The organism is Streptomyces sp. NPDC089919, assembly GCF_040684615.1.
Taxonomy (GTDB): Bacteria; Actinomycetota; Actinomycetes; order Streptomycetales; family Streptomycetaceae; genus Streptomyces.
The window spans coordinates 1-56,410 of the sequence record NZ_JBFBGK010000047.1 but is presented as its reverse complement, the minus strand read 5'-3'; the positions used below and the strand labels follow the sequence as shown (position 1 = coordinate 56,410).

The following is a 56,410-nucleotide window of genomic DNA, read 5'->3' as shown; positions in this document are numbered from 1 at the left end:
GTCGATGTCCTCGGCGGAGGCCACGCCCGACTCGTACAGCTTGGCGGCCTCGACGACCAGCGCGGAGATCAGACGGGTCGTCACGAAGCCGGCCACGTCGCGGTTGACGACGATGCAGGTCTTGCCGACGGACTCGGCGAAGGCGCGGGTGGTGGCCAGCGTCTCGTCGCTCGTCTTGTAGCCGCGGACCAGCTCGCAGAGCTGCATCATCGGGACCGGCGAGAAGAAGTGGGCGCCGACCACGCGCTCGGGGCGCTTGGTCGCCGCGGCGATCTTGGTGATCGGGATGGCCGAGGTGTTGGAGGCCAGGACGGTGTCCTCGCGGACGATGTCGTCCAGGCTCCGGAAGATCTCGTGCTTGACCTCGAGCTTCTCGAAGACGGCCTCGACGACGATGTCCACGTCGGCGACCGCGCCCAGGTCGGTGGTGGTGGTGATGCGGGCCAGGGCGGCCTCCGCGTCCTCCGCGGACAGCTTGCCCTTGGCGACGAACTTGTCGTACGACGCCTTGATCCCGTCGGTGCCGCGGGTCAGGGCCGCGTCGGTGACGTCGCGCAGGACGACGTCCCAGCCGGCCTGCGCGGACACCTGGGCGATGCCCGAACCCATGAGTCCGGCTCCGATGACGGCGAGCTTCCCAGCCACTGCACACCCCTTGTTCTCTTGATGCGGGCCCGTGTTGCACAACTGCTCTCGGCCGGAGATTAGCGTCCGTGAGGGGCCGTGTGACCCGGAAGTAATACGCGTCACGTCTCAAATGACGGACGTCACACCGGAACGCCTAACTAGGCTGGTTGCATGGTGAATCTGACGCGCATCTACACCCGCACCGGCGACAAGGGCACCACCGCCCTCGGCGACATGAGCCGTACCGCCAAGACCGACCTGCGGATCTCGGCCTACGCCGACACCAACGAGGCCAACGCGGTGATCGGCACGGCCCTCGCGCTCGGCTCGCTGTCCGAGGAGGTCGCCGCGGTCCTGGTCCGCGTGCAGAACGACCTCTTCGACGTGGGCGCCGACCTGGCCACCCCGGTCGTGCCGGACCCGGAGTACCCGCCGCTGCGGGTGGAGCAGTTCTACGTCGACAAGCTGGAGGCGGACTGCGACCTCTTCAACGAGCGGCTGGAGAAGCTGCGCAGCTTCATCCTGCCGGGCGGCACCGCGGGCGCGGCGCTGCTGCACCAGGCCTGCACGGTGGTCCGGCGGGCCGAGCGCTCGACGTGGGCGGCGCTGGAGGTGCACGGCGAGACGATGAACCCGCTGACCGCCACCTACCTCAACCGCCTCTCGGACCTCCTCTTCATCCTGGCCCGCACCGCCAACAAGGACCTCGGCGACGTCCTGTGGGTCCCGGGCGGCGACCGCTAGGCCGGAGGCGTGGTCGCCACGGCGGCCCCCCGGATGTCTGCCAGTACCTCGGCGAGCGTGGCGCGCGGCCCGTCCCCCTCATCGGCGAGCGTCCGCAGGGCCCGGCGCGCGAGGGCCGCGTCCGCAGCCTCCTCCAGGGCGTCGTACTCGGTGTCCATGACGCGAGGGTAAGGCTCCTCAGCGGCGGCTGCGGGCGGTTTCGGCGCGTTTGGGGAAGAGGGTGTACGAGAGGGCGATCACCAGGTTGATGCCGATCACCCAGAGCATCCGCAGCTGCCAGGCCCGCAGCGGGTCCCCGGCCGGGCCGGGGCCGACGTACCAGAGCGCGGCCTGGAGGAGGGCGATGGCGACGGCCGCGGACAGGGTCCAGCGGCCCGCGGTGCGCCACTCGTGGGCGGTGCGCGCCGAGCCGCCGGCCGGCGGCCGGGGCGGCTTGGGCCCGCCGGCGAAGCGGTGGGCGACGTGCGCGTCGGCCCAGCGGATCGTGTGCCGGCCCAGGCCCACCGAGAAGCCGATGTAGACGGCCGCCAGGCCGTGCTTCCAGTCGGGCTCGGCGCCGCCCCGCAGGTCGATGACGGTGGCCACCAGGAGGACCACCTCCAGCAGCGGTTCGCAGAGCAGCACGGCCGCCCCGGTGCGGGGCATCCGGGCGAGGTAGCGCAGGGCCAGCCCGCCGGCCAGCAGCAGCCAGAACGCCACCTCGCAGGCGACGATCAGCGTGACGATCATGAGGGCTCCTTCCGCGTTCCGGCCCCGTTCCCCCGGCTTCCTCCAATCTCGCAGCGCGCGGCGAGGGGTTCGTCGTCCGGCGGGGCGAAGCCGCACTGCACCTTTCGATGTAGTCGATCTCCGTCGGGGCAGCCCGGGTGGGGACGCCGACCGGGGGCGGGACCCTGTTGGATGGCGGGGTGAGACTCTCCCGCCCGCACCGGCACGACGTCCTGATCGCGGTGGTCAGCCTGGCGGCCGGGCTGCTGCTGTACGCCCTGGGCCTGCACGTCAACGCCGGCCGGCGGCTGCTGCCCGAGTGGCTGGTGCTGGTACCGCTGCTGGTCACGGCCGCCCTGGAGCTGCTGCGCCGCACCGCACCGCGGACCGCCCTGGTGGTCGGGACGCTGGCGATCGTCGGGGACCAGTTCACGGTCGGCAGCCTGGCCACCATCGTGATGTTCACGGACCTGATGTACGCGGCCGTGGTCTACGGCGGCGCGGGCACGGCCCGGCGGCTGCCGTTCACGACCGCGGCGATCACCCTCGCGGTGACGGTGACCGCGCTGGTCTGGTGGCGGGACGCCCAGGCGCTGATGGTGGGCGTGCTCACGGCCATCGTCTGCTTCCTCCCGGCGGTCACCGGAGCGGCCGTGCGCAACCACCGGGAAGCCGCCGGGGCGGCCCGGCTGCGGGCCGAGCAGACCGCGCTGCTGGCCGAGTACGACCGCACCCAGGCGGTCACCGCCGAGCGCGCCCGGATGGCCCGGGAACTGCACGACATGGTGGCCAACCACCTGTCCGCGATCGCCATCCACTCGACGGCGGCGCTCTCCATCGACTCCCCGGAGACCAGCCGCCAGGCGCTCGGGGTGATCCGGGAGAACAGCGTCCAGGGCCTGACGGAGATGCGGCGGCTGATCGGGCTGCTGCGGACCGCCGGCGGGGACGGCGAGCCGGTCGCGGCGCCGACCCTGGAGGGGCTGGCCACGCTGCTGGCGCAGGCCCGGGTGAACGGCGCGGCAGGCGGCCTGGAGTTCACCCTGGCGGACGGCAGGCCCGCCGGCGGGGCCCCGCTGCCGGCGCCGGTGGAGCTGGCCGCCTACCGGATCGTGCAGGAGTCGCTGACCAACGCGGTCAAGCACGCCTCCCCGGGCCGGGTGACGGTCCGGCTGGCGCTGGCGGCCGGCCGGCTCACCGTCGAGGTCGACAGTCCGTACGGTGGGCAGCGCTCCGCCCCGCGCGCCCCGGGCTCGGGCGCGGGCCTGGTCGGCATGCGCGAGCGGGTGGCGCTGCTGGCCGGGGAGTTCGAGGCGGGACCGGCGCCGGAGCCGGGACCGGCCGGGAGCGGGGCCCCGGCCGCGCGCTGGCGGGTACGGGCGGTGCTGCCCGCGGAGGAGAGGATGACGTCATGACGATCCGGGTCCTGGTGGCCGAGGACCAGTCCGCGGTGCGGTCCGGCCTGGTCCTGATCCTGCGCAGTGCGGGCGACATCGAGGTGGTCGGGGAGGCGGCCGACGGCGAGGAGGCCGTCCGGCTGGCCCGCGAGCTGCGCCCGGACCTGGTCCTGATGGACGTGCAGATGCCCCGGCTGGACGGGGTCTCGGCCACCCGGCAGGTGGTCTCCGAGGGGCTGGCCGACGTCCTGGTGCTGACCACCTTCGACCTGGACGCGTACGTCTTCGGGGCCCTGCGGGCCGGAGCGGCGGGCTTCCTGCTGAAGGACGCCGAGGCGGCCGAGCTGATCGCGGCGGTCCGCACGGTGGCCCGCGGGGAGGGCCTGATCTCCCCGGCCGTGACCCGCCGGCTGATCGCGGAGTTCGCTGCGGGCTCGACGGCACCCCGCCCCGCGGCCCCGGAGCCCGCCGGGCTGGCGGAGCTGACCCGGCGCGAGCGGGAGGTGCTGGGCTGCCTGGCCGAGGGCCTGTCGAACGCCGAGATCGCCGGCCGGCTGGACATGGCGGAGGCCACCGCGAAGACGCACGTCAGCCGGCTGCTGGCCAAGCTGGGGCTGCGCAGCCGGGTCCAAGCGGCCGTACTGGCACAGGAGTTGGGGATCTAGAGGGCTTCTGGAGACAAGGTCTGGACCTCTTGACGGTTGGTCCAGACCTTTCTACGCTCGCGGCACTGTGGTGAGCGTGCCATGACGAAGCGTGCTCACGGGCGGCGCAGGTCCCACCCCCAAGTCGATGCCGTACCCCGCGGCCCCGACGGACCTACGGAGGAGCACCCTTGAGCACAGCACCCCCCCGCACGCGCAGAAGGTTCAGCCTGAGGACCGCGGCGGCGGCCGTCGCCGCCCTGGCCCTCCCCCTCGCCGGGCTGGTCGGCCTGGCCGCCCCCGCGCAGGCCGCCACCTCGGCGACCGCCACCTACACCAAGGTCTCCGACTGGGGCAGCGGCTTCGAGGGCAAGTGGACGGTGAAGAACACCGGCACCACGTCCATCAGCTCCTGGACCGTCGAGTGGGACTACCCGGCCGGCACCCGCGTGACCTCCGCCTGGGACGCCACCGTCACCAGCTCCGGCAACCACTGGACCGGCAAGAACGTCGGCTGGAACGGCACCCTGGCCCCGGGCGCCAGCATCAGCTTCGGCTTCAACGGCGCCGGCCCCGGCGCCCCCAGCGGCTGTACGGTCAACGGCGGCTCCTGCGACGGCACCACCCAGCCGCCGGGCGACAACCCGCCCTCGGCCCCCGGCACCCCCACTGCCGCGAACGTCCAGGAGACCTCCCTCACCCTGAACTGGGCCGCCGCCACCGACGACAAGGGCGTCAAGAACTACGACGTCTACCGCAACGGCGCCAAGCTCGGCACGGTCACCGGCACCAGCTACCCGGACAGCGGCCTGACCAAGGGCACCACGTACACCTACAGCGTCACCGCCCGTGACACCGCCGACCAGACCGGCCCCTCCTCCGGCGAGCTGTCGGTCACCACGCCCGGCGGCGGCACCCAGCCCCCGGACCCGGGCGGCAAGATCCGCCTGGGGTACTTCACCGACTGGGGCATCTACCAGCGCAACTACCAGGTGAAGAACATCGTCACCTCCGGCTCCGCGGCCAAGCTGACCCACATCAACTACGCCTTCGGCAACGTCACCGGCGGCCGCTGCACGATCGGCGACTCGTACGCCGACTACGACAAGGCCTTCACCGCCGGTGAGAGCGTCGACGGCGTGGCCGACAACTGGGACCAGCCGCTGCGCGGCAACTTCAACCAGCTCCGCAAGCTGAAGAAGGCCTACCCGAACATCAAGATCCTGTGGTCCTTCGGCGGCTGGACCTGGTCCGGCGGCTTCGGTCAGGCCGCCGCCAACCCGGCCGCCTTCGCCGACTCCTGCTACGGCCTGGTCGAGGACCCGCGCTGGGCCGACGTCTTCGACGGCATCGACATCGACTGGGAGTACCCGAACGCCTGCGGCCTGTCCTGCGACACCAGCGGCCAGGCCTCGCTGAAGAACCTGCTCGCCGCGCTGCGCGCCAAGTTCGGCGCCAACAACCTGGTCACCGCGGCCGTCACGGCCGACGGCTCCAGCGGCGGCAAGATGGACGCCGCGGACTACGCCGGCGCCGCGCAGTACGTCGACTGGTACAACGTGATGACGTACGACTTCTTCGGCGCGTGGGACGCCAAGGGCCCGACCGCCCCGCACTCCCCGCTGTACTCCTACACCGGCATCCCGATCCAGGGCTTCAACACGGACGCCGCGATCCAGAAGTACAAGGGCAAGGGCATCCCCAACAGCAAGATCAACCTCGGCATCGGCTTCTACGGCCGCGGCTGGACCGGGGTCACCCAGGACGCCCCCGGCGGCACCGCCACCGGCCCCGCGGCCGGTGCGTACGAGCAGGGCATCGAGGACTACAAGGTCCTCAAGGGCAAGTGCCCGGCCACCGGCACGGTCGCCGGCACCGCCTACGCGAAGTGCGGCAGCGACTGGTGGAGCTACGACACCCCCGCCACCATCACCGGGAAGATGAGCTACGTGAAGAACCAGGGCCTGCGCGGCGCGTTCTTCTGGGAGTTCAGCGGTGACACCGCCAACGGCGAGCTGATCAGCGCGATCGACAGCGGCCTGAAGTAACCGGGGCGCACAGACGGAAGCCGGGAAGCGGGGTCCGCCCCCCTCTTCCCGGCTTCTCCATGTCAGGCCACTCCCCCGGACTCCGTCCGGGGGGACCCCCACTTCGCAGGTAAGGGGGTCAGGCCACGTTGACCCTCTGCCCCGGCGGCGCGGCTTCGAGCCAGGCGAGGAAGCCGGTGAGGGCGTCCTCGCTCATGGCGAGCTCCAGCCGGGTCCCGCGGTGCACGGCGCCCAGGACCACGGCGTCGGAGAGCAGGGCCAGCTCCTCCTCGCCCTCCGGGGCGCGGCGGGCCAGTACCTCGATGGCCCCGCGCTCCAGCATCCGGCGCGGCCGGGGCGAGTACGAGAACACCCGGAACCAGTCGACCTGGTCCCCGCTGTAGCGGGCCACCCCGTAGACCCAGCCCTTGCCGGAGGCGTCGCCCTGCTCGGGCACGTCCCAGCGCAGGCTGCAGTCGAAGGTGCCGCCGGACCGCTGGATCAGCCGCCGCCGGAGCCCGAAGACGAAGAGGCCGATCACCACCAGGGCGACGACCAGGCCGCTCACGAGCAGCGCGAGGAGCATCTTCACCGACCTCCTCGTATCCACGTGACGCTGTGAACGGACTGGGAAAAACTCAAACGCACCTGCATCGCCTCAGCCGCGACCCGTGCTGGAAAATTCCAGCTCGGCCCGCGGCTGAGGTTTCAAGCTATGTGGCGCCGGGACTTCAGTGTCCCGTGACCGCGCGCAGTCGGACGTCGGCGCGCCGCTCGGCGGCCGCGTCGGCCGCCGACTTGGCGCGCTCCAGCGCCCGCTCCGCCCGCTGGACATCGATCTCGTCCGCAAGCTCGGCGATCTCGGCGAGCAGGGAGAGCTTGTTGTCCGCGAAGGAGATGAATCCGCCGTGCACCGCGGCGACGACGGTTCCACCCTCGCTGGTACGGATGGTCACCGGGCCCGACTCCAGCACACCGAGCAGCGGCTGGTGACCGGGCATGACGCCGATGTCGCCGGACGTGGTGCGCGCGACAACGAGAGTGGCCTCGCCGGACCAGACACTGCGGTCCGCGGCGACCAGCTCGACGTGCAGCTCAGCAGCCAAGGTGGCTCCTCGGGTCTCCACCCGGCGGTTCGGCCGGGTGTTGGGTCAAATTCTAATGGGCGTACGGAGAGGGACGGGACGCACCCGCCCCTCTCCGCCGTTAAGCAGTGCTCAGAGAGCGCGGCTTCAGGAGACGCCCAGCTCCTTGGCGTTGGCCTTCAGGTCCTCGAGGCCACCGCACATGAAGAACGCCTGCTCGGGGAAGTGGTCGTACTCACCGTCGCAGATCTGGTTGAACGCGGTGATCGACTCGTCGAGCGGGACGTCCGAACCGTCGACGCCGGTGAACTGCTTGGCGACGTGCGTGTTCTGCGACAGGAAGCGCTCCACGCGACGGGCACGGTGGACGACGAGCTTGTCCTCCTCGCCGAGCTCGTCGATACCGAGGATCGCGATGATGTCCTGGAGGTCCTTGTACTTCTGCAGGATCCCCTTGACGCGCATGGCGGCGTCGTAGTGGTCCTTCGCGATGTACCGCGGGTCGAGGATGCGGGACGTCGAGTCCAGCGGGTCCACGGCCGGGTAGATGCCCTTCTCGGAGATCGGACGGGAGAGAACCGTCGTCGCGTCGAGGTGGGCGAAGGTGGTGGCCGGCGCCGGGTCGGTCAGGTCGTCCGCGGGGACGTAGATCGCCTGCATCGAGGTGATCGAGTGACCACGGGTCGAGGTGATGCGCTCCTGCAGCAGACCCATCTCGTCAGCCAGGTTCGGCTGGTAACCCACGGCGGACGGCATGCGGCCCAGCAGGGTCGACACCTCCGAACCGGCCTGGGTGTAACGGAAGATGTTGTCGATGAAGAAGAGCACGTCCTGCTTCTGCACATCGCGGAAGTACTCCGCCATGGTCAGACCGGCCAGGGCCACGCGCAGACGGGTGCCCGGGGGCTCGTCCATCTGACCGAAGACAAGGGCGGTCTTGTCGATGACGCCCGAGTCGGTCATCTCCTCGATGAGGTCGTTGCCCTCACGGGTACGCTCACCGACGCCCGCGAACACCGACACACCGTCGTGGTTGTTGGCGACGCGGTAGATCATCTCCTGGATCAGAACGGTCTTGCCGACACCGGCACCACCGAACAGACCGATCTTTCCACCCTTGACGTACGGGGTGAGGAGGTCGATGACCTTGACGCCCGTCTCGAACATCTCGGTCTTGGACTCGAGCTCGTCGAAGTTCGGGGCCTTGCGGTGGATCGCCCAGCGCTCGGTCACCTCGGAGTTGGCCTCCGGGTAGTTGAGCACCTCACCCAGGGTGTTGAAGACCTTGCCCTTGGTGAAGTCGCCGACCGGGACGGTGATGCCCGAGCCCGTGTCGGTCACCGCGGCCTGGCGGACCAGACCGTCGGTGGGCTGCATGGAGATGGTGCGGACCAGACCGTCACCCAGGTGCTGCGCGACCTCGAGGGTCAGCGTCTTGAGCGCGCCGTCCTCGGCCGGGTCGGCGACCTGGACGGTCAGCGCGTTGTAGATCTCGGGCATCGCGTCGACGGGGAACTCCACGTCGACGACCGGGCCGATGACCCGGGCGACGCGGCCCGTGGCGGCGGCCGTCTCAACAGAGGTCGTCATTACTTGTCACTCCCCGCGGTCGCGTCGGCCAGGGCGCTGGCGCCACCGACGATCTCGCTGATTTCCTGGGTGATTTCGGCCTGGCGGGCCGCGTTGGCAAGCCGGGAGAGGCTCTTGATGAGCTCTCCGGCGTTGTCGGTGGCCGACTTCATCGCGCGGCGGCGGGCAGCGTGCTCGGAGGCAGCGGCCTGCAGCAGGGCGTTGTAGATGCGGCTTTCGACGTAGCGCGGCAGCAGGGCGTCGAGGACGTCCTCCGCCGACGGCTCGAAGTCGAAGAGGGGAAGGATCTCGCCCTTCGTCCCCGTCTCCTCCGCGGCCTTGTCGAGGCTGAGCGGCAGCATCCGGTCCTCAACCGGGTTCTGCGTCATCATCGACACGAATTCCGTGAAGACGATGTGCAGCTCGTCGACGCCACCCTCGGCGGTCTCCGTGGAGACCGCCTCGATCAGGGGCGCCGCCACCCGCTTGGCGTCGGCGTAGGTCGGGCTGTCGGTGAATCCCGTCCAGCTGTCCGCGACAGTGCGCTCACGGAAGCCGTAGTACGACAGGCCCTTGCGGCCGACGATGTAGGTGTCGACCTCCTTGCCCTCGCCACGCAGCCGCTCGGTGAGGCGCTCCGCGGCCTTGATGGCGTTGGAGGAGTAGCCGCCGGCCAGACCGCGGTCGCTCGTGACGAGCAGGACCGCGGCGCGGGCCGGGGCATCCGCCTCGGTGGTGAGCGGGTGCTTGGTGTTGGAGCCGGTGGCCACCGCGGTCACCGCACGGGTGAGCTCGGTCGCGTACGGCGTGGAGGCCGCCACCTGGCGCTGCGCCTTGACGATGCGCGAGGCGGCGATCATCTCCATCGCCTTGGTGATCTTCTTGGTCGCGGTGACGGATCGGATGCGACGCTTGTAGACCCGGAGCTGGGCTCCCATGAGTCAGGTCCCTTCCGTCGTCACTTGGAGACGTTGACGGCCGGCGCGTCCTCGCCCAGGAGCTTGCCGTCCGAGGTCTCGAACTGCTGCTTGAACGTGGCGATCGAGTCGGCGATCGAGCCCAGGGTGTCGTCCGACATCTTGCCGCCCTCGCGGATCGAGGTCAGGAGCTCCTTGCGCTCACGGCGCAGGTACTCCAGCAGCTCGCTCTCGAAGCGGCGGATGTCGTTGACCGGGACGTCGTCCATCTTGCCGGTGGTGCCGGCCCAGACGGAGACGACCTGCTCCTCGGTGGGCATGGGCTGGTACTGGCCCTGCTTGAGCAGCTCGACCATGCGCTTGCCACGCTCGAGGGCGGACTTCGACGCGGCGTCCAGGTCGGAACCGAAGGCGGCGAACGCCTCCAGCTCGCGGTACTGGGCCAGGTCGACGCGGAGACGGCCGGAGACCTGCTTCATGGCCTTGTGCTGGGCCGAGCCACCGACGCGGGAGACCGAGATACCGACGTTCAGGGCCGGGCGCTGACCGGCGTTGAACAGGTCGGACTCCAGGAAGCACTGGCCGTCGGTGATGGAGATGACGTTGGTCGGGATGAACGCCGAGACGTCGTTGGCCTTGGTCTCGACGATCGGCAGACCGGTCATCGAACCGGCGCCCATGTCGTCGGAGAGCTTGGCGCAGCGCTCCAGCAGACGCGAGTGCAGGTAGAAGACGTCGCCCGGGTAGGCCTCACGGCCCGGCGGGCGGCGCAGCAGCAGCGACACGGCGCGGTAGGCGTCGGCCTGCTTCGACAGGTCGTCGAAGATGATCAGGACGTGCTTGCCGGCGTACATCCAGTGCTGGCCGATGGCGGAACCGGTGTACGGCGCCAGGTACTTGAAGCCGGCCGGGTCGGACGCCGGGGCGGCGACGATCGTCGTGTACTCGAGCGCGCCGGCCTCTTCCAGGGCGCCGCGAACGGACGCGATGGTCGAGCCCTTCTGGCCGATGGCGACGTAGATGCAGCGGACCTGCTTGTTCACGTCGCCCGAGCGCCAGTTGTCGCGCTGGTTGATGATCGTGTCGACGGCCAGAGCGGTCTTGCCGGTCTGACGGTCACCAATGATCAGCTGACGCTGGCCACGGCCGATCGGCACCATGGCGTCGACGGCCTTGTAGCCGGTGGCCATGGGCTCGTGGACCGACTTGCGGACCATGACGCCGGGGGCCTGCAGCTCGAGGGCGCGGCGGCCCTCGGTCGCGATCTCGCCGAGACCGTCGATCGGGTTGCCGAGCGGGTCGACAACGCGGCCGAGGTAGCCCTCGCCGACGGCGACGGAGAGCACCTCACCGGTGCGCTGCACCGGCTGGCCCTCCTCGATGCCGCTGAACTCGCCGAGGACGATCGCACCGATCTCGCGCTCCTCGAGGTTGAGGGCGAGACCGAGGGTGCCGTCCTCGAACTTCAGCAGCTCGTTGGCCATGACCGAGGGAAGGCCCTCGACCTTAGCGATGCCGTCGCCGGCAAGGCTGACCGTACCGACCTCCTCGCGCGAGGCCGCGTCCGGCTTGTACGACTGGACAAAGTTCTCCAGTGCGTCCCGGATCTCCTCCGGCCGGATCGTGAGCTCCGCCATCTGGGTTCCCTGCTCTCCTTGTTGGGCCTGAAGCTTCTTAGGGGTCTGGGGGCGACCCCCAGGAATCTTCTGCAAGTTCTGCACGGCCCAACCGGGCCGCTGGAAATGCTTCTTACGTTGTGGCTTGGTCAGCCGGCCATGCGGCGGGACGCCTCGGAAAGGCGCTCCGAGATGCTGCCGTCGATGAGCTCGTCACCGACCCGCACCGTGATCCCGCCGAGGACCGTCGGGTCCACGTCGAGGTTCAGGTGCATCTGGCGGCCGTACAGCTTGGCCAGGACCGCACCGAGACGCTGCTTCTGCACGTCGCTGAGCGGTACCGCGGTGGTCACCACGGCGACCATGCGGTTGCGGCGCTCGGCGGCGAGCTTGGAGAGGGACTCGAGTCCCGCTTCCAGGCTACGTCCCCGCGGGGCGGTCACCAGTCGGGTGACCAGGCGCTCGGTCGCGGCGTCGGCCTTGCCGCCGAGCAGGCTGCGCAGCAGCCCGCCCTTGGCGGAACCGGTGGCGGTACGGTCCGTCAGCGCGGAACGCAGCTCCGTGTTCGAGGCCACGATCCGGCCGAAGCGGAACAGCTCGTCCTCGACGTCGTCGAGGGAGCCGGCCTTCTGCGCGGCGGTGAGGTCGGCGGTGTCCGCCAGCTCCTCCAGCGCGTCGACCAGGTCACGGGACTGCGACCAGCGCGCCCGGACCATGCCGGTCACCAGGTCGGCGGCCTCGCCGCCCACCTGGCCGCCGAGGAGGCGGCCGGCCAGCTCGGCCTTGGCCTCGCCGGCCTGCGCCGGGTCGGTCAGGACCCGACGCAGCGACACCTCGCGGTCGAGCAGCGCGGTGACGGCGGCCAGCTCACCGGCGAGCTTCGCGACGTCGACGGACGTGTTGTCCGTCAGGGCGTCGAGACGCTCGCGCGCGGCGGCCAGCGCCTCGCGGCTCGCTCCGTTCATCGCGCGGCCTCGGCCTTCTCCTCGAGCTCGTCGAGGAAGCGGTCGATGGTCCGGCTCTGCCGGGCGTGGTCCTCGAGGGACTCGCCGACGAGCTTGCCGGCCAGGTCGGTGGCGAGCTTGCCCACGTCCTGACGCAGCGCCGAGGACGCGGCCTTGCGGTCGGCCTCGATCTGGGCGTGACCGGCGGCGACGATCTCTTCCTTCTGCCGCTGGCCCTCTGCGCGCAGCTCTTCCTTGAGCGCAGTGCCCTGCTCCAGCGCCTCCTGGCGCAGGCGCGCGGCCTCGTGGCGGGCCTCGGCGAGCTGGGCCTTGTACTGCTCCAGCACGCTCTGGGCCTCGGTCTGGGCCGCCTCGGCCTTCTCGATGCCACCCTCGATCGCCTCGCGGCGCTCCTCCAGAACCTTGTTGATGTTCGGGAGCAGCTTCTTCCACAGGAAGCCGAAGACGATCACGAAGGCGATCAGACCGATGATGAGCTCGGGGATCGGCGGGATGAGAGGGTTCTCGGCCTCTTCCGCCGCGAGCTGAACCAGCTGGTTCACATCAGTGCCTTCCGTTAATGGGTCTGTTCGCTACCGGATCAAGAGGTCGGGTAGACGAACGGCATGACCAGACCGATGAGGGCGAGCGCCTCACAGAAGGCGAAGCCGAGGATCTGGTTGGCGCGGATCAGACCGGCGGCCTCGGGCTGACGGGCGAGGGCCTGGGTGCCGTTACCGAAGATGATGCCGACGCCGACGCCGGGGCCGATGGCGGCGAGGCCGTAGCCGATCGAGCCGAGGTTGCCCTTGATTTCGACGCCAGCGGCGAGGGTCTGCGCGAGAGCGGACATGCCCGTTCTTCCTTCTCTTTCATGGACCGGTGGGGGTTGGCCACCGGACGAGTGATGGTTTGGGGGTGGGAGCCGGTCAGTGGTGCTCGGCGACGGCGCCCTGGAGGAAGCTGCAGGCCAGGAGGACGAAGACGTAGGCCTGGACAGCCTGGATGAAGAGCTCGAAGGCGGTCATCACGATGACCATCACGAACGACACACCGGCGTAGGCGATGCCGATGCCGTTCAGCAGGTACCAGCTGGCGATCGTGAAGAGCAGCAGCAGGGTGTGGCCGGCGAACATGTTCGCGAAGAGACGGACCGCGTGCGTGAAGGGGCGGACCAGCACGTTCGAGAAGAACTCGATGAGCATCACCAGCGGGAGGATGCCGCCGAGCGACTTGTCGTAGCCGGTGAGGTTCTTCAGACCGCCGACGAAGCCGTGGCGCTTGAACGTGACCGACATCCACATGACGTAGACGACCAGGGCCAGCGCGGCCGGGTAGGCGATGATCGAGGTCACGGGGAACTGGGCGAGCGGAATGATCGACCAGAGGTTCATGACCCAGACGAAGAAGAACGTCGCCACCATGAAGGGCACGTACTTCTCGCCCTCCTTCTTGCCCATCGTCTCGTAGACGATGCCGCGGCGCACGAAGTCGTACCCCGACTCGGCGACCATCTGGAGCTTCCCGGGCACGAGCTTCGGCTTGCGGAAAGCCGCCCAGAAGAATCCGACGATGACGACGGTCCCCAGCAGGGCGAGCAGCATCGTCTTGTTGAAGTAGACGTTGCTGTCCGCGTCGCCGAAGATCGGCTCGAACATGAACGAGTGCAAGCCAGGAGCCGGGAATCCACAGCCGTCGAAGATGTGGCAATCGGTCTCGAAGGCGAGCACCTGCGTCGGGTCAGCACTCACCGCGGGCTCCTTCAGCGTGGCGCATAGGTACGGCAACCTCGTTGTGTCGGCGCGGCGCGGGGCCGCGATTCGGCACTGGACTGGTCTTACGGATGTGGGGGCGGCTGGCAGGCATTGAGCCTCGCGATTGAGCAGGCGTCAGCTCAGATGCCCGCGCCCGCGATGCCGCAGTTGGCACCGGACGATAGCAGGAACCCGAACGCGCACTTATCCCGCCCCTACCCTTCACGTCGCGGGCCCCGCGTTTTCGGGCTTTCGCCCGCGGCGGCGTCGGGATCGACGTAGAGGATTTTGGCCTTCATGTGCGCACGGGCCTGGGCGGCGATCCACGCGAGGGTGGTGACGACCAGGGTGATGGCGAAGGACCGGGGATTGAACAGCGTCGTGTCCTTGAACACGGCGACGAACACGAAGAGTACGAGCAGCTGAACCGTGTAGAGCGCCAGGCCCATCATCTGGAAAAGCTGCGGGAACGACTTGGCGATCCACTGCAGGATCGCCATTCCGCTTCCCATGAAGAGGATCACGATCACCGCCCCCACGACGGCACCGAGCGCGCCCTTGCCGCCGGCGACCACACCGCTGACGGCCGCGGCGATGGCGCCGACGGCAGCGGTGGGCACGACGGCGTGCAGGAGTGATCTGGCGTCATTCCGCATGACGGGTTGCTCCGCGTGGTGGTGGGGGTGGTGCACGGGGGTGTCGTGCCGAGCACGAGCGTAAGCCCGGTCCGAGATCGAGCCTCGGGCCAATGGACCGTCGCACTACGGTCCTTCGGCTCTGTCGCCGGGTTTAGTGAACGGTATCACAAACTATTTGATGAGGTCTTTACCTGGTCGGTGTGCTGACTGTCACACATGAGAGCTAATCCGCGCGTCTGTGCACAATGCCCCATCAGTTTGTGTGCTATAGGGCCGTGATGTCCTAAACGTCAGCGCGATGAACCGGCCTTACGCCGGTCGGGGAACCGCGAACGGGGGCCCACCGCGGTCGCTCCGTTGACGCCCGAGACCCCGGCCGCGACCGGCGTCCGCGCCTCCTCCTCGGCCTCCGCCTCCCGGGCGGCGGCCTCCGCGGCCCGCTCCGCGTGCCGGTAGCGGGGCGGCACCAGGCTCTCCGCCCAGCGCGGCGCCCGCGGCGTGAACCGCGGCAGCAGGAGCAGGACCAGCCCCACCGCGCTCAGCGCGACCAGCGCCAGCACGATCCACATCGAGGCGGAGTGGACCGAGTAGGCCACCGCCCCGAAGGCGATCAGCCCCGACCAGAAGTACATGATCAGCACGGCCCGGCTGTGCGAATGACCGATCTCCAGCAGCCGGTGGTGGAGGTGCCCGCGGTCCGCCGCGAACGGCGACTGGCCCTTCCAGGTGCGCCGGACGATCGCCAGCACCAGGTCCGCCATCGGGATCGCGATGATGGTCAGCGGCAGCAGCAGCGGGATGAAGACGGGCAGCATCGCGTGGGTGGCGTTGCGCTCGCCGCCGGCCCACAGGGCCATCGCGTCCGGGTCCACCTGGCCGGTGATCGAGCAGGCGCCGGCGGCCAGCACCAGACCGATGAGCATCGAGCCGGAGTCGCCCATGAAGATCCGCGCCGGGTGCATGTTGTGCGGCAGGAAGCCCAGGCACATGCCCATCAGGATGGCGGCGAAGAGGGTGGCCGGGGCCGCGGCCTCGATGCCGTACCCGTACCAGATCCGGTAGGAGTACATGAAGAACGCCGCGGCGGCGATGCACACCATGCCGGCCGCCAGGCCGTCGAGTCCGTCGACGAAGTTCACCGCGTTGATGGTGATCACCACCAGCGCGACGGTGAGCAGGTTGCCCTGCCACTGGGTCAGCGAGACCGTCCCGATCCCCGGGATCGGGATCCACAGGATGGTCAGGCCCTGCATGACCATGACTCCGGCGGAGATCATCTGGGCGCCGAGCTTGATCAGGGCGTCGATCTCGAACTTGTCGTCGAGGACGCCGACCAGCCAGATCAGGGCGGCCCCGGAGAGGAGCGCACGCGGTTCGTTCGACAGCTCGAAGACGCCGTTGAGGTTGTCCAGGTGGTCGGCGACCAGCAGTCCCGCGCACAACCCGCCGAACATCGCGATCCCGCCGAGCCGCGGAGTGGGCTCGCGGTGCACGTCGCGGGCGCGGATCTCCGGCATCGCACCGGCCGCGATGGCGAACTTCCGCACCGGTCCGGTCAGCAGGTAGGTCACCGCGACCGTGACGCACAGCGTCAGCAGGTATTCACGCACGGGCTGCCCCAGATGTATCGCCGGCCATCTCAGCCCCACACATTAGCTGCGATGTCCCCCGCTGAGAGGACATACCGGGGGGCGCCCATGGTTGCAGAGCGGCTTCAGCCGGACTCCGGCGAGGGGTACGGCGGGAAGCGCCGGGCCAGCTCGGACACGTCCGCGCGGACCTCCGGACCGCCCCTCAGAGCCGCGCCGAACAGCGCCGCGATCCGCGTCATCTCCGCCTCGCCCATGCCCTGCGTGGTCACCGCTGCCGTGCCCAGCCGGATGCCGCGCTGGTTGCCGTAGGGCAACGCACAGGTGTCGAGCACCAGGCCGGCGGCGGCCAGCCGGCCCCGGGCGGCGGGCCCGTCGAGCCCCAGCGGGGCCGGGTCGGCGGTGATCAGATGGGTGTCGGTGCCGCCCGTGGTGACGGCCAGTCCCTGGTCCGCGAGGGCCGCCGCGAGAACCCTCGCATTGGTGACGACCTGATGGGCGTACGCGGTGTACCCGGGGGTGGCGGCCTCCCCCAGCGCGACCGCCTTCGCCGCGATGGTGTGCATCTGGGCGCCGCCCTGGGTGAAGGGGAAGACGGCCCGGTCGATCCGGGCGGCCAGCTCCTCCCCGCACAGCAGCATCCCGCCGCGGGGACCCCGCAGGACCTTGTGGGTGGTCGCGCAGACCACGTCCGCGTACGGCACCGGGCTGGGCGCGGCGCCCCCGGCGACCAGGCCGATCGGATGGGCCGCGTCCGCGATGAGGTAGGCGCCCACCTCGTCGGCGATCTCCCGGAAGGCCAGGTAGTCGGGGTGCCGGGGGTAGGAGATGGAGCCGACGACGATGGCCTTGGGGCGGTGCTGCCCGGCGAGCGCCCAGACCTCCTCGTAGTCGATCAGGCCGGTCTCCGGGTCCAGCCCGTACCCGACGAAGTCGAACCAGCGGCCGGAGAAGTTGGCGGGCGAGCCGTGCGTGAGGTGGCCGCCGTACGGCAGGCCCAGCGCCAGCACGGTGTCGCCGGGGCGCAGGAGGGCCGCGTAGGCCGCCAGGACGGCCGCGGAGCCGGAGTGCGGCTGGACGTTGGCGTGTTCGGCCCCGAAGAGGGCGGTGGCCCGCTCACGGGCGATCCGCTCGGCGACGTCGACGTACTCGCAGCCGCCGTGGTGCCGGGCGCCCGGGTAGCCCTCGGCGTACTTGTTGGCCAGCGGCGAGCCCAGCGCGGCCAGCACCGCCGGGGAGGTGAAGTTCTCCGCGGCGATCAGCTGGAGGCCGTCCGCCTGCCGCCGGGCCTCGCCGAGCAGCACGTCGGCCAGCTCGGGGTCCTGCCGGCGCAGCGCGTCGAAGTCCGGGGCCCACTGCCGGTGGGCCTGTTCCTGAGCCTGTGTGACGGTCATGACGCGTCTCCGGCGCTGGGGGAAGGTACGCCCACTCTAGGCCGCACCTCACGCAAACGCACCGGAAAGGGACAGAGACCCCCGCGCGCTGCCCCCGCGCTACTGCCGCGCGCCCACGCCCGTGAGCGCCGTCACGACCGGGTCCAGGGCGACCTGGATCTCGTCGCCGATGGAGCGGAAGAAGGAGATCGGCGCACCGTACGGGTCGTGCACCTCGTCGGCCTCCAGGCTGGGGGCCAGCAGCCAGCCGCGCAGCGCGGCGGCGGCCCGCACCAGCGCCCGGGCCCGCTCGACCATGCCGTCGTCCAGCGGCGGGAGGGTGGCCGGGTCTATCGCCCGGACCAGGCGGGTGAACTCCTTCAGCGTGAAGGTGCGCAGGCCCGCCGAGTGGCCCATGGAGATGACCTGGGCCCGGTGGTCGCGGGTGGCGGTCAGCACCAGGTCGGCGCGGATGACGTGCTCGTCGAGGAGTTCCCGGCCGATGAAGCCGCTCGGGTCCGCGCCCAGCTCGCCCAGGACGGTCGCCGCGTGCGCCTCCATGGGCGCGCCCTCGTGGCCCCAGGTACCCGCGCTCTCCACGATCAGGCCGCCCACCAGCGGGTCGCCGAGCCGGTCCACCAGGGCGTGGCGGGTCAGCCGCTCCGTGATCGGGGAGCGGCAGACGTTGCCGGTGCTGACGTGAAGGATGCGGAAGCTGGTACCCGCTATGCCACGGCCCTCAGGGCTCACGGCGCCACCTCGAGGTCGGGTACGACCTCCCGCAGCTGCTGCGCGGTCAGGGCGCCTTCCCGCAGCAGGACGGGCACCTTGCCGGTCACGTCGACGATGGAGGAGGGCTGGATGCCGGGGGTGGGCCCGCCGTCGAGGTAGACGGAGACGGAGTCGCCCAGCATCTCGCGGGCCGCGTCGCAGTCCTCCGGGGCCGGGTGGCCGGAGAGGTTGGCGGAGGACACGGCCATCGGGCCGACCTCGGTCAGCAGCTCGATCGCGACCGGGTGCAGCGGCATCCGGACGGCCACCGTGCCGCCGGTCTCGCCGAGGTCCCAGGCCAGCGACGGCTGGTGCCGGGCGACCAGGGTCAGCGCGCCCGGCCAGAAGGCGTCGACCAGCTCCCAGGCGTGCTCGGAGAAGTCGGTGACCAGGCCGTGCAGGGTGTTCGGGGAGCCGATGAGCACGGGCGTGGGCATGCTGCGGCCCCGGCCCTTGGCGCGCAGCAGGTCGCCCACCGCCTCCGGGCTGAACGCGTCCGCGCCGATCCCGTACAGGGTGTCCGTGGGCAGCACGACGAGCTCGCCCCGGCGCACGGCCGAGGCGGCCTCGCGCAGACCGGTCTTGCGGTCCGTGGCGTCGTTGCAGTCGTATCGCCGGGCCATCAGCGGGGCTCCAATTGCGGGGTGGTCGGGGCGGGCGCGGGCATCGCCGGGGATGCCGCGCGGGGTGCGGACGTCGCGCGGGGCGCGGTCGTCCTCGGGGCGGGTGCGGCCGCGGTCACGGCATCGCCTTGCGGGCGGTGGCGAACCGGGGCCGGTTGTTCAGGTCGGGGTGGTCGGCCGCGTCGGCCCAGCCCCGCTCCTCCGCGAAGATCCACGGCACCTGCCCGCCCTGGGTGTCGGCGTGCTCGATGACGACGACCCCGCCGGGCCGCAGCAGCCGGTGCGCGGTGCGCTCGATGCCGCGGATGGTGTCGAGCCCGTCCTCGCCGGAGAAGAGGGCCATCTCCGGGTCGTGGTCGCGCGCCTCCGGGGCGACGTACTCCCATTCGGTGAGCGGGATGTACGGCGGGTTGGAGATGACCAGGTCCACCTGGCCGTCCAGCTCCGGCAGCGCGGTGAGCGCGTCGCCCTGGTGGACGGTGACCCGGGAGCCGGCGGCGTTCTTGCGGGTCCACACCAGGGCGTCGTCGGACAGCTCGACGGCGTGCACCCGCGAGCGGGGCACCTCCTGCGCCATGGCCAGCGCGATCGCGCCGGAGCCGGTGCACAGGTCCACGATCAGCGGCTCGACCACGTCCATGGCGCGCACGGCGTGTATGGCCCAGTCGACCACGGACTCGGTCTCCGGCCGGGGCACGAAGACCCCGGGGCCCACCTGGAGCTCCAGGTAGCGGAAGAAGGCGCGCCCGGTGATGTGCTGCAGCGGTTCGCGGGCCTCCCGGCGCGCCACCGCCTCCCAGTAGCGCGCGTCGAAGTCCGCGTCCTTGACGGTGTGCAGCTCGCCCCGTTTGACGCCGTGGACGAAGGCGGCCAGCTCCTCCGCGTCGAAGCGCGGTGAGGGCACGCCCGCGGCGGCCAGCCGCTGGGTGGCCTGGGCCACCTCCGCGAGCAGCAGGTTCACGCTTCCTCCAGCGAGTCCGTACGAGGTGTTACTGAGCGCGGGCTACTGCGCGGCCGCGAGCTTCGCGGCGGAGTCGGCGTCGACACAGGCCTGGATGACCGCGTCGAGGTCGCCGTCGAGGACCTGGTCGAGGTTGTACGACTTGAAGCCCACCCGGTGGTCCGAGATCCGGTTCTCCGGGAAGTTGTACGTACGGATCTTCTCGGAACGGTCGACGGTGCGCACCTGGCTGCGGCGCGCGTCGGCGGCTTCCTGCTCGGCGGCCTCCTGGGCGGCGGCCAGCAGCCGCGAGCGCAGGATGCGCATGGCCTGCTCCTTGTTCTGGAGCTGGCTCTTCTCGTTCTGGCAGGAGGCGACCACGCCGGTCGGCAGGTGCGTGATGCGCACGGCCGAGTCGGTGGTGTTGACGGACTGGCCGCCGGGGCCGGAGGACCGGTACACGTCGATGCGCAGGTCGTTCTGGTTGATCTCGACCTCGACCTCCTCGGCCTCGGGGGTCACGAGGACACCGGCGGCGGAGGTGTGGATGCGGCCCTGGGACTCGGTGGCGGGCACGCGCTGGACGCGGTGCACCCCGCCCTCGTACTTCAGCCGGGCCCAGACGCCCTGGCCGGGCTCGGTCGCGCCCTGGCCGCCCTTGGTCCTCACGGAGACCTGGACGTCCTTGTAGCCGCCGAGCTCGGAGTCGGTGGAGTCGATGATCTCGGTCTTCCAGCCCACCCGCTCCGCGTACCGCAGGTACATGCGCAGCAGGTCGCCGGCGAACAGGGCGGACTCGTCGCCGCCCGCGCCGGCCTTGATCTCGAGGAGGACGTCCTTGTCGTCGCTGGGGTCGCGCGGGACCAGCAGCAGCCGGAGCTTCTCGGTCAGCTCCTCGCGCTGTGCGGTCAGCTCCTTGACCTCGGCGGCGAAGTCCGGGTCGTCGGCGGCGAGCTCCTTGGCCGTCTCGATGTCCTCACCGGCCTGCTTCCAGGCGCGGAAGGTGCCCACGATGGGGGTCAGCTCCGCGTAGCGCTTGTTGAGCTTGCGCGCGTTGGCCTGGTCGGAGTGGACCGACGGGTCGGCGAGCTGCTTCTCGAGGCCGGCGTGCTCGCCGACCAGTTCCTCGACCGCCTCGAACATCGGGGGACTCCTGGAGTGAAGGTACGAAAGGGCTGCGGGGCCGCAGCCGCCGGGGGGAAGTGCGGTGCGGGACGAGAAAGGCGCCGGTCGGGCCGCCCCCGAGAAACAGGGGGCAGCCGGCGACCGGCGCCGTGGCTCGCTACTTCTTGGAGCCGGCAGCCTTGCCGAAGCGGGCCTCGAAGCGGGCCACGCGGCCACCGGTGTCGAGGATCTTCTGCTTGCCCGTGTAGAACGGGTGGCACTCGGAGCAGACCTCGGCACGGATGGTGCCCTCGGTCAGGGTGCTACGGGTGGTGAACGACGCGCCGCAGGTGCAGCTGACCTGGGTCTCGACGTACTGGGGGTGGATCTCGCGCTTCAAGGTGTCTCCTAGTTTCGGGAGGGCGCCGGGTCGCAGGCGGCGGAATTGCACGCTGCGTGAACCGGGGCCGACGTACCAGTCTGCCAGGACGGGGACGCCTGTCAAAATTCTCGGGACGCACTGGTCAACCGCACGGGAGCCGGAGGTATTCCACGGGCCCGCGATGATCTTCGGGCGGCTATTCCTTGACGATGCCGCCGGCCGAGCCCTTGTCGCCGGCGGAGTTCTCGGTGACCGAGGCGGGGACCGGGAGGTCCCGCCGCAGCGCCTCCCAGACCTGCCGGGACTCCTTCTCCAGCGGGACCACGCGGTTGGGGTCGATCGCGTCGGCGCCCACCGGCAGGGTGATCATGTGCATGTCCTTGGCGTCGATGCCGGACAGCCCGGAGGCGAAGCCCGTGAGCGACTTCACGTCGCCGAGCTTGCGGTCGGTGGTGATCGCCTTGGTGGCGGTGTCGGCCACCTCCAGGAGCTTCTTCGGGTCGTCGAACACCCCGATCCCCTTGACCTGCTTGATCAGCGCCTTGATGAAGGCCTGCTGGAGCTGTATTCGGCCCAGGTCGCTGCCGTCCCCGACGGACTTGCGGGTGCGTACCAGGCCGAGGGCCTGTTCGCCGTTGAGCCGGTGGTCGCCGGCCTGCAGGTCGAGGTGGCTGGCGTGGTCCTTGATGGGCTTGGTGGTGGTGATCTCCACCCCGCCGAGCTTGTCGATGATCTGCTTGAAGCCGGTGAAGTCGACCTCGAGGTAGTGGTCCATGCGGATGCCGGACATCTTCTCGACGGTCTTGACCGCGCAGGCGGGGCCGCCGACGGTGAAGGACTCGTTGAACATCTGGCGCTCGCCGCCGGGGTCGGTCTTCCCGTCCGGGGTGGTGCACGACGGTCTGGTGACCAGCGTGTCCCGGGGTATGGAGACCACGGTCGCCTTCTTGTGGCCCTCGTAGAGGTGCACGATCATCGCCGTGTCGGAGCGGGCCGAGCCGCCGTCGTCGGCGCCGTACTGGCGGTTGGCGCCCGAGCGGGAGTCGGAGCCGAGGACGAGGATGTCCATGGAGCCGTTGTCCACGTCGGCCGGGCGGTCGTCGCCCAGGGCCGCGTCGATGTCGACGCTCTTCAGGTTGCCGTTGAACTTGACGTAGACGTACCCGAGCCCGGCGCCGCCGAGGACCACCACTCCGGCCACGCTCCAGGCGACCAGCGTGAACGCCCTGCGGCGGGTGGTCTGCGGCTTGCGGCGCCGGCCCTTGGCGCGGCCGCTGCTGTCCTCGGTCATGCTCTCCTCGTCTCGCCGTCCCCGGTGCTGCTCTTACCCCTCCCGTGGCCCGTCAACAGAGACGGGCGCTGCGGCAAAAGGGTTGCATGACGCGCCGCGCCCGCCGGACGGGTCCGGCGGGCGCGGCGTTATGGGGCGAGGAGTCCGTTATCGGCCTGATACCCGTTCCTCACCTGGGGTTTAACCGAAGAGGTCGTAGCCCTTCCAGCCGGTTCCCAGGGCGGTTCGTGTGGCGAAGGTCGCACTGCCGGTGGCACCGGTCCCCTTGTAGAGCCACAGGGTGCCCGCGGGATCCCGGGCCAGCAGGTCGGCCCGGCCGTCGCCGCTCACGTCCCCGACCGTCACCAGCCGGTCGTACGCGTTCCAGCCCCCGCCGACCTTGACCCGGGGGGCGAAGGCGGCGGTGCCCGCCGCGCCGGTCCCCGGGTAGAGCCACAGGATGCCGGCCGCGTCGCGGGCCACCAGGTCGGTCTTGCCGTCGCCGGTCAGGTCGCCGTGGCCGCGGACCATGCCGTACGCCGACCAGCCCGGGCCGACCAGGACGCCGCCGCCGAAGGTGCCGTCGCCCTTGCCCGGGTAGGCGTAGAGGTTGCCGCTCGCGGTGACGGACAGCAGGTCGGGCCGGTCGTCGCCGGTCACGTCGCCGGGGGCGAGGACCTGGCGGCGGGTGCCCCAGCCGGTGAGGACCTTGGTGTGCGTCCAGGCGCCGCCGGCCGGCCGGTGCGACCAGTAGAGCGCGCCGTCGGTGTTGCGGCGGACCACGTCCTGGGTGCCGTCCCGGTCCAGGTCGCTCTGGAGGATCAGGTTCGCGGTGGCCGCGGTGCCCCAGGCGCCCTGCCGCGTGAGGGAGACCGTGGAGCCGGCCTTGGTCTGGAAGGGGAAGACCGAGTCGCTGGCCGAGCCGCGGGCCAGCAGGTCGGCGACGCCGTTCCCGCTCCAGTCGGCGTCGTAGACCTGGGCCCGGATGGGCCCGGCGAAGCTGGTGACCTTGGCGTAGACGCCGTAGGCACCCTCCTCCACGCAGTCCGTCACGCCCCAGGAGACCAGGCCGATCAGGCGGCCGCCGCGGACCAGCGGGCCCCCGGAGTCGCCGTTGCAGGCGGTGTTCGTACCGCGGTCCTGGCCGCTGGCCGGCGTACCGGCGCAGAACATGTGCCCCTTGACCAGGCTGTCGCCCCAGAAGCCGGCGGCGCAGGTCTGGTCGGAGACCAGCGGCAGGTCGGCGCGCTTGAGGCTGGGCGAGAGGTCCTCGGTCTCGGAGGTGTAGCGGCCCCAGCCGTAGACGGAGGCGGTGGCGCCGCTCCGGTACTCGGCGGTGTCGGTGCTCCGGGCGATCGGCAGGTTCGGGACCGCGACCGGCGCGGAGAGCGTCAGCACCGCCACGTCGTTGTCGAAGGTCGCCGGGTCGTACTTCGGGTGGCGCCACTGCCGCCTGACCGTGCGGTGGCTGCCGCCGTGCCAGTCGACGGTCTTGTCCTTCCGGACCGTCGGCAGGTCGCCGGCGCCGACGACGACGAAGCTGTCCAGGGTCCAGTCGAGCCCGTCCACGCAGTGCGCAGCGGTGACGATCTTGGTCGGGCTGACCACGGCGCCGCCGCAGAAGAAGCCCAGGTCGTCGTCGGGGTCCTTGGTGTCGTTGTCGTCCAGGTAGTGCAGCTGCGCCATCCAGGGCGCGCCCGCGATCCCCTGGCTCCCGCCGCCGATGATCATCGGGGCGGCGTCGCGGGCACCGGCCTTCTGGCCGTGCCGCTCGCGGGCGGCGTACGCGGCGGCCACCTGGGCGTCGGCCGGGTTCCCGGCTGCGGTGGTGCCGGCACCACCGGCGGCGGAGGCGGCCGGGGCGGCACCGAGGGCGGTGGCCAGGCCGGTGGCGGCCAGGGCGAGCGCGGCGGCGGCGCGGGCACCGCGCGGGCGGATGCGTATGCGGGTCAGGGCTCGTACTCCTTGCTGGACGACGGGAAGCGGCCCGGCGCCAGAAGGCACCGGGCCGCATCCTCGATCGCGGGCGGGCTGCGATCAGATGTGCGAGTTCAGAATCTTCGCGTAGGTCGAAACCTTGGCGTACACCGGGTAGGAACCCTTGTAGACGCAGTTGACCGCGACCCACGAAGTGATGCCCACGACGCGGCCGTTGACGATCAGCGGGCCGCCCGAGTCACCGTTGCAGGTGGAGTGGGTGCCGGAGTTCTGACCGCTGGCCGGGTAGCCGGCGCAGACCATGTGGCCCGAGACGAACTTCCACTGCCAGAAGCTCTTGCAGGTGGCGTTCGAGCGCATCGGCTGGGTCGTCCTGCGCAGCGTCGACGAGAGGTTGTCGCTCTTCGACGAGGTGCGGCCCCAGCCCAGAACGGTGGCCTTGGTGCCCGCGCGGTAGGACTTGGTGTCCGAGGAGGACGTGATCTTGATCGGCTTGATGCGGGTCGACTTGGCGAGCGTCAGCACCGCCACGTCGTTGTCGATCATGTCCTTGTTGTACTTCGGGTGCGACCACTGGCCCGAGACCTTGTACGGCGTGCCGCCGTGGAGGCTGCCGTCGATGATGTGCGTGGCGCCGAGGACGACGACGCCCCGGGTCTTCCACTTGCGGCCCGCGACGCAGTGCGCGGCGGTGAGGATCTTGCGCGGGCCGACCACGGAGGCCGAGCAGAAGTAGCCGTCCGCGGAGGTGTCGGTCCGGCGGACCCAGATCTGGGCCATGAACGGGTAGCTCTTGATGCTGACCTTGGTGCCGCCGATGATCATCGGCGAGGCCTTCGGCTGCTTCGCCTTGGCGTCCGCGAGCATGACCTTGACCAGCTCGTCGGTGCTGGGGTCGGCGGCGGTGGCCGCGGCGGCCGGCTTGACCGGCGCGGGGGTCACGGCACCGGCCGGGGCGGCGACGGTGGCGACCAGGCCGATGGCGACGGCGGCCGTGGCGCCCGAGAGGGCGACGCGGTTGCGCAGGGACTTCAGAGAAAACACTCAATCTCCCCGTTGAAGGTGTCTGTCTGGCACCCGGGGAGACGACGGTGCGCACTCCCCCGAGGTGCGGCACCGGTGATCTTATGTCATGCACATGGCTGAAAACGAATCGTTTCCGGAACGGGGGGAAAACCCTGACAGTTGAGCATTTGTCACCTAATCAAGGCCGCTTAAAGAGTGGCGGAACCGCGCCACCGGTCCCGCGCCAGGGACCCGAAAACAGCACCGCCCCGTCACCGGAGTGACGGGGCGGTGCTGAAGACGCTCACGGAGTAAGGAACGGTTCCGCTTCTGCGCTCGTCCTGTTCCGTTCGGACCTCGAACCGGGCGGGCCCGGATCAGTCGTCGTTCTTGGACGACGGGGTCGTCTTGGCGATCTGCATCAGGAACTCGGCGTTCGACTTCGTCTGCTTCATCTTGTCGAGCAGCAGCTCGATCGCCTGCTGCGAGTCGAGCGCGTGCAGCACCCGGCGCAGCTTCCAGACGATGCTGAGCTCCTCGCTGTTGAGGAGGATCTCCTCCTTGCGGGTGCCCGACGGGTCGACGTCGACGGCCGGGAAGATGCGCTTGTCGGCGAGCTTCCGGTCGAGCTTGAGCTCCATGTTGCCGGTGCCCTTGAACTCCTCGAAGATCACCTCGTCCATGCGCGAGCCGGTCTCGACCAGCGCGGTGGCCAGGATGGTCAGCGAGCCGCCGTCCTCGATGTTGCGCGCCGCACCGAAGAAGCGCTTCGGCGGGTAGAGCGCGGTCGAGTCGACACCACCGGACAGGATGCGGCCGGAGGCGGGCGCCGCGAGGTTGTACGCGCGGCCCAGACGGGTGATGGAGTCCAGCAGGACGACCACGTCGTGCCCCAGCTCGACCAGGCGCTTGGCCCGCTCGATGGCCAGCTCGGCGACCGTGGTGTGGTCCTCGGCCGGGCGGTCGAAGGTCGAGGAGATGACCTCGCCCTTGACCGACCGCTGCATGTCGGTGACCTCTTCCGGACGCTCGTCGACCAGGACGACCATCAGGTGGCACTCGGGGTTGTTGTGCGTGATCGCGTTGGCGATGGCCTGCATGATCATGGTCTTACCGGTCTTCGGCGGGGCCACGATGAGACCGCGCTGGCCCTTGCCGATCGGCGACACGAGGTCGATGATCCGGGTGGTCAGCACGCCCGGGTCGGTCTCCAGGCGGAGCCGGTCCTGCGGGTACAGCGGGGTGAGCTTGTTGAACTCGGGGCGGCCCCGGCCCGACTCCGGCTGCATGCCGTTGGCGGAGTCCAGGCGCACCAGCGCGTTGAACTTCTCGCGGCGCTCGCCCTCCTTCGGCTGCCGCACGGCGCCGGTGACGTGGTCACCCTTGCGCAGGCCGTTCTTGCGGACCTGGGCGAGGGAGACGTACACGTCGTTCGGGCCGGGCAGGTAGCCGGAGGTCCGGATGAACGCGTAGTTGTCGAGGATGTCGAGGATGCCCGCGACGGGGATCAGCACGTCGTCGTCGGCGACCTGCGGCTCGTTGGCGCCGAACTCCTCGCGGCCACGACGGCCACGACGGTCGCGGTAGCGGCCCCGACGGCCGCGGCGGCCGCCCTCGTCGTCGAAGTCGTCCTGCGGGCCGTTGTCGCGCTGCTGCTGCTGGGCCTGGCCGCGGCCGCCCTGCTGCTGGCGCTGGCCGCCCTGGCCCTGCTGGCCGCCGCCCTGCTCGCCGTCCTTGCCGCGCTCACGGCGCTCGCGCTGACCGCGCTCGCCCCGCTCGCCGCGCTCACGGCGCTCGCCGCGGTCCCGGCGGGTGCGGCCCTCGGCGCCGTCCTGCTGCGCGGAGGCGGCCGTGGCGGCCTCGGCCTTCGCGTCGGCCGGAGCCTCGGTACGGGCCTCGGCGGGCGCGGCGGCCTGCTCGGCACCGGCGGGGCTGCCCGCGGCGGCGGTGGCGCGACGGCGGCGGCGCTCGCCGGCCGGCGCGTCGTCCGAGGCGGGCTGCCCCGGGATGTCGATCTGCTGCTGGGCGACCGCCTTCTCGGCGCGGGTCTCACCCGCGGCGGCGGCCGGCGCCTCGGCCGCACGGGCCTTGGCGGTGGTGCGGCGCTTCGGCTTGGCCTCGGCGGCGTCGCCGGCGTCGGCGCTCTTGGCGGGGGCGCTGCCGCCACCGGCCTGCGCCTCCTTGATGACGTCGATCAGCTGGCTCTTGCGCATGCGCGCGGTGCCCCGGATACCGAGGCCCGAGGCGACCTGCTGCAGCTCGGCCAGGACCATGCCCTCGAGGCCGGTGCCAGCGCGGCGGCGCTTGGGGGTAGCAGCACCCGCGGGCGCGCTGGTGTCGACACTGGTGTCGGCAGCGCCCATCAGATCGGTGGTGTCGCTCACGAAGGGTCCTTCCCTGGAGCGGACGTCGGCCTGTCTGGCTCGGCGACCGGTTGTGCTGTCCGGCCTCGGTCCCTTGACTGTGGACCGTGCCGGGGCGGTGGTCCGCCGAAAGAGGTACGGCGGAGGAAAACGTGCAGGGGTTCCGGCGAGAAGCCCCCCAGCTGGAAGCGTGGGAATGTCACGCCGATTCCGGAGCGTGCTCGAAACTGCCTGGCAGTGATCAAAGCAGTTGGGGAGGCTCCCGGAAGAAAGGTGGTCCCGGATGGGGACACTGAGCACCGAGCCACGACGGCTTCGGATGCGTACTTGAGGTTAACACTACCGGATCCAACAGACATTCCCCCTCTCACTCACCGGCAATCGCGCCCTTCCCACAGAGCGGTACCAGCTCGGACCTAGCCCGCGAGCGGCAAAACGCTCGCTCCCGCGGCGTCGAGCGGCAGCCGGTCGGCCGCCCAGCCCTCCCCCGCGAGCAGCGCGACCTTGTCGGCCGTGCCGTGATCGGCCAGCGCGAGGACCGTGGGGCCCGCGCCGGAGATGACCGCCGGGACGCCGTCCGCGCGCAGTCGGTTGACCAGGGCCACGCTCTCCGGCATGGCCGGCTGGCGGTACTCCTGGTGGAGGCGGTCCTCGGTGGCCGGCAGCAGCAGCTCGGGGCGCCTGGTCAGGGCCTCGACGAGCAGTCCGGCCCGGCCGGCGTTGACCGCGGCGTCGACGTGCGGGACGTTGCGCGGCAGCAGGCCGCGGGCGGTCTCGGTCAGCACGGGCTTGCTGGGCACGAAGACCACCGGAACGACGGAATCCGCAGGATCCATCCTGATCGCCCGGGCCGAGCCCCCGTCCATCCAGGCGAGCGTGAAGCCGCCGAGCAGGCAGGCGGCGACGTTGTCGGGGTGGCCCTCGATCTCGGTGGCCAGCTCCAGCAGCGCCTTGTCGTCGAGCTTCGCGTCGCCGCCTATGGTCACGGCGCGCGCGGCGACGATGCCGGCGCAGATGGCGGCCGACGAGGAGCCCAGGCCCCGGCCGTGCGGGATGCGGTTGGCGCAGACCACTTCGAGGCCGCGCGGCTGGCCGCCCAGCAGGTCGAAGGCGGTGCGCATGGAGCGGACGAGCAGGTGGCGCTCGTCGCGGGGCAGGCCCTCGGCGCCCTCGCCCGCGATGTCGATGTTCAGGCCGGAGTCGGCCACCCGGACGACCACGTCGTCATAGAGCCCCAGGGCGAGGCCCAGGGCGTCGAAGCCCGGGCCGAGGTTGGCGCTGGAGGCGGGGACGCGCACCCGTACGGCGGCGGCGCGGAACGCTGGACCGGCCATCGTCAGATGACACTCCTTGTGACTGTGCGAGGGGTTCGCGGTGAATGTACTTGAAGACGTACGACATCCGAAGGCCTCGGGGGCAGCACCGCAGGCATATGCGTGTGGGGCGGATGTAAGTACAGCCTATCGAAGGAAGGTTCTGTCGCGACATAGGGCGCACAGGAGGCGCACGATGCGTGTCGCGAGCCTCCTGCGCCTCTTTGCCGTACTACGCCACGGCTTGACGCGTTATGCGGGCCAGGCCGGGGTGTCCGTACGGACGGGTCCCGGTCCGGCGGCGGGGCCGGGTCCGGAGCTTCCTCCGGACCCGGCCGCCACCTCAGACCAGGCCGAGCCGGACGGCCGCGGCCTCGGCGTCCACGGGCACCGTGACCGGCTGCGGAGCGCCCGCCACCGCCCAGTCGGGGTCCTTGAGGCCGTTGCCGGTGACGGTGCACACGATCTTCTGGCCCGGGTCGACCAGGCCCGCCTCGGCGGCCTTGAGCAGACCCGCTACGGAAGCGGCCGAGGCCGGCTCGACGAAGACGCCCTCCTGCGAGGCCAACAGCCGATAGGCGGCCAGGATCTGGCGGTCCGTCACCTCGTCGATGAAGCCGCCGGACTCCTCGCGGGCGGCCAGCGCGTACTCCCAGGAGGCCGGGTTGCCGATCCGGATCGCGGTGGCGATGGTGTGCGGCTCCTTGACGACCTCGCCGCGCACGATCGGCGCCGAACCGGAGGCCTGGAAGCCCCAGATGCGCGGCGTCCGGCCGGCCAGGCCGTCCGCCTTGTACTCCTTGAAGCCCTTCCAGTACGCGGTGATGTTGCCCGCGTTGCCCACCGGCAGGACGTGCACGTCGGGCGCGTCGCCGAGGGCGTCGACGATCTCGAAGGCGGCGGTCTTCTGCCCCTCGATGCGCACCGGGTTGACGGAATTCACCAGCGCGACCGGGTAGTTGTCGGACAGCGCGCGGGCCAGGTCGAGGCAGTCGTCGAAGTTGCCGTCCACCTGGAGGATCTTGGCGCCGTGCACCAGCGCCTGGCCCATCTTGCCCAGGGCGATCTTGCCGCGCGGCACCAGCACCGCGCTGACCATGCCCGCGCGGACCGCGTAGGCGGCGGCGGAGGCGGAGGTGTTGCCGGTGGAGGCGCAGATGACGGCCTTCGCCCCCTCCTCCTTGGCCTTGGTGATGGCCATGGTCATGCCGCGGTCCTTGAAGGACCCGGTGGGGTTCGCCCCCTCGACCTTGAGGTGCACCTCGCAGCCGGTGCGCTCGGAGAGGACCTGGGCCGGTACGAGCGGAGTGCCACCCTCGCGGAGCGTCACCACGGGAGTCGCGTCCGTGACCGGCAGCCGGTCCCGGTACTCCTCGATGATGCCTCGCCACTGATGGGTGCGATTGCTGCTCATGGGTCCTTTACTCCCCTTCAACACGCATGATGCTGGCGACACCGCGGACGGTGTCGAGCTTGCGCAGGGCCTCGACGGTGCCGGTGAGGGCGGCGTCGGGTGCGCGGTGGGTGACGACGACGAGGGAGGCCTCGCCGTCCTTGCCCTGCTGCCGGACGGTGTCGATCGAGACGCCGTGCTCGGCGAAGACCGTGGCCACCTGGGCGAGGACACCCGGCTTGTCCGCCACATCGAGGCTGATGTGGTAGCGGGTGACGACCTCGCCCATGGGGCTGACCGGCAGCTGGGTGTAGGCCGACTCGCCGGGCCCCGTTGCCTCGGCGAGCTTGTTGCGGCAGACGGCGACCAGGTCGCCGAGGACCGCGGAGGCGGTCGGCGAGCCGCCCGCCCCGGGACCGTAGAACATCAGCCGCCCGGCCGCCTCGGCTTCCACGAAGACGGCGTTGTATGCCTCGCGGACGGAGGCCAGCGGGTGGCTGAGCGGGATCATCGCCGGGTGCACGCGGGCGGTGACGGACTCGCCGTCGGCGGCCCGCTCGAGGATCGCCAGGAGCTTGATGGTGCAGCCCATCCGCTTGGCGGAGGCGAAGTCGGCGGCGCTGACCTCGGTCATGCCCTCGCGGTACACGTCGTCCAGCCGGACCCGGGTGTGGAAGGCGATGCCGGCCAGGATCGCGGCCTTGGCGGCGGCGTCGTAGCCCTCGACGTCGGCGGTCGGGTCGGCCTCGGCGTACCCGAGCGCGGTGGCCTCGTCCAGCGCCTCCTGGTAGCCGGCGCCGGTGGAGTCCATCTTGTCGAGGATGAAGTTGGTCGTGCCGTTGACGATGCCCATCACGCGGTTGATCTTGTCGCCCGCCAGGGACTCGCGCAGCGGCCGGACCAGCGGGATCGCGCCGGCCACGGCGGCCTCGTAGTAGAGGTCCAGCCCGGCCGCCTCGGCCGCGGCGTGCAGCGCGGCGCCGTCCTGGGCGAGCAGGGCCTTGTTGGCCGAGACCACCGAGGCGCCGTTCTCGAAGGCGGTGGTGATCAGAGTGCGGGCCGGCTCGATGCCGCCGATGACCTCGATGAAGACGTCGATGTCCCCGCGTTTGACCAGGGCGGTCGCGTCGGAGGTGATGAGCTCCGGGTCGATGCCCTCACGGACCTTGGACGCCCGGCGCACCGCGACGCCGGCGAGTTCGACGGGCGCGCCGATCCTGGCTGTCAGATCGTCGGCGTGCGTCGTCATGATGCGCGCCACCTCTGAGCCGACCACTCCACAGCCCAGCAGCGCCACCTTCAGCGGACGCGTACGCATCATGTCGACCTACGCCTTTCGTCAAGAACCGGCCTGCTCGTGCGGGTCCGGTGTGCACCAGTCTCACAAACTGGACAGGAGTTTCCATCACCTGTCCAGATCGCGAGACGTCTATTTCATTTATCCGAGGTCGAGACGCAGGAGATCTTCCTCCGTCTCGCGCCGGACGATCACGCGCGCCGCTCCGTCGCGGACCACGACCACGGGCGGGCGCAGCGCGTGGTTGTAGTTGCTCGCCATCGAGCGGCAGTACGCCCCGGTGGCGGGCACCGCCAGCAGGTCGCCGGGGGCCAAGTCGGCGGGCAGGAAGGCGTCCCGGACGACGATGTCCCCGCTCTCGCAGTGCTTGCCGACCACACGGGACAGCATGGGCTCCGCGTCGGAGCTGCGCGAGACGAGCGACACGCTGTAGTCGGCGTCGTAGAGGGCGGTGCGGATGTTGTCCGACATGCCGCCGTCGACGCTCACGTACGTCCGCAGGCCCTCCAGCGGCTTGACGGTGCCGACCTCGTACAGGGTGAAGGCGGTGGGGCCGACGATCGCCCGGCCCGGCTCGACCGAGATCCGGGGGGTGCGCAGTCCGGCGGACTCACACTCCCGGGTGACGATCTCGTGGAGCGCCTTGGCGATCTCGTGCGGCTCGCGGGGGTCGTCCTCGGAGGTGTAGGCGATGCCGAGGCCGCCGCCGAGGTCGATCTCGGGGAGCTCGACGCCGTGCTCGTCGCGGACCGTGGCGAGCAGCTGGACGACGCGGCGGGCGGAGACCTCGAAGCCGGCCATGTCGAAGATCTGCGAGCCGATGTGCGAGTGGATGCCGACCAGCTCGAGGCTCTCGTGGCCGAGCGCCCGGCGGACGGCCTCGGCGGCCTGCCCGCCGGCCACCGCGATGCCGAACTTCTGGTCCTCGTGGGCGGTGGCGATGAACTCGTGGGTGTGCGCCTCGACGCCGACCGTGACGCGGATCTGGACCCGCTGGCGGACCCCGAGCCCGGCGGCCACGTGCGCGACCCGGGCGATCTCCTGGAAGGAGTCGAGGACGATCCGCCCGACGCCCGCCTCTACGGCCCGGTGGATCTCGGCGACGGACTTGTTGTTGCCGTGGAAGGCGATCCGCTCGGCGGGCATCCCGGCGGCCAGCGCCGTGGTCAGCTCGCCGCCGGAGCAGACGTCGACGTTCAGCCCCTCCTCCTTCAGCCAGCGCACGACCGCCTTGGAGAGGAAGGCCTTCCCGGCGTAGAAGACGTCGGCGTCCGGGCCGAAGGCGTGCGCCCAGGCACGGCAGCGCTCGCGGAAGTCGGTCTCGTCGAGGAAGTACGCGGGGGTGCCGAACTCCTCGGCCAGCTTGGTCACTTCGATCCCGCCGACGGTCACGACCCCGTCCTCGCCACGGCGCACGGTCCGCGACCAGACCTTCTCGTCGAGGGCGTTCAGGTCGGCCGGCGGCGCGGTGTAGTGGCTCTCGGGGAGTACGTCACCGTGGCGGGGGCCTGCGGGATGTGCGGAACGGCTCATGGTTGCTGGCTCTTTCTCTGCAAGCGCTACAAAGACTCGGGGGCATCGATGCCGAGCAGGGACAGGCCGCCCGCGAGCACCGTCCCGGCGGCTTCGGCAACGGCCAGCCGGGAGCGGTGGGCGACCGAGGGTTTCTCGTCGCCGAGGGGCAGCACGTCGTGCTGTACGTCGAGCAGGGCATCGGCGATCGTGACGAGATGCCTGGTCAGCCGGTCGGGCGCGCGATGGTGTGCGGCCGCTTCCAGTACGAGCGGGTACTCGGCCAGGGCCCGGAGGAGGGCGGCGGGGCCGGGGGGTGCGGGGAGCCGGTCGGCGGGCGCGGTGCCGGCGGCGGGGGCTTCCGGCCGGGCGTCGGGCGCGGTGGTGGCGGGGGCTGCGGGCTGGGCGTCGGGCACGGTGGTGGCGGGGGCCTCGGGCTGGGCGTCGGGCGCGGTGGCGGCGGGGCCGAAGCCGAGGTCGGCGGCGTTGCGGAGCAGGGCGCGGGCGCGGGAGTGCGCGTACCGGACGCGGAAGAGCGGGTTGTCCTCGTGCTGGCGCAGCAGGCCGGAGGTGAAGGCGGGGGTCTCCTTGGCGGGGGTGTCGAGGATCCCCCAGCGGGTGGCCTCGGCGCCGAGCCGGCGCTCCACGTCGACGCCGTCCTGGCGCCGCAGCGGCGCGGGCCCGGACCCGCCCGGCACGGGGGTGCCGCCCTGGGCCCGGACGAGCCCCGCCAGCACCTCCCCGTACACCCGGCCGCGCAGCTCGTCGCCGCCCGGGCAGAGCACCTCGCGGCCGGCCAGGGCGTCGCCGTGTCCGTACCGGAGCCCCTGCTCGCGGACCCGGGCGGCCAGCCCGTCGTCGGGGTGCAGGGTGAAGTTGAGGAAACCGGGCGGGGTGATCTCCACGGCCGCGATCCCGGGCACCGCCACGAGCGCGTCCCGCAGCAGCTCGGCCACCTCCCCGGGCGCCCGCCGGGCCCCCTTGGCGAGCCGGAGCGCCACGTTGGACGCGTACTCCCCGCGCCCCCCGGGCCGGCTCCGCTCGACGACCACGCGTACCTCCGGCACCGCGGGCAGCTCCCCCCGCTCGACGGCACCGCACACGGCGAGCGCGACGGTACGGGAGAGGTCGGCGGGGGTCACGGGTCCAGCGTATGGGAGAAGGGGGGCCCTTCCGCGAACCGGTTTCGCCATGTGGGCAGCCTGTCGCCCCCGGCCCAACGCGAGCGGGGCCACCGACAGCCGACGGCAAGGCATCAGCCGACGACCCGGGCCCGGCACCAGCCGGCAGAACGGCTGCCGAACGAACTGCAGAAAGAACTGGGGAAACGAACTACGGACAGCTCGACGGGGCGGCACCGGCGCCGTGCCGGCCGTCCGGACCGGAAGCCGGCGGCTCCTCCGTCTCCCCGATCAACCGCCGCACCAGCCGCACCAGCTCGGCCGGCTCGAAGGGCTTCGCGAGGAAGGCGTCCACCCCGGCGGCGGCCCCGGTCTCGACCTCGTACTGCGTGCAGGCGCTCACGATCGCCACCGGCAGGTGCCGGGTCCGCGGGTCCGACCGCAGCCGCGCCGCCGCGTTGAGGCCGTCGAGCCGCGGCATCACGACATCCATGGTGACCACGTCCGGGCACACCTGATGCACCACGTCCAGGCATTCGGCACCATCGCTCGCGGTCACGACCTCGAAGCCCTCCAGCTCGAGGTTGACCTTGATCAGCTGCCGGATGACCTTGTTGTCGTCGACAACAAGCACCCGGCCCGACGCGCCTGGCACAACTTGAGAGTAGGTGCGCCCCGGCCCCCGCGTCCGGGTTTTCCCCACTTCCACCCCCTGCGGGCGACCCACGTCCGCCCACCACCGGAACCCGTTCCTGATCACCCCCCAGGAGCTGATAGTGTTCTACCCGTCGCCGAGCAACACCGGCGGCCCCGCCCCCGTAGCTCAGGGGATAGAGCAACGGCCTCCGGAGCCGTGTGCGCAGGTTCGAATCCTGCCGGGGGCACTTTCGCTGGACCAGCGCCGCAAGGCCGCTGACCAGCGAAGGTGCCAAGAACAAAGACCCGGACTCAGTCCCACTGAGTCCGGGTCTTTGTCGTTGTTACGCACTAGTCGCGATAGACCTGCGATAGACCCTGATCGCGTCTGCTGTGGACCAGCCCGCCACCCCCCTGGGTCTTCATGTGCCTGATCAGGTACTGCTGAGCGATCGCGTTAGCCCGATTGACTCGGGGGGCCGCGGCTCCCAACCAGATCAGAAACTCCGCGATCACCGTGGCCGTATCGCGCCACACCCATCCCGGAACGGATGTCAGCACGCCCGCGGGGTCCTCCTGGCGCCACTGAAGCGCCCCCTGGCCATCGCCGTAGTTGATGGCGACACCTCGGCCGAGGATGAACACCCCGTCAAGGGGTGGCAGCTGAGGTTGCGCGCCATCCGGGCCGACCACCAGTTCAGCTGCGCTGAGTTCACTCAACAACGTGTCTGTTGCCACCGCACTCTCGAACGCAAAGAGAAAATAGGGCGGACACTCATAGAACCGGAGACCATCAGAAGGGTTCGTCCAGCGCGTATCCCCCGCACCGTGATGGTTACGCAACTTCTTGAACTGGGCGGCCTTCTTTAGGGTTTCACTCAGGTCGGCCTTCGTCAGACGCGATTTGATCTCCCCCACCGCGGAGACACCCTCGACGAGAAACAATCCCGATTCGTGAGGATTCGTACGGAATGGCTGATCCATGTTCGCAACAACAACGTCGGTTTGACTGGATGTTTGATCATTCAGATCAATAACCTCCCCAGTGCCTACCGTAAAATGCCGAGGAAGGTGGGCGCTCAGAAAATCCCTAAATGCCGATTCCGTCACGTCTCCCCGAAGGCCGGCGTGACGAAAGCTACTTCTGGCTTCGTCCAGCGAGGCCGCAAGCTTCCTGTCCTGCGCCCGCAACATTTCAACAAGATTCCGATTGAGCACCAAGCACCTCCACTGTGGCCGCCAACGTAGATTGTGGAACAGGAGCCCGAGAGGCCGCAGGCGATTCGCCAGGGTCGTGGTTCCAGAGGCGAGGAACTGTCAGGACCTACGCATCTCAATCCCTTCGGTTCAGTTCAGCTTCGATCTTGCCGTTCATCACCTCTTCCTGACCGTAGATACAGCCCTCGTACACGCGATGGATGACCTCAGGTGAGTTGCCCACTCGGCGGGCTACCTCGGCCACGGGTACACCCGCGTTCAGCCAGGTCGTGATGCAGGTGTGCCGGAGGTCGTACGGTCGGCCACCGAGGATCGAGGCTTGGAGGTCCGGAGGGAGGGCGTACGCCCGGGCGTCCTTCCAGACCCGCCAATACGTGCTGCTGCCGACGAGACCGAGCCGTTCGTTCGTGAACAGCCGCCCGTCCTTAGCTGTACCGAACTCGTTCAGGTGAGCCCGGAGCATGGCGACCAGCGGCGGTGGAATCGGGACCGGCCGGTCGTCCTTGGCTTCCCTGGACTTCAGGCCACGCTTGTCGTGGCGCTCTCCGCTATCCGTCCACTGCTTACCGGACACCGGGTGTGTGTCCCGGAGCGTGAGCGTCCCCCAACCCTTTTCCGGGAGGTGGCAATCCGACTTCTTCAGCCCCACCGCCTCGCTCGGGCGGAGTGCGGCGAAATACATCACGGCGAAAAAGGCCACCAGGCGGCGCCCCTTCTTGCGATCCCACGTCCCGACGTAGGAGACCGCGGCCAGCAACTGAGCAGCTTGGGACTTATTGACGAGGACGCGAGGGTCCACGCGGTCTGAGGCGGAAGTCTTCACCTTCTTGAGCGCGGTGAGAGGGTTCTCCACCAAAAGCTTCCGCTCGATTGCGTACTCAACGGCCGTGTTCAAGGCACGCCGCCGGCGCCGGGCTGTCTCACCCGCTGCGGGTGCCCCGTCCAGCTTGAAGGAAAGGCGGTATTGGACGTCTCGGAGGATCTTCGGGTCTTCCAGCGCGGACACGAGAAGGGACCTCTTCAGCAGCCACCCAAGGGCGTCTTCCAGCTCAGATGGGGGGTCCAACTCGGCGTTCGCGGGCACGACCGCCCACCGGAGTGCGAGGCGCAGCTCCTCCGCCACGGGCATCTGCTTGTCCTGCTCCACCATCGCCAGCGTGACCGCGGCAAGGCCGTCTGCCATACCTTCCCGCGTCTTTGCCGCCGCCGTAGGCCAGCGCATCGCCATGTACTCGCGGCAGAACGTGAACCAGGGAAGTTGCTCGCGGGTCTCTGCCGGCTCTTGGGCGCGCGCGAGGGCGCGAACCTCGGACTCCGGGAGGCCGTCCTCGATGCGGAACGCCTCGCCGCGCTTCATTGCCAGCCACAGCTCTGACCGACGGCTGTCCGCCAGGCCAACGGTGGCGAAGGTCTTGCTGCTGACCTTGCCTGCCACGAGCCAACGGAGTTGGTAGGGCCGGGTCTTGCTCTGCGCCTTGGTGACCTTCCAAAGGCGCACGTCGAGGGAGAATCCTTCCGGGCTCGAGTTGCCGTTCTGCTCGGGCCCGGAATCAGTGCTGTTGCTCACGCGGCTTCCTCCCGCGTCTCCAGCCACCGGGTCAGCTCAGAGCGCCGGATCCGCACAGATCCGTTGGGGAGCTTGATGGACTTCGGGCCCTTCCTGTACTGGCGCCAGCGGTAGAACGTCGCTCGCGGGACACCGATCTCTTCGATCACTTCGGGGATGGTCAGCATTTCGTCGCGAGGCTTGGCCACGGCGAGGCTCCTTCAAGCGGTGGTTGTGGGACAGAAACGCCGAAGTCGCTGACAGAACTGACAGAACCTGCCTCACATGCCCGCTGACCTGCACCTTCGGGTCTTTGAGCGGTCGTGACAGAACCCGCGGAAACTCAGACAGAACCTCCCGCCCCGGAATCCGTCCGGGTTGGCGGGTGAGTTCTGTCGGAGTTTCCAGCGGTTCTGTCACGACTGCCGTGAGCGGCGTTATCGCAGGTCAGCGGGACGGGGCTGGGGTTCTGTCAGTTGTGTCAGGGCGGCTGGGGTTGTGTCACTCGCCCCGCGCGAGGCGGGGGTGCGCTTCGTACTTCGGGGAGGGCGGCCGGCCGCCGCGGCCGGTGCGCGGGGGCGGGGGCTGTTGCCGCAGCCAGCCGTGTTCCTCCAAGAGGGCCAGGGCCGGGTCGAGGTCGGCCATGGCGGGGAAGTCTCCACGGGAGAGCTGCCGGAACAGCTCCCGCTTGGTGAACCCGGCCGGCCGGGTGTCGCGGATGTGCGCGAGAACCTGGTGAGCGGACTCCTGGGCGGGGTCGGCCCCCATGGCATCGAACACGTGCTGGGCGTGGGCGGTGAAGTAGTCCCCGAGGCGGGTGGCGGCGGCGAGGGTGGCGGCCTCGATGGGGCGCGTCCATCCGTTGTCGGGGTAGGTCGCGAGGTGGAGCAGTCCGGCGATCCGGGCAACCGCCCCGTCCCGCTTGCTGGCCCACTTCACGATGGCGGCGAGTGAGCCTCCCTTGCCGATCCGGGACTCAGTGACCTTCTGGTAGGCAAGCATGACCGCATCGGCCTCGGGCGCGAGGGTGAGCACTGCCGGGTCGGTCCAGCCGTTCATCGCCATGGCCAAGCCCCCGAGGCTGCGGGTGTACGCCTCGGCCACTTCATCGGGGATGAGGTCCGGCGTGAGGTTCCGCCGGCCGACCAGCGATTCCGGCTGGGCGTACAGGAACCGCGCCAGGAGCCCCCGACCGTCAGCGCCCTTGATCTGCCCGATGGACTCCAGGACTTCGGGCTGTACGGCCAGCCCCATCGTCACCGCAGGGTGCTCGATGTGCTGGGCCTCGCGACCCTGCCTGTTGACCCGCACCATGTCCCCGGCGTGGCCCTTGAGGAAGATCTCCATGTTGGGCGCACCGCTGTAGCGGCCAGCGATGATGTCGAAGATGCCGCCCTCCGGGGACAGGACGGAGATCCGGCCCTCCTGTTCGGTGAGGAGCGTGGCCAGGTTCTCAGGGGTGACGTCGTCCGCGACAAGCTGAGGCTTGCACGGGACCTTGATTTCTTCGGCGGCCTGGGCGAGGGCGACAGCCTCGGCGGTGAGCTGGTCGCGCATCCCCGCTTCGGCGTTCGCGGCCTTGGCTGCCGCCTTGTCGGCCGCGGCCTTGGCCAGCCGGGCGGTGGTCTCGGCCTCGGCGCGTGCCGGTCCCGAGAGCTCCACGAGAGCCTTCTCCACAGCCATGAGCGGTTCGGTCATCAGCGCGAACACGGCGCTCTTCCGGTTCCCCGGGTCCAGCGCGATGGCGGTGTAGAGGTTGACCGGCTCGCGCCACCGGCCGCGCACGCAGACGGTCGCCCGGCCGCCGGCCGCCGTGGCGATGACCGCGAGGGCCAGGCACCCCGCCAAGTCGGCGGGCGTCTGGGTTTCCTCGGCGACGGCTGCCACCATGCCAGCCAGCCAGGGCGGGAGCGTGTCCACGGGAAACGTCGGGAGGTCCCTGCGTGCCGTGAGCGGCACCGGCTCGTCCCAGGCCGGTCCGGCCACGTCCTCGGTGGCAAGAGCGTCGAACCCGGCCCAGAGGTCGGCGTCCGCGGATGGTGCGGTCATGCGGATGTCCTGCCTTCCTGCGGGTCACTGCGAAGGGCTGAATGGACGGCCTGACGGCCGACGACCTTGGGCGCGCCACTGCCGCCTCGGGCTGCGGCGGATACGGCGAGGCTCGGGTTGTCCGTGGTGGTCATGCCGCGTCACCGGCCGTGTTGCGGCTGCTGCGGCGGATGCCGTCCCGGATGCTGGCCGCGGCGCGAGACGCGGCCAGGCCTTTGGCGAGGGCGACCTCCGTGAGCGTGTCGGTGACTTCCCGCTCGGTGAGGGCGCCGGCCGCGACTAGCCTGCCGAGGGCGTACGCCGCGTTGTAGAGCGTCGTGTTCTGCGCCCCGGTGGCGGCGGCCTTGACCTTGGCGGCCTCCCCGTTCAGGGCCGCGGTCGCGTAGCGGTCGGCCCGTCCGATCCGGGACTGGAGCACGGCCACGCTGACCGGGGCGGGTGCAGGCGGCGGGGTGAGCAGGTCACTGAGCCACGTGGGGAGGGGGGCCGCGGGCGCGTCGTGCATGATCTCGTACGACGCTCCGCCGACGATGCTGCCGGCCGCCACCACGTACCCGCCCCAGGCTCGCGTGTCGACCTTCCACCCCAGCCGCCCTGCGCTCCCACGTAGCTGCTTTCCGGCGGGGGCATTGAAGTACAGGTGCTGTCCGCCGCGGCGGGTGCGCACGGTGAAGGTCTCGGTCGGCAGCCGCTGCCCGGCCCGCTCGCACAGGGCGGCGAACACATCAAGTCCGTCGCTCACGCCGCCCCACTCGGGCGGCGGGGTGTCCGTGGCGTCCTTGGGGATGTCGAGGTCCACCACCAGCAGTCCGGCGGGCCCTGTGGCGATGCCAACGTTGTACGGACCCGTCTGCCAGCACTGCTCGATGTGCCGCGGCTCCAGCGTGGCGCGCTGCTCCGGGGTGCGGTGCCCGTCCTCGCACCGGCCGACGCGGGGGCAGTTGCGTTCGGGGTGCCCGGCGGGCCGCTTGTCACCGGGGCGGAGCGGGAAGACGGGCCAGCCGCGCTCGGCGGCGGCCAGGGCGGCACTCAGCAGCGCCGGGACCGGGGTGGGTGTCATGCTGGTGGTCTCCTGTTTCTGTCGAAGGGACGGAGAGCCGGGGCGGTCGCGGTCTTTGGCGAGAGGCGACCGCCCCGGGCACAGCTACTGGTGTCGAGCCCAATGGGCGTACTGCTGGCGGACGTAGGCGCGCGGCTCGGTCAAGGCCTCTACCTGGTCGATGTCCATCAGCCGTTGGGCGGCACGCTGGGCGGCTTCGGTGGCGTCGCCGTGGATGTGAGCGCGCTCGTCGTCCAGAGCGATGCGGTCGAGCAACGCGGCCTTGCGGAGCCAGAACTCGCGGTCGGCTTCCTGACCGCGCAGGGCGCGTACGGCGCGGTCGGCGGTCCAGCCGATCTCGCTGATGATGCTGGGCGCCATGGCGTACGCGGCGGCCGGCGTGGTCTCCGGCGCGGGCGGGCGGGTCACTGGGACGTCTCCGGGGTGTGGGCGGCGGTCTCCCAGGCCTTGCGCTCGGCGCAGTTGGCGCCGTGAGTGCGCGGGACGATGGCGGTGGCCGCGGCGTGGGCGAGGGTCGCGTGCACCTGTGCCTCGGCGTGCAGGAGCTGCTTGGCGAGGGTGGTCAGGTTGGGGCTGGCGGCCTGGTTCAGGAGGTCTTCGGCCTTGCGGTAGTGCTCGGGTCCGGACATGGCTTTCTCCTGGGCTAGTTGTGGAAGCGGTTGCGCTTGATCACGGCACGGCGGATGTGGACCGTCGTTCCGGCCGGCGCGCGCCGGCCGGAGCCGAGGCGGAGGGCCTGGACGACGACGAGGCCGCCGAAGAGGACCGCGGCGAGGATGACGAGCTGCTGCACCAACGCCGCGAGGGCGGTGATGAAGGTGGCGAGCAGGAGCAGGCCACCGCACACCGCGAGGAAGCCGATGCCGCCGATTGCGATGTTCACCGCGACCGGGCTGATGGCGGGGCGGACGCGGTAGGGCTCCGGGTCCTTGGCGGGGGTGAGGGCGTAGCCGGTGATGAGCCGCCCGTCGGGGAGCTGGACGGTCTGCACCTCGGGCAGCGTCTGCGGGGCGTTGGCGTGGTGCTGCGGTACGAGCGGCGCGTGGGTGGGCGGGAGCGGGACCGGATGGTGGACGACCGGGGTGTTCTCGTGCATCGCGGGCTCCTAGTTGGCGATGTCGGCGAGGGCTTCGGCGGTGGACTTCACGACGTTGGTGATGGGCTCGTAGGCGCCGGTCCCGGCGGCGAAGAAGCCGAAGAGGAAGAGGACGATCGCGGCGCCGGCGCCGGCCGACTTGGTCTTGAGGGCGATGAACGAGAAGCCGCCGAAGAGCAGCACGGCGGAGATGGTGAAGGTCATGACGGGCTCCGATCGGGGACGGTCGGCGGGGTGGTCAGCGGGTGCCGTTGCGGTAGGTGCGGGCCCACAGGTTGTAGAGGTGGCGCCCCTTGCGGATGCGGATGCCGTGGCCGTCGCAGCGGCGGCAGTGCTTGCCGCGCTGGGGCTTGCCCTTGCGGCTGTAGGTGAGGGCGAAGCCGAATCCGTCGCACTTGCGGCAGCGGCCGAACGGCGAGGCCACACAGAGCGTTGCGTAACTGAGCGTGAGCAAGAGGGTGGGGGCGCTAGCGAGCAGGAAGAGGGTCACAAGGGCCTCCAGGGCCGGGTTTTCGGGGTTTTCGCAGGTGGGCCGCTATCTGCTAGCGGCCTGATCAGGCGCCGCGGGGGCTGCTAGCGGGGTCGCTAGCGCTAGCAGGGCGTGCTGCTAGCGCTAGCGACCTTGATGGGCTAGCTCGCGCCCCGCTTCTTGTTGCGCTCAGTAATCGCCTTGGCGATGTGGGCGCGTTCGATGCCGCGCTTGTTGACGGTCTTGCCGTCGATGCGGCGGCCGATCTGGTCGGTGCCGATGCCGTAGGGCTTGAGCGCGTTGGTGAGCTGTTCGGCCTTGGGCTTGGGCTCCATCTCGGCCCACGGGCCGTAGATCTCGGGCCGCAGTTCGGCGAGGCGGTCCACGACGGTCTCGGACCAGAGCTTGGCCTCGCCCTTGCCGAGGACGGCGGCGATGTCGTCCAGGATCGTGGCCAGCGCGGCATCCGCCGGGGCCTGCCCGGCCGCGTCGCCGGTGAGCGTGCCCTCGGCCTCGCGCAGGGCCTGGGCGCGGGTGAGGATGCTCTCCGCGTCGCGCCCGTCGGCGAGGTAGGTGCGGACGATCCCGGCGTCGTCCGTCATGCCCTTGAGCAGGCCGACGCCCTTGTGGGACTTCAGCAGCCGGGAGGCATCCAGGCCCTCGCTGTACGAGCCGGCGCCCAGGATGGTCTCGGAGACCTGGTAGGCGCCGACCCGCAGGGCGAACCGGGCCTGGTGCTGGTCGCGCAGGACCGAGGGGCAAGCGGTGTCGTCGGGCTTCTGGGTCGCGGTCATGACCGAGACGCCGACGGCCGGCGCCACGCGGGCGAGGAAGACCAGCAGCTCGAGGATCGTCTTCCCGTGAACCGGGTGCATCAGGTACTCCTGCACCTCGTCCACGACGAACAGCACCAGCGGCATGGCGTACTTCTTGTCCCGCGAGATGCCGGGGGTGAGCTTGCCCTCCGGACAGACGTGCAGCGGGAGTTCCGAGAGCCGGTGGTAGCGGTCCTCCACATCGGCCTTCAGCTCCTGCAGCGAGTTGACCAGGTGCATGACCGGGTCCACCCCGCTCTGCGGGACCGTGCCGAAGCCGACCCGGTGGGCGACCTTGGAGAACTTCCGCCAGTCCGGGGAGGCCTTGCCGTCGAACACGTACAGGCGCACGTACGGGTCCAGGGCCGCGGCCAGCGCGATCGTGCGGGCGGAGAACGTCTTGCCCTGCCGCGGGACGGCGCCGACCAGCAGCGACACCCACAACATGCTGATCTCGACCTCGTTGCCGCGCTCGTCACGGCCCCAGGGGAACGGCTTCCAGAAGTCCACCCGGGTCGCCCCGAGCAACGGGGTGCGGCCGGTCGGGACGGCGAGCGGGTCGCGGTTGGCCACCCACATCGAGACCCGGCGTGAGCTGGTCGTATCCCGGTCCAGGAACACCTGCGTCTCGGCGACGTCGATACCCGAGGCGAGCGCGTCGCGCTTCTTGACCGCGTCGGAGAACGTCTTGCCGTACGGCAGGTCGACCACGACTCGCCAGCCGTCCCCGTCCTGGCGGATCGGCTGGGGGAAGGCAATGCCCTGGTCGGGCTTGGTGAGCCCTGCGGCGAGGAACGCGCGGCTGACGATGTCCGAGGTGAGCTTGCGGTGGCGGAACTTCACCTTGGCCACGTCGATCAGCGGCCGGTCCGCCGGCGTTCCCGCCCACCCCAGGACCCCGGTCAGCGCGAGCAGCGCCAGGGCGAGCAGCCAGCCCGGGGCCAGCACCCACAGGGCCAGGGCCGCGCCGAGGCCGATCACGGTGGCCAGAGTGGCGATGATGCCGCGCAACTTCACCCGGGCGTCCCGCTGCCGGGACAGCTTCAGGTACTCCCCGGCGTCCTCGGTGCGGACCGCGGCGAGGCGCACGGGCAGGCCCTCGGCGTCGGAGACCCACCGGCCGGCCGCGCCCAGCCAGCGGCACGCGCCGACCGGGGCGTAGGCCAGGAGCTTGGCGGAGTACACGGGCGTGCGAACCAGGTGGTAGGCGGTGGTCTGGCGGTAGTGGCCGGCCGCCCACCGGGCGACCTCGGCGCGCTGCTTCGCGCTGGTCAGCCAGTCCGGCAGGACCGGGCGGCGGGCCTTGTCCTTGGCCTCGATCACCTCGGCGATCGAGGGCGGGAACGCGTGCTTGGGCGGGTCCACCGGATCGCCCTCGGCCACCGTCCCGTCCTGGTCGGGGGCGTCATCGGGGAGTTCGGCCTCCCACTCCCCCGGCCGCGCCTCACCCGGAGCGAGCGGGCCGCTGCCGTCCTTCTTGGTCGGGAACGGCAGAACCGACGCCGAACCCGCAGTGCTCTCCGTGCCGTCCGGCTCGTCGTCCGGCTGCTCGATAACGTGAATCTCAGACACGATGGGCCTTCCAGTGCGCAGGGGCGGCAGACCCGGTCAGGCTGAGAGCTAGATGGCCTGGTCCGCCAGAACGGAAGCGATGCAGGTCAGGGAGTCGAACGGGCCGCTTCGACGCAGCGGGCGCAGAGGTCGCCCGGGTGCGGTCCCGGGCTGATGAAGAGGTGCCGGCCGCAGAAGTAGCCACCGCAGCCGTACTCGTCTCCGCCGGGGGTCTCTCCGCAGAGGTGGGCGAGGCCCCGGTCGATCTGCTCGTCGCAGGCAGGCTCTTCGCAGACGGCCTGCACGGCGTAACCGGCCTCGATCTGCTCGCCGTTGCGGTGCACGGCGTAGTGGGCGTAGCCCATGGCTGATCTCCTTCTTGAGGTCGTGATCAGGCGGCGCACTGGTCTTCGGGGTAGGCGCAGGGCACGCACATGCCGAGCGAGGCCGGGATGATGTAGCCGGCGTCGCGGTGGCAGGTCGGGCAGGTGCGGCGGGCCGCGTTGGCCTTGGCGAGCGCGGCGGCCTTGGCCACGGTCATGGGCCGGACCGGCCGGGCCAGCTCGACCCGGTAGAGGTAGGCGATCAGGGGGCCGCGGCGGTACCGGGGCCGCTCCAGCTGGGCCGCCACGTCCTGGCCACCGGGGCGGAGCCCGGCGGCACGCAGCTGCCGGCGGGTGGCCAGACCGTCCGGAGCCAAGCGCCAGTGGTAGACGGGCAGGGTCCCCGTCGACTCGCTCACGCTGCGGCCCGTTCAAGAGCCTGGGCCGGGTTCTGGCGGAGTTCGTTGTATCGGGTGGAGACCCAACCGATGGACCAGCCGGTCAACTCGGCCGCGGCCCGTACCGGCAGATCGGCCGCGTAGGCGGCGTGCACGACCTGCCGGGCCCGGTCCTCGGGCAGCTTCTCCGCGGCGGGACCGGCGGACAGCAGGGCAGCGCGTTCACGCTCGGCCCGTTCCGCCCGCGCCGCTTGTTCACGGCGTGCGCGTTCGGCCCGCTCCCGCTCCTCCTGCTCGCGGTGTAGAGCGGCTTCCCGTTCACGACGTTCACGCTCCCGTTCGGCGTGTTCACGCTCGCGTTCAAGGCGTTCACGCTCGCCCCGCTCCCGTGCCTCGCGGGCCTCCTCACGGTCACGCTCCTCGCGCCGTACCCGCTCCTCGTGTTCAGCGCGTTCACGGATCAGGCGGGCCTCATGCTCACGCTGTTCACGGGCCAACTGAGACTCATGCTCGCGCCGCTCACGTTCCCGGCGCTCCGCCCGGTCCGCGCGCTGTTCGGCGGCCTGCCGCTGTTGCTCGCGTTCAGCCCACTCCTCGGCCTGGAGCGCCGCCACGGCAGCGGTGATGGCACGGCGGTAGGCGAGCCCGGTCTCCGCCGTGACGATCAGGAGCAGCGGGGCGACCGAGTGCACGGCAACGCCGACCAGGTCTCCCCGGAGGGCGGAGTCGCCGATGTTAAGGGCGAGGGTCATGCCGCCGGTCATCCACCGCAGCGCAATCGGCCACCGGCCGCCGTGCCCGCCCAGGCGGGCCAGCACGGAGTCAAGGCGGACCACGATCACCACCGCCGCGTCCACGACCAGCGGCAAGATCGGGGCCGTCCACCGCCACTCGGTGGGGGTGTGGTCGGTCATGAGCGGGGTGACCGTCAGGACCGAGTAGAGCATCGCCCCGGCCACGATCAACCACGTGCCCACCGACAGGGCGCGTTCCGCTGATCGGATCTGAACGTCGTTCACGACGCCTCACCACCAACCGCGGTACCGCGGCGGCCGGCTCGGCGGCCGTGGACCGTCGCCATCGGTGAGCCCATCCGTCGGGGCGGTGCGATGCTCGCGCCGCCGCCCTCGCGCTTGGCCCGGTACATGTGCTCGTCTGCCATGCGCAGCAGCTCCGGCAGGTCGGCAGGCCCCCGCCAGTAGCGGGAGATCCCGACCGATGCCCGGACGTCGATAGAGCGGCCGTCGAAGACCACGGGCCGTTCCAGCCGGTGCAGCAGGTCCATCGTCTGGGCGTGGACGTTGTCCAAGTTGCTCTGCGACGGCCCCACCACCGAAGTGAGGGCCACGAACTCGTCACCACCGAGGCGGCCGGCGAACCCGCCGTGCGTACCCGCCCACTCCCCCAGCCACTGCCCGACAGCGCGAATCACCGCGTCCCCGGCAGCATGACCGAGCTGGTCGTTGATCGCCTTGAACCCGTCGAGGTCCACCAGGAACACGGCCCGCCACTGTCCCTGGGCGAGCGACTTACGGGCCCGCTCCTCGAACGGAGCGCGGGTCAGCAGCCCGGTCAGCGGATCGCGGCGCGCTTCCTCGAACCGGCGTCGCATGAACAGGCCATGCACGGACCACCCGGCGGCCGGGGGCAACGCGGCGGCCAACGCGGAAAGGACGTAGCTCATGCCGCCGCCCTCCGGCCCCGCGGCCGACGGCCGGCCGGCCGCACCAGCGGCACGATGTTGAACAGCTCCGGCGCCTGGGCCTCGATCACCTCGGCGGCGACCCGGCTCACGACGTCCGGCAGATCCGGGTACTCGGCGAGGATGTCGCGGGCCGCGTCCAGCCGGGCCGCGCGCTCCTCCTCGGACTCACCCTCCACCCCGAGCCACAGCTCAACCGGGGTCCCGAGGGCCAGTTCCACGAAGTCATCGGTACTGAGGGCCTGGTGGCGGCCGATGTACGTGCGCATCGCGCTCTCCTGTTGTCGAAGGGGTTCAAGGCGGTCGCGGTCTTTGGCGAGAGGCGACGGCCTCGGAGCGAAGCCTGTGATCCCGGCTCCCCTCGGCCCTGCCCGTACGACGCGGGGCGCCGGACGGGCAGGGGAGGCAACCGGCCGCAGCGCCACGGCTGCGGAGGTGACCCGGCGTCCGCGACTCACCGGTGCTGCCGGTGCTCGCTTGCGCAGCGGATCAGGGGGACGCGGGTGGGCGACCGCCGCACGTGCCGGTCCAGCACGGGCAGCGCCCAGATTCTTCGTCGGTACACAGCAACCTCCACAGCGGTGGGTCCGGCCTGTGCGTGTCTCCTTCGGGAGCGCGCTCCCGTTTCAGGCGTATGGAGACGTGACCTTGCGGTCTGTAGCCCTCCGGTTGACAAGGGATCCGGGACCCTCCCCCCGACCGCCGCGGGGCTCCTGGTCGTACGTGTTCGCCTCGGACCTGCCGCCCACCGAGGGCAAGCAGGATCGAAGCTGCGCTCCGGACCCTCAGGGCCGATGCGGTACCTCTATTACAGGTACCGCATCGGCCTTTCGTCAAGCAGGGCCGCGAAGTTCTCTGCGTTCGCGCCGGGACTTCCTGGCGCACCATCAGAATCGGGCCAGGTCAGGGGCGTTCGTTACCTCACGCGTGGACACCTCGGGGCCTTCTGGCTACCGTCAAGACATCCCAAGACGTCCCACCCGGGGGTGCAGATGTCCAACGAACGCTTACGTTCAGCCCTCTTGGCCAAGGGCATGACGGTCCAGAGCCTGGCCGAGGCGATCGGGGTCAACCCCAAGACGGTCGAGCGCTGGATCACGCAGGACAAGCCGCCGTATCGGCGCCATCAGTACGCCGCCGCGTCACAGCTCGGGGTGGACGTGACCACCCTCTGGCCCGAAGACGCGCGCTCGCTTGAGTCCTCTGCGGATCTGAGCAAAGCGGAGATCGTCACCGTCTACCCGCACCGCCACATGGTGCCGGCCGGGCTCTGGCGGGAGATCTACAACCGCGCGGAGAAGCACGTCGATGTGCTGGTCTACTCCGGGTTGTGGCTCTCGGAAGACCCCAAGTTCCTGGACCTCCTCAAGGCGAAAGTCCGGGCCACGGCACAGGTACGGATCCTGCTCGGAGACCCGTCGTGTGAAGCCGTACGACAGCGGGGCATAGACGAGGGCCACCGCATCATGGACGGCAAGATTCGCAACGCCCTGATGAACTACCGGCCGCTGTTCACGAGCCACCCCGAGATCGGGTTCCGGCTGCACGATGCGACGCTCTACAACTCCCTGTTCCGGGCGGACGACGAGATGCTGGTGAACACCCACGTCTACGGCATCGGGGCGTACATGGCGCCGGTGCTGCACCTGCGCCGGCTACCGGGCGGCGGGCTGTTCGACACCTACGCGAATAGCATCGAACAAACCTGGGGAGGCGCGCGCCAGGTGACCGACCACGACATCACGGGAGTTTGAGCATGGGACGCATCGACTACCTCCACGACCCCGCGGCTCCGCCGGCCAACTCGGTCGTGCCCTCCGTGGTGGCGTTCGTGCAGAACGACGCCGGACAGGTCCTGATGATCCAGCGGTCGGACAACGGCCGTTGGGCTCTGCCCGGCGGCGGCCACGACGTCGGCGAGTCCATCAGCGACACCGTCGTGCGGGAGGTGTGGGAGGAGACCGGCATCAAGGCCGAGGTCGTCGATATGTCGGGGATCTACACGGACCCCGGTCACGTCATGCTCTACGACGACGGCGAGGCACGGCAGCAGTTCAGCATCTGCTTCCGCGCCCGGCCGATCGGCGGGGATCTCCAGACGAGCAGCGAGACGACACAGGTCCGCTGGGTAGACCCCGCGGACCTGGCCGAACTCGACATCCACTCCACGATGCGACTCCGGATCACGCACGCCATGGACGCGACCCGGGGCACGCCCTACATCGGCTGAGCCGCGCCGCCCTTCGCCGCGGAGACCCTGGTGAGCACACGTACGGTGCACAGCAGGATCTCCGGCTCGGCTCGCCGAATGAACTGCCCGATCAGGCTTTCCGGCCCGTAGCGACCAGCGATCTCGTTGATCCGGTCCACGGGGTTGGTCGGCGTGCCGTCTGGGGTGGTGTTCATGTCGCAGAAGCAGAGCGCATCGGCCAGGTGCTCTTCCTCGCGCGGAAACTCGCCCTCGAGCACATCACGTAGACCCCGCGCGTCCGCCTCCATCCACGCACAGGAGTGGTAAGCGACGAGCCTTACGACACGCTCGTCCGCGCCGACACTCCGGAGGTGCCGGGCACCGTCGAGTGGATGAAACCCGGTCTTGGCGAGGTCGGGCGAGTACCCGATGTCGTGCAGGACGGCCGCGGCCTCCAGCAGCTCGGCGTCTGGGCCCAGGATCTCGGCAATGGCCCGCGCCCGCTCGGCGACGCCCAGGGAGTGCGCCCAGCGACGGGGAAGCGGTTCGGCCAGCAAGGCCTCTGCCAGCGGGTAAGCCCATTCGGTCAGCGTGGCGGTGGTCAAGACTTCAGGTCCTCCTGTTGGGACGGCAAGGCCCGGACGGCGCGCCGCTTGCCCTGCCCCCCTTCGGTGAGCAGGCCGGCGGCCTCGAGCTGCGTCAAGGCCTTGCTGATCGTCGGACGTGAAACGTTGAGGCGGGCGCTCAGCACCCCTTCACTCAGGAACGCTGCCCCAACCTCCAGACCCTCATCCGTGATGAGCTCAGCAATCCGCTCGGCGAGTGGTCGGCGGTCGCGATCACTGTGATCTCCGACACGGATCACCCGCCACCGAGAGCCGGGAACAGGCTCAGCCAGACCATCCTGCTGAAGCACTTTGAACGCCCGCAGCGCCACCCCGCGGGACACACCATGCTGTCCCATGACTTCGGCCAGCGAAGGAAGTTCCCGCATGCTCGAATCGTCCGCGATTTCCCCCTTGAGGATCTGGGCGATCTTCAAGAAGGTGCCGCGTGGGCTCACGGTATCTGCCACCTAGCCTCCAACTCGTTCCTCTGCGTGCAGCCCAAGCCTCGCATGCCGTCAGTGCTGGAGTGCGTCGTCGCAACCCGTCATGCACCACTCCGGCGCCGAGAGGTGTCAGCTTTCCGGAGCCTCCCCGTCAAGTACAGTGCGCGCCTTCTCAAGCGACGCTTGCAGGGTGGCGCTCACCTTGAAGCCGTCCGCGCGACCGAAGCCTGCCTTCATCTCGTCGTAGACGGGCGTAAGCACGTCCTGATCGAATCGAGTGAACCCCACATCCACCGCGACATCCTGTGAGATCCTGGCAATTGGACGCGTAAATCCCTTCAGCATCCGCCCGGGCTCGTATCCGCCAATTTCATATACTTCATCGCGACTAACGAACCCACCATTCTCCACGGCCCGAAAAATCACGGCCTCTTGAACAGGAGCTTGAACACGGAGCGCTCGGATCAGATCAGCAAGAAGGATGTAATTCCAGGCGCCTATCACTTCCTCCTCTTCAGCATCCGAACGGGCATCGACCATCTCTACATTCTGGACCGATACCTCGCTCACATCAACCTGAAGATGCTCACGCGCTAGTACGAGAAACTGTTCAGGCTTCAGCATGAAGAGCCGGCCAGTCGACTCCGCCAGAAATTCCTCAGTCAGTTCATTCCGTGGACCGATCGGCATGTTGTGGCGGATCCGCCACCAATCCTCTTTGTGATCTCCCGTAACGAACACGAAGTCACCGCCGCGCCGTTTGGCCTCCAGTTTCAACTGATGCCAAACGAGGTAGTCGCCAACCTCCGAGTTGTCTCCGCGAGAATCTTTCTTCTTGTCCATGTACCCGGGTGGAATCTGCGCCGCGATGCGCTGCTTACCAAGGGCGATCGCAGCATCATGGTCGGCGCGAGCCATGGGCTGACCAACCTTCCCAGCCAGAAGACCCGTGAGCTCAGCGATCACACGATCTTTTGAAGTGTCTCGCTCCATACCCAGGCCGCTACGATCAACGACCTCTTCCATGAGACCGATGACTTCTTCAAGGGAATCAGAAAGTCGCATTTCCAACGAGACTACTTCTTGCCGATTTAGGGAAACTCGGTTCGCCCAGGTGCGCAGCTTATCTATCAGCTTGCCGAGATCATCACGTAGAGCATCTTTCGACTGGTCAAGCTGCTTACGCGGATCCTCGATCGCACTCTCACGGTTCCGCCAGAATTCCGACATCACTTGATTAGGCACCCACAATCGGGAACCCAGAGTGTTAAACACCGACAAGAACGCGGATCGGGCGTCATTGTTATACCGATAGAGGTTCAGCAGGACGTTCGTATCTACCACGACCGTTCCGCCCGCCAGTACACTCTTCCAATCTTGCGGTGAAGGCGTCACAAACCCGGAGAATCCATCGAAGATCCCCCCGGCGTTGTGCGCGTTCCCGTCCGAGGTCTCGTCAAACTCTGCGTCAGTCACGGCGACAGGCTAACGATGATCAGAGCTCACGGTGGCGAAATTCAACATCCAGGGGCCCTTGGGGGAACAACTACTCCACGCGGCCCACGTCCCGCAACGACCTTGGCCGATGCGGGACGTGGCCACCCGAGGGCAACAACTGGGGCGGAGCCGCTGACCGACCGGCCAACCCCCCGCCCACCCCCACAACCGTGAGGCAGCCCCTACGGGGTGATCGTGGTGTACGCATCGCCCTCGAGCCAGACAACAGCGACCCGAACGTCCAGGCACAGGTCGATGAGATCCTGTCGCGGACGCGACGGAACCAGCACAGCCAGCTCCGGGCGGGGGTGGATGTGCCGTCGGTAGTCCAGGAGTTGACCGACTGCCATCCGAATGGCTTCACGCGTGATGGAGCCCTTCGCCTCGATCAAGACACCGTCGGTTCGGTCGAAAACGTCGGTGTAGAGAGGCTTCAGCTCACCTGGTGGGGTAATGCGGTGGCGCACGACATCATGTCCCTGGACCCGAAGGTACTCGACATAGTCCCGCACCAGCGCGGCCTCGCGACGCTCAGCCTCATACGGCTCGCGTGACGGGTCGACAAGCGCGCGTTCGGTGTGATGCTGCTCTACGCCAACCTCATCAACTGCCAAAGCGACGGGCGGCGTGTTCGGGAGCTGGATCCCTACAGCCGGAGCCGCATCAACCGGCCGCAGTCTGAACATGATCACGCTGCGGATCGGCCCATCCCCCGTCTCGGGAGCATCTGTGAGGTACCAGGGGCGCTCAGCGTCGAGGGTGAACTCACCCATGTACTCACAGACGCCCGATGCCACCCCACGGAACAAACGCAGCGCTCGTCCATCTACGGCGTGATTCAAGATGGCCAGGTTTCCCTGAGTCATCTTCTGGTCACCTAGCTGACCTTCGCCTGCGTAGTGGTAGCAACGGTCGTCACCCCATCCATCGAAGTAGCCGTGCTTGTGCCCCTTCGAGGGATCCGTGAACAGCAGGACGTTGTCCGATACGCGAGACGGGCCGATCCCACCCTGCCGGCGCCCTCCGTAAACCGCGTGGATCTCCACCCGCTTGAGCTGCTGCCCAACCTCGATCTTCCAGCCCTGCATGCCCCACCCCAATTTTTAGGCAAGAACTAACCCCTAAAAGATAGCCCATGGTGTCACGTGGCTCGGCAGAGAGGGACCTGCTGGCTCACCTGCCGGGAGTAGCTACGTAGCCCCCGCGCACGGTATGCGATAGGGATCGGCGCTTCGGCAAGGCCCTCGCCAAGAAGCTCGAGGTCAGCGACCACTTAGGTCGGCCCCGCTGCGTGGCCTCCGGAGCCGTGTGCGCAGGTTCGAATCCTGCCGGGGGCACTTCGTGAGAAGTGTCTGGAGACCCTGCCGCCAGCAGAGATGCTGGGGGCGGGGTTTCTTCGTATGTGGAGGCGTGCGTCTCGGAGCGTCTGTGCTCGGGGCGTTGGGACGGCGATGCGGTTGTCCTGTCGATCTGCGGGGCGCTGCTCCTCGACGGACCGATCACCGCTGGGTGAGGTGGGAGGTGACGACTGCCAGGTGGTGGGAGGTTGCCCAGGCTCGCCATTGGGTGCCGCCGCCGGCTCTGGGCCTCTGGCGCGTGGCGCACTCCTGGAGTCGGGCGTCGCCCCATGACGTACCGGCGCCGGTCGGTGGCCAGTGCGCGGAGGCCACCAGCGCGGCGCTGAGGTCGAAGAAGTCGTCGTTGCCCGAGCGGACCCTCGGGTAGACGAAGACCTGCCAGTCGTCGGGGGTCGTGTAGCGCATGTTGGGGTCGGGGGTGCCACGGGACCTCACCGGCATCCGGGGATGGGTCACGCCGAAGTCGCCGAAGTCGGGAGGCCGCCCGTCGCACCGCTCGACGACGCACCGCCAGAGTTCGGCGTCGCGCCGGGCCACCGGAGTGGCCCGGCCCCTGGGGAAGCCGGTCAGGTTGACGGGGAAGGCACCGGCGGCGACGCATTCGCTCCGCCACGGCCATGCCGAGAGGATGCCGAGCGCCGTCAGGGCGCGCTCCGCCAGTCGGTCCCGCGCCGTGGCGGAGTCCACCGGCCCGGCGTCGACGAGCAGGTCGACCTCTTCGGGTTCCAGGTGGAGAACCGTGAGAAGTCCGCGGATCGCACGGGGACTCGGCAGGGTTTCCGGTGGCTCTCCGGCGAGGGGGACGCGCAGGCACGCGCCGCGCCGGTGCGCGGCGATCACCTGAGCCGCCTCGGCCGACACCTCGGCGGGATCCGTGCACCGGACCACCGGGCACATCGCCACACCGCGAAGCCACAGCGACTCGCCCAGGCGCGCGAGGGGGCCACCGGGCGCGCCCTCGAGCACCTGCGCCGGGGGCAGTGCACCGCTGTCGACGGTCAGTACGGTGCCGGATGGGACCGCGTCCATCGCACGGTCGCAGAAGGTCTCCAGGATGTCCCGCACGTCCGGGTCGGGTACCAGCTCCATGACAGGGCGGATCCCGGACCGGACGGCCGCGGTGACGTGCCCGAGGGCCGAGAACTCCCCCGCCTTGCCCTTGAGTATCGGAACGTAGGCCAACGGCTCCCCCAGCGCGCTCGGCACCGTGCCCGTGGATGTCTCGGCCACTCGCTTCGGAGTGTGACGAACAACTGCCGACCGAGATAGAGGCATGAACCGGACAAGAGGCTGATTCGTCCCCGTCCGGGGGGTGCTGGAGAGGGGACTTGCCGCGGACCGTGCACCCGCCGGGGTGTCGGTGAGGGGCAGCGGCCGAAGCCGGGCCCGGCGCGGGCCCGGCGACTACGGCGGGGTGGTTACCAGGTGACCGGGAGGGTTTTGGGGCCTCGGATGAGGGCGGCGGGTTGCCAGGTGAGGTGGGAGGGGGGGACGGCGAGGGCGAGGCGGGGGTAGCGGGCGAGGAGGGTTTCGAGCATGATCTCGGACTCCATGCGGGCCAGCATCGAGCCGACGCAGTGGTGAGGGCCGTTGCCGAAGGCCATGTGGGCGATCGGGCCGCGGTCGAAGTCGAGGGTGTCGGGCTCGGCGAAGACCTCGGGGTCGCGGTTGGCGGCGAGGTAGGAGGAGTAGACGGCGTCCCCGGCCTTGATGCGGACGCCGGCGATCTCCAGGTCCTGGGTGGCGATGCGGGGCAGGCCGACGCCGCTGCGGTGCGGGATGAAGCGGAGGAGTTCGTCGACGGCCTGCGGGATCAGCTCCGGCTGCGCACGCAGCCGGTCCAGGTGCTCGGGGTGGGTGAGCAGGGCGAAGACCATGTTGGCGCTGTTGTTGCGGACCGCGTGGGCACCGCTGACCAGGATCGCGGTGGCCAGTGAGATGGCCTCCGGCTCGGTGATCTCGCCCGCGTCGCTGGCCGCGGTCAGGACGCCGGAGAGGTCGTCGGCGGGGTGGGCGCGGCGGTGCGCGAGGAGTTCGACGATGGTGGCGCGGACGGTCGCCAGGGCGTCGGTGCTGGCCTTGGGGGCGGCGGCGGGGGTCATGGCGACGTTGGCCCAGCCGGTCATGCCGGCGCGCATGTCCTCGGGCATCCCGAGCAGGTCGCTGACCACGGCCAGCGGGAACGGCCCGTGCAGGTGTTCCACCAGGTCGGCGGGCTTGCCGTGCAGCTCCATCGCGTCGAGCAGCCGGTCGGCGGTGGCCTGGGCCGCGGGGCGCAGCCGCTGCATGGCCTTGCCGGTGAAGGCGCGGGCGACCACCCGGCGCATGTTGTTCAGGCGGGGCGGGTCGGCGTAGTTCAGGCCGGCCTTCTGGGAGGCGATGGCGTGCGGGGAGGAGGCCGTGACGCTCTTGCCGACCAGCTCCTGGCGGCTGAAGCGGGGGTCGGTGGTGGCGGCCTTGACGTGCGCGTAGCGGCTCATCAGCCAGGCGGTGCCCTGGCCGAAGGGCAGTTGGACGCGGGCGGCCCGGTCCTCGGCCAGCCGGTCCTCGAGGAAGGGGTCGAAGTCGAGTGCCTCGAAGTCGTCCAGGCTCCAGACGTGCACCGGCTCCCCGCCGTCGGGGTGGGCGGGGGCCGTACGGGGCTCTGCGGTCATGGGTGCTCTCCGGGTGGCTGGCGGGCGGATGGGCCGGCGGTCGCCCCGGCGGGTCGGCCGCCTCTTCCAGATGCGGGCGGCGCCGACGTTGCCGCCGCTCATGTCGGCGACGTAGATGTCGCCGTTCCAGTC

58 protein-coding genes and 2 tRNA genes (1 of these 60 cut by a window edge) are annotated in these 56,410 nt (G+C 70.1%); 8 read left to right on the top strand and 52 right to left on the bottom strand.

From position 1 onward, the window contains the following. On the bottom strand, positions 1-645 hold the 5' portion of the coding sequence (locus AB0O40_RS20110) for a 3-hydroxyacyl-CoA dehydrogenase family protein (RefSeq protein ID WP_365043111.1). Its footprint begins 204 nt before the window's first position; 645 of the gene's 849 nt are visible here — the first part of the coding sequence; the start codon lies at positions 643-645; its stop codon lies off the left edge, out of view. A 153-nt stretch (positions 646-798) separates the two neighbouring features. Here AB0O40_RS20110 and AB0O40_RS20105 point away from each other — a divergent pair, with 153 nt between their 5' ends. After that, positions 799-1,371: a cob(I)yrinic acid a,c-diamide adenosyltransferase gene (locus tag AB0O40_RS20105; RefSeq protein WP_365043108.1), complete on the top strand. Its 573-nt coding sequence runs from the start codon at positions 799-801 to the stop codon at positions 1,369-1,371. Here AB0O40_RS20105 and AB0O40_RS20100 read toward each other — a convergent pair. Further along, on the bottom strand, positions 1,368-1,529 hold the full coding sequence (locus tag AB0O40_RS20100) for a hypothetical protein (protein ID WP_365043105.1): 162 nt from the start codon (positions 1,527-1,529) through the stop codon (positions 1,368-1,370). The genes AB0O40_RS20105 and AB0O40_RS20100 overlap by 4 nt on opposite strands. Positions 1,530-1,548: 19 nt before the next feature. After that, positions 1,549-2,100 carry a hypothetical protein gene (locus tag AB0O40_RS20095; RefSeq protein WP_365043103.1) on the bottom strand — a complete coding sequence of 184 codons (552 nt, stop codon included), beginning with the start codon at positions 2,098-2,100 and terminating at the stop codon, positions 1,549-1,551. A gap of 179 nt (positions 2,101-2,279) precedes the next feature. Between AB0O40_RS20095 and AB0O40_RS20090 the strand changes: the two genes are divergently transcribed. The 3 genes from AB0O40_RS20090 (at position 2,280) to AB0O40_RS20080 (ending at position 6,168) form a co-directional block, all read left to right on the top strand. Further along, a complete protein-coding gene (locus AB0O40_RS20090) occupies positions 2,280-3,494 on the top strand; it encodes a histidine kinase (RefSeq protein ID WP_365043100.1) in 1,215 nt (404 codons plus the stop codon). Next, positions 3,491-4,141: a response regulator transcription factor gene (locus AB0O40_RS20085; protein ID WP_365043097.1), complete on the top strand. Its 651-nt coding sequence runs from the start codon at positions 3,491-3,493 to the stop codon at positions 4,139-4,141. Before AB0O40_RS20090 ends, AB0O40_RS20085 begins: the two co-directional genes overlap by 4 nt. 170 nt (positions 4,142-4,311) lie before the next feature. After that, positions 4,312-6,168 (top strand): glycoside hydrolase family 18 chitinase, encoded by a 1,857-nt coding sequence (locus AB0O40_RS20080; protein ID WP_365043095.1) that lies wholly within the window; start codon positions 4,312-4,314, stop codon positions 6,166-6,168. Between the two features lie 118 nt (positions 6,169-6,286). Here AB0O40_RS20080 and AB0O40_RS20075 read toward each other — a convergent pair whose 3' ends face one another. The 27 genes from AB0O40_RS20075 to AB0O40_RS19945 all read right to left on the bottom strand — a co-directional run bounded on the left by AB0O40_RS20075 (position 6,287) and on the right by AB0O40_RS19945 (position 35,391). Beyond that, positions 6,287-6,733, bottom strand: a complete 447-nt coding sequence (locus tag AB0O40_RS20075) for a DUF2550 domain-containing protein (RefSeq protein WP_365043127.1) — start codon at positions 6,731-6,733, stop codon at positions 6,287-6,289. A gap of 145 nt (positions 6,734-6,878) precedes the next feature. Beyond that, entirely contained in the window at positions 6,879-7,253 is a 375-nt protein-coding gene (locus AB0O40_RS20070; protein ID WP_365043092.1) for a F0F1 ATP synthase subunit epsilon, read from the bottom strand. Positions 7,254-7,379: 126 nt separating this feature from the next. After that, the gene (atpD, locus tag AB0O40_RS20065; RefSeq protein WP_365043089.1) at positions 7,380-8,822 is read right to left on the bottom strand and encodes a F0F1 ATP synthase subunit beta; all 1,443 of its coding nucleotides are present in this window, start codon (positions 8,820-8,822) and stop codon (positions 7,380-7,382) included. Beyond that, positions 8,822-9,739 (bottom strand): F0F1 ATP synthase subunit gamma, encoded by a 918-nt coding sequence (locus tag AB0O40_RS20060; protein WP_365043086.1) that lies wholly within the window; start codon positions 9,737-9,739, stop codon positions 8,822-8,824. The genes atpD and AB0O40_RS20060 overlap by 1 nt, the downstream gene beginning before the upstream one ends. A gap of 20 nt (positions 9,740-9,759) precedes the next feature. Continuing rightward, the gene (gene atpA, locus AB0O40_RS20055) at positions 9,760-11,355 is read right to left on the bottom strand and encodes a F0F1 ATP synthase subunit alpha (RefSeq protein ID WP_365043083.1); all 1,596 of its coding nucleotides are present in this window, start codon (positions 11,353-11,355) and stop codon (positions 9,760-9,762) included. A gap of 128 nt (positions 11,356-11,483) precedes the next feature. After that, positions 11,484-12,299 (bottom strand): F0F1 ATP synthase subunit delta, encoded by an 816-nt coding sequence (locus tag AB0O40_RS20050; protein WP_365043080.1) that lies wholly within the window; start codon positions 12,297-12,299, stop codon positions 11,484-11,486. Beyond that, the gene (locus AB0O40_RS20045; RefSeq protein WP_365043077.1) at positions 12,296-12,841 is read right to left on the bottom strand and encodes a F0F1 ATP synthase subunit B; all 546 of its coding nucleotides are present in this window, start codon (positions 12,839-12,841) and stop codon (positions 12,296-12,298) included. The genes AB0O40_RS20050 and AB0O40_RS20045 overlap by 4 nt, the downstream gene beginning before the upstream one ends. 38 nt (positions 12,842-12,879) lie before the next feature. Continuing rightward, positions 12,880-13,131 carry an ATP synthase subunit C gene (locus AB0O40_RS20040; protein WP_018535366.1) on the bottom strand — a complete coding sequence of 84 codons (252 nt, stop codon included), beginning with the start codon at positions 13,129-13,131 and terminating at the stop codon, positions 12,880-12,882. A gap of 76 nt (positions 13,132-13,207) precedes the next feature. After that, positions 13,208-14,044 (bottom strand): F0F1 ATP synthase subunit A, encoded by an 837-nt coding sequence (atpB, locus tag AB0O40_RS20035; protein ID WP_365043124.1) that lies wholly within the window; start codon positions 14,042-14,044, stop codon positions 13,208-13,210. Positions 14,045-14,247: 203 nt separating this feature from the next. Next, complete coding sequence (locus AB0O40_RS20030; RefSeq protein WP_365043074.1) at positions 14,248-14,688, bottom strand: hypothetical protein; 441 nt, start codon at positions 14,686-14,688, stop codon at positions 14,248-14,250. Between the two features lie 272 nt (positions 14,689-14,960). After that, on the bottom strand, positions 14,961-16,292 hold the full coding sequence (locus tag AB0O40_RS20025) for an MraY family glycosyltransferase (RefSeq protein WP_365043122.1): 1,332 nt from the start codon (positions 16,290-16,292) through the stop codon (positions 14,961-14,963). A gap of 92 nt (positions 16,293-16,384) precedes the next feature. Next, positions 16,385-17,653: a serine hydroxymethyltransferase gene (gene glyA, locus AB0O40_RS20020; RefSeq protein ID WP_365043071.1), complete on the bottom strand. Its 1,269-nt coding sequence runs from the start codon at positions 17,651-17,653 to the stop codon at positions 16,385-16,387. Positions 17,654-17,752: 99 nt separating this feature from the next. After that, complete coding sequence (locus AB0O40_RS20015) at positions 17,753-18,382, bottom strand: protein-tyrosine-phosphatase (protein ID WP_365043068.1); 630 nt, start codon at positions 18,380-18,382, stop codon at positions 17,753-17,755. Continuing rightward, positions 18,379-19,026, bottom strand: coding sequence for an L-threonylcarbamoyladenylate synthase (locus AB0O40_RS20010; RefSeq protein WP_365043065.1), 648 nt, complete (start codon positions 19,024-19,026; stop codon positions 18,379-18,381). Before AB0O40_RS20010 ends, AB0O40_RS20015 begins: the two co-directional genes overlap by 4 nt. A 115-nt stretch (positions 19,027-19,141) precedes the next feature. Beyond that, positions 19,142-19,987 carry a peptide chain release factor N(5)-glutamine methyltransferase gene (gene prmC / locus AB0O40_RS20005; RefSeq protein ID WP_365043062.1) on the bottom strand — a complete coding sequence of 282 codons (846 nt, stop codon included), beginning with the start codon at positions 19,985-19,987 and terminating at the stop codon, positions 19,142-19,144. A 42-nt stretch (positions 19,988-20,029) separates the two neighbouring features. Further along, complete coding sequence (prfA, locus tag AB0O40_RS20000) at positions 20,030-21,109, bottom strand: peptide chain release factor 1 (protein WP_365043059.1); 1,080 nt, start codon at positions 21,107-21,109, stop codon at positions 20,030-20,032. Between the two features lie 139 nt (positions 21,110-21,248). Further along, positions 21,249-21,470 carry a 50S ribosomal protein L31 gene (gene rpmE, locus AB0O40_RS19995; RefSeq protein ID WP_365043056.1) on the bottom strand — a complete coding sequence of 74 codons (222 nt, stop codon included), beginning with the start codon at positions 21,468-21,470 and terminating at the stop codon, positions 21,249-21,251. Positions 21,471-21,648: 178 nt separating this feature from the next. Next, the gene (locus AB0O40_RS19990; protein WP_365043053.1) at positions 21,649-22,743 is read right to left on the bottom strand and encodes an LCP family protein; all 1,095 of its coding nucleotides are present in this window, start codon (positions 22,741-22,743) and stop codon (positions 21,649-21,651) included. A gap of 180 nt (positions 22,744-22,923) precedes the next feature. Then, entirely contained in the window at positions 22,924-24,726 is a 1,803-nt protein-coding gene (locus tag AB0O40_RS19985; protein WP_365043050.1) for a trypsin-like serine protease, read from the bottom strand. Positions 24,727-24,759: 33 nt separating this feature from the next. Further along, positions 24,760-25,704: a serine protease gene (locus AB0O40_RS19980; RefSeq protein ID WP_365043047.1), complete on the bottom strand. Its 945-nt coding sequence runs from the start codon at positions 25,702-25,704 to the stop codon at positions 24,760-24,762. Between the two features lie 338 nt (positions 25,705-26,042). Further along, the gene (rho, locus tag AB0O40_RS19975) at positions 26,043-28,049 is read right to left on the bottom strand and encodes a transcription termination factor Rho (protein WP_365043044.1); all 2,007 of its coding nucleotides are present in this window, start codon (positions 28,047-28,049) and stop codon (positions 26,043-26,045) included. A 395-nt stretch (positions 28,050-28,444) separates the two neighbouring features. Continuing rightward, the gene (thrB, locus tag AB0O40_RS19970) at positions 28,445-29,362 is read right to left on the bottom strand and encodes a homoserine kinase (protein ID WP_365043041.1); all 918 of its coding nucleotides are present in this window, start codon (positions 29,360-29,362) and stop codon (positions 28,445-28,447) included. 322 nt (positions 29,363-29,684) lie between these two features. Beyond that, positions 29,685-30,755: a threonine synthase gene (gene thrC / locus AB0O40_RS19965; RefSeq protein WP_365043038.1), complete on the bottom strand. Its 1,071-nt coding sequence runs from the start codon at positions 30,753-30,755 to the stop codon at positions 29,685-29,687. A 7-nt stretch (positions 30,756-30,762) separates the two neighbouring features. Further along, positions 30,763-32,055, bottom strand: a complete 1,293-nt coding sequence (locus tag AB0O40_RS19960; RefSeq protein WP_365043036.1) for a homoserine dehydrogenase — start codon at positions 32,053-32,055, stop codon at positions 30,763-30,765. 117 nt (positions 32,056-32,172) lie between these two features. Continuing rightward, positions 32,173-33,564 carry a diaminopimelate decarboxylase gene (gene lysA / locus AB0O40_RS19955; RefSeq protein WP_365043033.1) on the bottom strand — a complete coding sequence of 464 codons (1,392 nt, stop codon included), beginning with the start codon at positions 33,562-33,564 and terminating at the stop codon, positions 32,173-32,175. A 26-nt stretch (positions 33,565-33,590) separates the two neighbouring features. Next, entirely contained in the window at positions 33,591-34,685 is a 1,095-nt protein-coding gene (gene nrtL, locus AB0O40_RS19950; protein ID WP_365043030.1) for an ArgS-related anticodon-binding protein NrtL, read from the bottom strand. Between the two features lie 190 nt (positions 34,686-34,875). Next, positions 34,876-35,391 carry a response regulator gene (locus AB0O40_RS19945; RefSeq protein ID WP_365043028.1) on the bottom strand — a complete coding sequence of 172 codons (516 nt, stop codon included), beginning with the start codon at positions 35,389-35,391 and terminating at the stop codon, positions 34,876-34,878. Positions 35,392-35,476: 85 nt separating this feature from the next. On the opposite strand from AB0O40_RS19945, the gene AB0O40_RS19940 reads away from it, so the two are divergent. Next, positions 35,477-35,548, top strand: a tRNA-Arg gene (locus AB0O40_RS19940). 103 nt (positions 35,549-35,651) lie between these two features. On the opposite strand, the gene AB0O40_RS19935 is transcribed toward AB0O40_RS19940, so the two are convergent. From AB0O40_RS19935 to AB0O40_RS19860, 16 genes are all read right to left on the bottom strand, one after another. Then, a complete protein-coding gene (locus AB0O40_RS19935; protein WP_365043025.1) occupies positions 35,652-36,518 on the bottom strand; it encodes a DUF6602 domain-containing protein in 867 nt (288 codons plus the stop codon). A gap of 115 nt (positions 36,519-36,633) precedes the next feature. Further along, positions 36,634-38,085: a site-specific integrase gene (locus tag AB0O40_RS19930; RefSeq protein ID WP_365043022.1), complete on the bottom strand. Its 1,452-nt coding sequence runs from the start codon at positions 38,083-38,085 to the stop codon at positions 36,634-36,636. Then, a complete protein-coding gene (locus tag AB0O40_RS19925) occupies positions 38,082-38,273 on the bottom strand; it encodes a helix-turn-helix domain-containing protein (RefSeq protein WP_365043020.1) in 192 nt (63 codons plus the stop codon). Before AB0O40_RS19925 ends, AB0O40_RS19930 begins: the two co-directional genes overlap by 4 nt. Before the next feature lie 292 nt (positions 38,274-38,565). Continuing rightward, entirely contained in the window at positions 38,566-40,113 is a 1,548-nt protein-coding gene (locus AB0O40_RS19920) for a YfjI family protein (protein ID WP_365043017.1), read from the bottom strand. A gap of 130 nt (positions 40,114-40,243) precedes the next feature. Continuing rightward, positions 40,244-41,173 (bottom strand): bifunctional DNA primase/polymerase, encoded by a 930-nt coding sequence (locus tag AB0O40_RS19915; protein WP_365043014.1) that lies wholly within the window; start codon positions 41,171-41,173, stop codon positions 40,244-40,246. An 84-nt stretch (positions 41,174-41,257) separates the two neighbouring features. Further along, a complete protein-coding gene (locus AB0O40_RS19910) occupies positions 41,258-41,581 on the bottom strand; it encodes a hypothetical protein (RefSeq protein ID WP_365043012.1) in 324 nt (107 codons plus the stop codon). Next, the gene (locus AB0O40_RS19905; protein WP_365043009.1) at positions 41,578-41,802 is read right to left on the bottom strand and encodes a hypothetical protein; all 225 of its coding nucleotides are present in this window, start codon (positions 41,800-41,802) and stop codon (positions 41,578-41,580) included. Before AB0O40_RS19905 ends, AB0O40_RS19910 begins: the two co-directional genes overlap by 4 nt. A gap of 14 nt (positions 41,803-41,816) precedes the next feature. Next, positions 41,817-42,269 carry a hypothetical protein gene (locus AB0O40_RS19900; RefSeq protein WP_365043006.1) on the bottom strand — a complete coding sequence of 151 codons (453 nt, stop codon included), beginning with the start codon at positions 42,267-42,269 and terminating at the stop codon, positions 41,817-41,819. Positions 42,270-42,278: 9 nt separating this feature from the next. After that, positions 42,279-42,473, bottom strand: a complete 195-nt coding sequence (locus AB0O40_RS19895) for a hypothetical protein (RefSeq protein ID WP_365043003.1) — start codon at positions 42,471-42,473, stop codon at positions 42,279-42,281. A gap of 34 nt (positions 42,474-42,507) precedes the next feature. Next, positions 42,508-42,759, bottom strand: coding sequence for a hypothetical protein (locus AB0O40_RS19890; protein ID WP_365043000.1), 252 nt, complete (start codon positions 42,757-42,759; stop codon positions 42,508-42,510). Positions 42,760-42,899: 140 nt separating this feature from the next. Beyond that, positions 42,900-45,125 carry a cell division protein FtsK gene (locus AB0O40_RS19885; protein WP_365042997.1) on the bottom strand — a complete coding sequence of 742 codons (2,226 nt, stop codon included), beginning with the start codon at positions 45,123-45,125 and terminating at the stop codon, positions 42,900-42,902. Between the two features lie 86 nt (positions 45,126-45,211). Then, positions 45,212-45,469: a hypothetical protein gene (locus tag AB0O40_RS19880; protein ID WP_365042994.1), complete on the bottom strand. Its 258-nt coding sequence runs from the start codon at positions 45,467-45,469 to the stop codon at positions 45,212-45,214. A 26-nt stretch (positions 45,470-45,495) separates the two neighbouring features. Beyond that, a complete protein-coding gene (locus AB0O40_RS19875) occupies positions 45,496-45,846 on the bottom strand; it encodes an RRQRL motif-containing zinc-binding protein (protein WP_365042992.1) in 351 nt (116 codons plus the stop codon). Further along, entirely contained in the window at positions 45,843-46,844 is a 1,002-nt protein-coding gene (locus tag AB0O40_RS19870; protein ID WP_365042989.1) for a DUF2637 domain-containing protein, read from the bottom strand. The genes AB0O40_RS19875 and AB0O40_RS19870 overlap by 4 nt, the downstream gene beginning before the upstream one ends. Further along, on the bottom strand, positions 46,841-47,509 hold the full coding sequence (locus AB0O40_RS19865) for a GGDEF domain-containing protein (RefSeq protein WP_365042987.1): 669 nt from the start codon (positions 47,507-47,509) through the stop codon (positions 46,841-46,843). Before AB0O40_RS19865 ends, AB0O40_RS19870 begins: the two co-directional genes overlap by 4 nt. Next, positions 47,506-47,796 carry a hypothetical protein gene (locus AB0O40_RS19860; protein WP_365042984.1) on the bottom strand — a complete coding sequence of 97 codons (291 nt, stop codon included), beginning with the start codon at positions 47,794-47,796 and terminating at the stop codon, positions 47,506-47,508. The genes AB0O40_RS19865 and AB0O40_RS19860 overlap by 4 nt, the downstream gene beginning before the upstream one ends. A 723-nt stretch (positions 47,797-48,519) precedes the next feature. On the opposite strand from AB0O40_RS19860, the gene AB0O40_RS19855 reads away from it, so the two are divergent. After that, entirely contained in the window at positions 48,520-49,281 is a 762-nt protein-coding gene (locus tag AB0O40_RS19855) for a helix-turn-helix transcriptional regulator (RefSeq protein ID WP_365042982.1), read from the top strand. A gap of 2 nt (positions 49,282-49,283) precedes the next feature. After that, entirely contained in the window at positions 49,284-49,757 is a 474-nt protein-coding gene (locus AB0O40_RS19850) for an NUDIX domain-containing protein (protein WP_365042979.1), read from the top strand. Here the strand turns inward: AB0O40_RS19850 and AB0O40_RS19845 are convergent. The 4 genes from AB0O40_RS19845 to AB0O40_RS19830 all read right to left on the bottom strand — a co-directional run bounded on the left by AB0O40_RS19845 (position 49,745) and on the right by AB0O40_RS19830 (position 53,354). Then, positions 49,745-50,323, bottom strand: coding sequence for an HD domain-containing protein (locus tag AB0O40_RS19845; protein WP_365042976.1), 579 nt, complete (start codon positions 50,321-50,323; stop codon positions 49,745-49,747). The two genes, AB0O40_RS19850 and AB0O40_RS19845, sit on opposite strands and share 13 nt — an antisense overlap. Beyond that, the gene (locus tag AB0O40_RS19840; protein WP_365042973.1) at positions 50,320-50,793 is read right to left on the bottom strand and encodes a GntR family transcriptional regulator; all 474 of its coding nucleotides are present in this window, start codon (positions 50,791-50,793) and stop codon (positions 50,320-50,322) included. The genes AB0O40_RS19845 and AB0O40_RS19840 overlap by 4 nt, the downstream gene beginning before the upstream one ends. Positions 50,794-50,898: 105 nt before the next feature. After that, positions 50,899-52,245 carry a PIN-like domain-containing protein gene (locus tag AB0O40_RS19835; RefSeq protein WP_365042970.1) on the bottom strand — a complete coding sequence of 449 codons (1,347 nt, stop codon included), beginning with the start codon at positions 52,243-52,245 and terminating at the stop codon, positions 50,899-50,901. A gap of 203 nt (positions 52,246-52,448) precedes the next feature. Next, positions 52,449-53,354, bottom strand: a complete 906-nt coding sequence (locus tag AB0O40_RS19830) for a restriction endonuclease (RefSeq protein WP_365042967.1) — start codon at positions 53,352-53,354, stop codon at positions 52,449-52,451. 171 nt (positions 53,355-53,525) lie between these two features. On the opposite strand from AB0O40_RS19830, the gene AB0O40_RS19825 reads away from it, so the two are divergent. Next, a tRNA-Arg gene (locus AB0O40_RS19825) sits at positions 53,526-53,600 on the top strand. A 165-nt stretch (positions 53,601-53,765) separates the two neighbouring features. On the opposite strand, the gene AB0O40_RS19820 is transcribed toward AB0O40_RS19825, so the two are convergent. Both AB0O40_RS19820 and AB0O40_RS19815 read right to left on the bottom strand, forming a co-directional pair. Continuing rightward, positions 53,766-54,854 (bottom strand): beta family protein, encoded by a 1,089-nt coding sequence (locus AB0O40_RS19820; RefSeq protein WP_365042964.1) that lies wholly within the window; start codon positions 54,852-54,854, stop codon positions 53,766-53,768. 188 nt (positions 54,855-55,042) lie between these two features. Further along, positions 55,043-56,278 carry a cytochrome P450 gene (locus AB0O40_RS19815; protein WP_365043120.1) on the bottom strand — a complete coding sequence of 412 codons (1,236 nt, stop codon included), beginning with the start codon at positions 56,276-56,278 and terminating at the stop codon, positions 55,043-55,045. Positions 56,279-56,410 lie beyond the last annotated feature (132 nt).

Coding starts and splice junctions, on each gene's coding strand:
- AB0O40_RS20105 (WP_365043108.1), top strand. CDS start 799: ATGGTGAATCTGACGCGCATCTACACCCGCACCGGCGACAAGGGCACC.
- AB0O40_RS20100 (WP_365043105.1), bottom strand. CDS start 1,529: ATGGACACCGAGTACGACGCCCTGGAGGAGGCTGCGGACGCGGCCCTC.
- AB0O40_RS20095 (WP_365043103.1), bottom strand. CDS start 2,100: ATGATCGTCACGCTGATCGTCGCCTGCGAGGTGGCGTTCTGGCTGCTG.
- AB0O40_RS20085 (WP_365043097.1), top strand. CDS start 3,491: ATGACGATCCGGGTCCTGGTGGCCGAGGACCAGTCCGCGGTGCGGTCC.
- AB0O40_RS20075 (WP_365043127.1), bottom strand. CDS start 6,733: ATGCTCCTCGCGCTGCTCGTGAGCGGCCTGGTCGTCGCCCTGGTGGTG.
- atpD (WP_365043089.1), bottom strand. CDS start 8,822: ATGACGACCTCTGTTGAGACGGCCGCCGCCACGGGCCGCGTCGCCCGG.
- AB0O40_RS20060 (WP_365043086.1), bottom strand. CDS start 9,739: ATGGGAGCCCAGCTCCGGGTCTACAAGCGTCGCATCCGATCCGTCACC.
- atpA (WP_365043083.1), bottom strand. CDS start 11,355: ATGGCGGAGCTCACGATCCGGCCGGAGGAGATCCGGGACGCACTGGAG.
- AB0O40_RS20050 (WP_365043080.1), bottom strand. CDS start 12,299: ATGAACGGAGCGAGCCGCGAGGCGCTGGCCGCCGCGCGCGAGCGTCTC.
- AB0O40_RS20040 (WP_018535366.1), bottom strand. CDS start 13,131: ATGTCCGCTCTCGCGCAGACCCTCGCCGCTGGCGTCGAAATCAAGGGC.
- AB0O40_RS20030 (WP_365043074.1), bottom strand. CDS start 14,688: ATGCGGAATGACGCCAGATCACTCCTGCACGCCGTCGTGCCCACCGCT.
- glyA (WP_365043071.1), bottom strand. CDS start 17,653: ATGACCGTCACACAGGCTCAGGAACAGGCCCACCGGCAGTGGGCCCCG.
- AB0O40_RS20010 (WP_365043065.1), bottom strand. CDS start 19,026: ATGGCCCGGCGATACGACTGCAACGACGCCACGGACCGCAAGACCGGT.
- prfA (WP_365043059.1), bottom strand. CDS start 21,109: ATGTTCGAGGCGGTCGAGGAACTGGTCGGCGAGCACGCCGGCCTCGAG.
- AB0O40_RS19990 (WP_365043053.1), bottom strand. CDS start 22,743: ATGACCGAGGACAGCAGCGGCCGCGCCAAGGGCCGGCGCCGCAAGCCG.
- thrB (WP_365043041.1), bottom strand. CDS start 29,362: ATGGCCGGTCCAGCGTTCCGCGCCGCCGCCGTACGGGTGCGCGTCCCC.
- thrC (WP_365043038.1), bottom strand. CDS start 30,755: ATGAGCAGCAATCGCACCCATCAGTGGCGAGGCATCATCGAGGAGTAC.
- AB0O40_RS19960 (WP_365043036.1), bottom strand. CDS start 32,055: ATGATGCGTACGCGTCCGCTGAAGGTGGCGCTGCTGGGCTGTGGAGTG.
- lysA (WP_365043033.1), bottom strand. CDS start 33,564: ATGAGCCGTTCCGCACATCCCGCAGGCCCCCGCCACGGTGACGTACTC.
- AB0O40_RS19920 (WP_365043017.1), bottom strand. CDS start 40,113: ATGACCGCACCATCCGCGGACGCCGACCTCTGGGCCGGGTTCGACGCT.
- AB0O40_RS19915 (WP_365043014.1), bottom strand. CDS start 41,173: ATGACACCCACCCCGGTCCCGGCGCTGCTGAGTGCCGCCCTGGCCGCC.
- AB0O40_RS19905 (WP_365043009.1), bottom strand. CDS start 41,802: ATGTCCGGACCCGAGCACTACCGCAAGGCCGAAGACCTCCTGAACCAG.
- AB0O40_RS19900 (WP_365043006.1), bottom strand. CDS start 42,269: ATGCACGAGAACACCCCGGTCGTCCACCATCCGGTCCCGCTCCCGCCC.
- AB0O40_RS19895 (WP_365043003.1), bottom strand. CDS start 42,473: ATGACCTTCACCATCTCCGCCGTGCTGCTCTTCGGCGGCTTCTCGTTC.
- AB0O40_RS19880 (WP_365042994.1), bottom strand. CDS start 45,469: ATGGGCTACGCCCACTACGCCGTGCACCGCAACGGCGAGCAGATCGAG.
- AB0O40_RS19865 (WP_365042987.1), bottom strand. CDS start 47,509: ATGAGCTACGTCCTTTCCGCGTTGGCCGCCGCGTTGCCCCCGGCCGCC.
- AB0O40_RS19860 (WP_365042984.1), bottom strand. CDS start 47,796: ATGCGCACGTACATCGGCCGCCACCAGGCCCTCAGTACCGATGACTTC.
- AB0O40_RS19855 (WP_365042982.1), top strand. CDS start 48,520: ATGTCCAACGAACGCTTACGTTCAGCCCTCTTGGCCAAGGGCATGACG.
- AB0O40_RS19850 (WP_365042979.1), top strand. CDS start 49,284: ATGGGACGCATCGACTACCTCCACGACCCCGCGGCTCCGCCGGCCAAC.
- AB0O40_RS19830 (WP_365042967.1), bottom strand. CDS start 53,354: ATGCAGGGCTGGAAGATCGAGGTTGGGCAGCAGCTCAAGCGGGTGGAG.
- AB0O40_RS19815 (WP_365043120.1), bottom strand. CDS start 56,278: ATGACCGCAGAGCCCCGTACGGCCCCCGCCCACCCCGACGGCGGGGAG.